Annotated in this window: 52 protein-coding genes (2 of these 52 only partly in view); 24 read left to right on the top strand and 28 right to left on the bottom strand. The window is 47.3% G+C overall.

Translation table 11 applies throughout. The annotated features are described in order from the left end of the window. On the bottom strand, positions 1–204 hold the 5' portion of the coding sequence (locus MYF79_RS24970; protein WP_247810566.1) for a GNAT family N-acetyltransferase. It extends 195 nt beyond the left edge of the window; only the first 204 of its 399 coding nucleotides appear in the window; its start codon is at positions 202–204; the stop codon falls past the left edge of the window. 171 nt (positions 205–375) lie between these two features. Here MYF79_RS24970 and MYF79_RS24975 point away from each other — a divergent pair, with 171 nt between their 5' ends. Next, positions 376–1215 (top strand): universal stress protein, encoded by an 840-nt coding sequence (locus tag MYF79_RS24975; RefSeq protein ID WP_247810568.1) that lies wholly within the window; start codon positions 376–378, stop codon positions 1213–1215. A gap of 138 nt (positions 1216–1353) precedes the next feature. Here MYF79_RS24975 and MYF79_RS24980 read toward each other — a convergent pair whose 3' ends face one another. Continuing rightward, the gene (locus MYF79_RS24980; RefSeq protein ID WP_247810570.1) at positions 1354–1752 is read right to left on the bottom strand and encodes a DoxX family protein; all 399 of its coding nucleotides are present in this window, start codon (positions 1750–1752) and stop codon (positions 1354–1356) included. A 190-nt stretch (positions 1753–1942) separates the two neighbouring features. On the opposite strand from MYF79_RS24980, the gene MYF79_RS24985 reads away from it, so the two are divergent. Continuing rightward, positions 1943–2536 carry a phosphatase PAP2 family protein gene (locus MYF79_RS24985; protein WP_247810571.1) on the top strand — a complete coding sequence of 198 codons (594 nt, stop codon included), beginning with the start codon at positions 1943–1945 and terminating at the stop codon, positions 2534–2536. Between the two features lie 11 nt (positions 2537–2547). Here MYF79_RS24985 and MYF79_RS24990 read toward each other — a convergent pair whose 3' ends face one another. Beyond that, positions 2548–3111 carry a hypothetical protein gene (locus tag MYF79_RS24990; protein ID WP_247810572.1) on the bottom strand — a complete coding sequence of 188 codons (564 nt, stop codon included), beginning with the start codon at positions 3109–3111 and terminating at the stop codon, positions 2548–2550. A 759-nt stretch (positions 3112–3870) separates the two neighbouring features. Between MYF79_RS24990 and MYF79_RS24995 the strand changes: the two genes are divergently transcribed. Next, positions 3871–4110 carry a hypothetical protein gene (locus MYF79_RS24995; protein WP_247810574.1) on the top strand — a complete coding sequence of 80 codons (240 nt, stop codon included), beginning with the start codon at positions 3871–3873 and terminating at the stop codon, positions 4108–4110. Between the two features lie 137 nt (positions 4111–4247). Here MYF79_RS24995 and MYF79_RS25000 read toward each other — a convergent pair whose 3' ends face one another. Then, entirely contained in the window at positions 4248–4646 is a 399-nt protein-coding gene (locus MYF79_RS25000) for a group III truncated hemoglobin (RefSeq protein ID WP_247810575.1), read from the bottom strand. 156 nt (positions 4647–4802) lie between these two features. Here MYF79_RS25000 and MYF79_RS25005 point away from each other — a divergent pair, with 156 nt between their 5' ends. From MYF79_RS25005 to rsgA, 4 genes are all read left to right on the top strand, one after another. Beyond that, positions 4803–5237 (top strand): RrF2 family transcriptional regulator, encoded by a 435-nt coding sequence (locus MYF79_RS25005; protein WP_199655770.1) that lies wholly within the window; start codon positions 4803–4805, stop codon positions 5235–5237. Positions 5238–5344: 107 nt separating this feature from the next. Further along, positions 5345–6067 (top strand): iron-sulfur cluster repair di-iron protein, encoded by a 723-nt coding sequence (gene ric, locus MYF79_RS25010; protein WP_247810577.1) that lies wholly within the window; start codon positions 5345–5347, stop codon positions 6065–6067. Positions 6068–6111: 44 nt separating this feature from the next. Then, positions 6112–8355 carry a nitric-oxide reductase large subunit gene (locus MYF79_RS25015; protein WP_247810578.1) on the top strand — a complete coding sequence of 748 codons (2244 nt, stop codon included), beginning with the start codon at positions 6112–6114 and terminating at the stop codon, positions 8353–8355. Positions 8356–8646: 291 nt separating this feature from the next. Then, on the top strand, positions 8647–9711 hold the full coding sequence (gene rsgA / locus MYF79_RS25020; RefSeq protein ID WP_247810579.1) for a ribosome small subunit-dependent GTPase A: 1065 nt from the start codon (positions 8647–8649) through the stop codon (positions 9709–9711). Positions 9712–9881: 170 nt separating this feature from the next. Here rsgA and MYF79_RS25025 read toward each other — a convergent pair whose 3' ends face one another. Next, positions 9882–10373 carry a GNAT family N-acetyltransferase gene (locus MYF79_RS25025; protein WP_247810580.1) on the bottom strand — a complete coding sequence of 164 codons (492 nt, stop codon included), beginning with the start codon at positions 10371–10373 and terminating at the stop codon, positions 9882–9884. Positions 10374–10489: 116 nt separating this feature from the next. Between MYF79_RS25025 and MYF79_RS25030 the strand changes: the two genes are divergently transcribed. After that, positions 10490–10795, top strand: a complete 306-nt coding sequence (locus tag MYF79_RS25030; RefSeq protein ID WP_247810582.1) for a hypothetical protein — start codon at positions 10490–10492, stop codon at positions 10793–10795. A gap of 52 nt (positions 10796–10847) precedes the next feature. Next, positions 10848–11297 carry a DinB family protein gene (locus MYF79_RS25035; RefSeq protein WP_247810583.1) on the top strand — a complete coding sequence of 150 codons (450 nt, stop codon included), beginning with the start codon at positions 10848–10850 and terminating at the stop codon, positions 11295–11297. Positions 11298–11301: 4 nt separating this feature from the next. On the opposite strand, the gene MYF79_RS25040 is transcribed toward MYF79_RS25035, so the two are convergent. The 5 genes from MYF79_RS25040 to MYF79_RS25060 all read right to left on the bottom strand — a co-directional run bounded on the left by MYF79_RS25040 (position 11302) and on the right by MYF79_RS25060 (position 14231). Beyond that, complete coding sequence (locus MYF79_RS25040; protein WP_247810585.1) at positions 11302–11667, bottom strand: glyoxalase superfamily protein; 366 nt, start codon at positions 11665–11667, stop codon at positions 11302–11304. Between the two features lie 15 nt (positions 11668–11682). Then, positions 11683–12444 carry a helix-turn-helix transcriptional regulator gene (locus MYF79_RS25045; protein WP_247810586.1) on the bottom strand — a complete coding sequence of 254 codons (762 nt, stop codon included), beginning with the start codon at positions 12442–12444 and terminating at the stop codon, positions 11683–11685. 42 nt (positions 12445–12486) lie between these two features. After that, positions 12487–12792, bottom strand: a complete 306-nt coding sequence (locus MYF79_RS25050) for a DUF3817 domain-containing protein (RefSeq protein ID WP_247810588.1) — start codon at positions 12790–12792, stop codon at positions 12487–12489. Between the two features lie 2 nt (positions 12793–12794). After that, positions 12795–13259 (bottom strand): hypothetical protein, encoded by a 465-nt coding sequence (locus MYF79_RS25055; RefSeq protein ID WP_247810590.1) that lies wholly within the window; start codon positions 13257–13259, stop codon positions 12795–12797. A 66-nt stretch (positions 13260–13325) separates the two neighbouring features. Beyond that, the gene (locus tag MYF79_RS25060; protein WP_247810592.1) at positions 13326–14231 is read right to left on the bottom strand and encodes an AraC family transcriptional regulator; all 906 of its coding nucleotides are present in this window, start codon (positions 14229–14231) and stop codon (positions 13326–13328) included. A gap of 129 nt (positions 14232–14360) precedes the next feature. On the opposite strand from MYF79_RS25060, the gene MYF79_RS25065 reads away from it, so the two are divergent. Together MYF79_RS25065 and MYF79_RS25070 are read left to right on the top strand one after the other, a co-directional pair. After that, entirely contained in the window at positions 14361–14807 is a 447-nt protein-coding gene (locus MYF79_RS25065) for an AAA family ATPase (protein ID WP_247810594.1), read from the top strand. Then, the gene (locus MYF79_RS25070; protein ID WP_247810596.1) at positions 14797–15564 is read left to right on the top strand and encodes a tRNA(His) guanylyltransferase Thg1 family protein; all 768 of its coding nucleotides are present in this window, start codon (positions 14797–14799) and stop codon (positions 15562–15564) included. The genes MYF79_RS25065 and MYF79_RS25070 overlap by 11 nt, the downstream gene beginning before the upstream one ends. Positions 15565–15685: 121 nt before the next feature. Here the strand turns inward: MYF79_RS25070 and MYF79_RS25075 are convergent, their stop codons facing one another. Then, positions 15686–17287 carry a Na+/H+ antiporter gene (locus tag MYF79_RS25075; protein WP_247810598.1) on the bottom strand — a complete coding sequence of 534 codons (1602 nt, stop codon included), beginning with the start codon at positions 17285–17287 and terminating at the stop codon, positions 15686–15688. A gap of 120 nt (positions 17288–17407) precedes the next feature. Between MYF79_RS25075 and MYF79_RS25080 the strand changes: the two genes are divergently transcribed. Next, positions 17408–19456 carry a M3 family metallopeptidase gene (locus MYF79_RS25080; RefSeq protein ID WP_247810600.1) on the top strand — a complete coding sequence of 683 codons (2049 nt, stop codon included), beginning with the start codon at positions 17408–17410 and terminating at the stop codon, positions 19454–19456. Positions 19457–19605: 149 nt separating this feature from the next. Here MYF79_RS25080 and MYF79_RS25085 read toward each other — a convergent pair whose 3' ends face one another. The 4 genes from MYF79_RS25085 to MYF79_RS25100 form a co-directional block, all read right to left on the bottom strand. Further along, complete coding sequence (locus MYF79_RS25085; RefSeq protein WP_247810602.1) at positions 19606–21183, bottom strand: gliding motility-associated C-terminal domain-containing protein; 1578 nt, start codon at positions 21181–21183, stop codon at positions 19606–19608. A 129-nt stretch (positions 21184–21312) separates the two neighbouring features. Next, positions 21313–21909 (bottom strand): GNAT family N-acetyltransferase, encoded by a 597-nt coding sequence (locus MYF79_RS25090; protein ID WP_247810604.1) that lies wholly within the window; start codon positions 21907–21909, stop codon positions 21313–21315. A 100-nt stretch (positions 21910–22009) separates the two neighbouring features. After that, a complete protein-coding gene (locus MYF79_RS25095) occupies positions 22010–22834 on the bottom strand; it encodes a hypothetical protein (protein ID WP_247810606.1) in 825 nt (274 codons plus the stop codon). Positions 22835–23220: 386 nt separating this feature from the next. After that, complete coding sequence (locus MYF79_RS25100; protein WP_247810608.1) at positions 23221–25737, bottom strand: YfhO family protein; 2517 nt, start codon at positions 25735–25737, stop codon at positions 23221–23223. A gap of 393 nt (positions 25738–26130) precedes the next feature. Between MYF79_RS25100 and MYF79_RS25105 the strand changes: the two genes are divergently transcribed. Both MYF79_RS25105 and MYF79_RS25110 read left to right on the top strand, forming a co-directional pair. Then, a complete protein-coding gene (locus MYF79_RS25105; protein ID WP_247810610.1) occupies positions 26131–26658 on the top strand; it encodes a hypothetical protein in 528 nt (175 codons plus the stop codon). Beyond that, entirely contained in the window at positions 26609–27076 is a 468-nt protein-coding gene (locus tag MYF79_RS25110; RefSeq protein ID WP_247810611.1) for a hypothetical protein, read from the top strand. Before MYF79_RS25105 ends, MYF79_RS25110 begins: the two co-directional genes overlap by 50 nt. A 181-nt stretch (positions 27077–27257) precedes the next feature. Here the strand turns inward: MYF79_RS25110 and MYF79_RS25115 are convergent, their stop codons facing one another. The 7 genes from MYF79_RS25115 to MYF79_RS25145 all read right to left on the bottom strand — a co-directional run bounded on the left by MYF79_RS25115 (position 27258) and on the right by MYF79_RS25145 (position 37092). Then, on the bottom strand, positions 27258–27842 hold the full coding sequence (locus MYF79_RS25115; RefSeq protein WP_247810613.1) for a Crp/Fnr family transcriptional regulator: 585 nt from the start codon (positions 27840–27842) through the stop codon (positions 27258–27260). Between the two features lie 467 nt (positions 27843–28309). Next, complete coding sequence (locus MYF79_RS25120; RefSeq protein WP_247810615.1) at positions 28310–30037, bottom strand: cytochrome-c peroxidase; 1728 nt, start codon at positions 30035–30037, stop codon at positions 28310–28312. Between the two features lie 5 nt (positions 30038–30042). Next, positions 30043–31608, bottom strand: a complete 1566-nt coding sequence (locus MYF79_RS25125; RefSeq protein WP_247810616.1) for a purple acid phosphatase family protein — start codon at positions 31606–31608, stop codon at positions 30043–30045. A 147-nt stretch (positions 31609–31755) separates the two neighbouring features. Next, entirely contained in the window at positions 31756–32274 is a 519-nt protein-coding gene (locus MYF79_RS25130; protein ID WP_247810618.1) for an exonuclease domain-containing protein, read from the bottom strand. A 469-nt stretch (positions 32275–32743) separates the two neighbouring features. After that, entirely contained in the window at positions 32744–33781 is a 1038-nt protein-coding gene (gene dusB / locus MYF79_RS25135; RefSeq protein WP_247810619.1) for a tRNA dihydrouridine synthase DusB, read from the bottom strand. A gap of 694 nt (positions 33782–34475) precedes the next feature. Then, positions 34476–35804: a hypothetical protein gene (locus MYF79_RS25140; RefSeq protein WP_247810621.1), complete on the bottom strand. Its 1329-nt coding sequence runs from the start codon at positions 35802–35804 to the stop codon at positions 34476–34478. 178 nt (positions 35805–35982) lie between these two features. Beyond that, positions 35983–37092: a suppressor of fused domain protein gene (locus MYF79_RS25145; RefSeq protein ID WP_247810622.1), complete on the bottom strand. Its 1110-nt coding sequence runs from the start codon at positions 37090–37092 to the stop codon at positions 35983–35985. 221 nt (positions 37093–37313) lie between these two features. Here MYF79_RS25145 and MYF79_RS25150 point away from each other — a divergent pair, with 221 nt between their 5' ends. Then, positions 37314–38654 carry a DEAD/DEAH box helicase gene (locus MYF79_RS25150; RefSeq protein WP_247810624.1) on the top strand — a complete coding sequence of 447 codons (1341 nt, stop codon included), beginning with the start codon at positions 37314–37316 and terminating at the stop codon, positions 38652–38654. Positions 38655–38722: 68 nt separating this feature from the next. Here the strand turns inward: MYF79_RS25150 and MYF79_RS25155 are convergent, their stop codons facing one another. Together MYF79_RS25155 and MYF79_RS25160 are read right to left on the bottom strand one after the other, a co-directional pair. Beyond that, complete coding sequence (locus tag MYF79_RS25155) at positions 38723–39427, bottom strand: DUF481 domain-containing protein (protein ID WP_247810625.1); 705 nt, start codon at positions 39425–39427, stop codon at positions 38723–38725. 50 nt (positions 39428–39477) lie between these two features. Beyond that, positions 39478–40488: an App1 family protein gene (locus MYF79_RS25160; RefSeq protein WP_247810626.1), complete on the bottom strand. Its 1011-nt coding sequence runs from the start codon at positions 40486–40488 to the stop codon at positions 39478–39480. Between the two features lie 50 nt (positions 40489–40538). On the opposite strand from MYF79_RS25160, the gene MYF79_RS25165 reads away from it, so the two are divergent. The 3 genes from MYF79_RS25165 (at position 40539) to MYF79_RS25175 (ending at position 45000) form a co-directional block, all read left to right on the top strand. Next, complete coding sequence (locus tag MYF79_RS25165; protein WP_247810627.1) at positions 40539–41450, top strand: diacylglycerol/lipid kinase family protein; 912 nt, start codon at positions 40539–40541, stop codon at positions 41448–41450. A 156-nt stretch (positions 41451–41606) separates the two neighbouring features. Then, entirely contained in the window at positions 41607–44057 is a 2451-nt protein-coding gene (locus MYF79_RS25170) for an alpha/beta hydrolase-fold protein (RefSeq protein WP_247810628.1), read from the top strand. Between the two features lie 235 nt (positions 44058–44292). Continuing rightward, positions 44293–45000, top strand: coding sequence for a DUF4397 domain-containing protein (locus MYF79_RS25175; protein ID WP_247810630.1), 708 nt, complete (start codon positions 44293–44295; stop codon positions 44998–45000). Positions 45001–45086: 86 nt separating this feature from the next. Here the strand turns inward: MYF79_RS25175 and MYF79_RS25180 are convergent, their stop codons facing one another. From MYF79_RS25180 to MYF79_RS25195, 4 genes are all read right to left on the bottom strand, one after another. Next, the gene (locus MYF79_RS25180; protein ID WP_247810631.1) at positions 45087–45851 is read right to left on the bottom strand and encodes a hypothetical protein; all 765 of its coding nucleotides are present in this window, start codon (positions 45849–45851) and stop codon (positions 45087–45089) included. A gap of 380 nt (positions 45852–46231) precedes the next feature. Continuing rightward, positions 46232–47008: a LytR/AlgR family response regulator transcription factor gene (locus tag MYF79_RS25185; RefSeq protein WP_247810632.1), complete on the bottom strand. Its 777-nt coding sequence runs from the start codon at positions 47006–47008 to the stop codon at positions 46232–46234. A 1-nt stretch (position 47009) separates the two neighbouring features. Beyond that, a complete protein-coding gene (locus MYF79_RS25190; RefSeq protein ID WP_247810633.1) occupies positions 47010–48026 on the bottom strand; it encodes a sensor histidine kinase in 1017 nt (338 codons plus the stop codon). A 236-nt stretch (positions 48027–48262) separates the two neighbouring features. Then, on the bottom strand, positions 48263–49030 hold the full coding sequence (locus MYF79_RS25195; protein ID WP_247810634.1) for a DUF1080 domain-containing protein: 768 nt from the start codon (positions 49028–49030) through the stop codon (positions 48263–48265). Positions 49031–49298: 268 nt separating this feature from the next. Between MYF79_RS25195 and MYF79_RS25200 the strand changes: the two genes are divergently transcribed. The 6 genes from MYF79_RS25200 to MYF79_RS25225 all read left to right on the top strand — a co-directional run. Beyond that, on the top strand, positions 49299–49931 hold the full coding sequence (locus MYF79_RS25200) for a hypothetical protein (RefSeq protein ID WP_247810635.1): 633 nt from the start codon (positions 49299–49301) through the stop codon (positions 49929–49931). Between the two features lie 3 nt (positions 49932–49934). Next, positions 49935–51086 (top strand): AAA family ATPase, encoded by a 1152-nt coding sequence (locus MYF79_RS25205; RefSeq protein WP_247810637.1) that lies wholly within the window; start codon positions 49935–49937, stop codon positions 51084–51086. Beyond that, complete coding sequence (locus tag MYF79_RS25210) at positions 51083–51787, top strand: hypothetical protein (protein WP_247810638.1); 705 nt, start codon at positions 51083–51085, stop codon at positions 51785–51787. Before MYF79_RS25205 ends, MYF79_RS25210 begins: the two co-directional genes overlap by 4 nt. 1 nt (position 51788) lies before the next feature. Then, positions 51789–54272: a hypothetical protein gene (locus MYF79_RS25215; protein WP_247810640.1), complete on the top strand. Its 2484-nt coding sequence runs from the start codon at positions 51789–51791 to the stop codon at positions 54270–54272. Next, positions 54250–57084, top strand: coding sequence for a hypothetical protein (locus MYF79_RS25220; protein ID WP_247810641.1), 2835 nt, complete (start codon positions 54250–54252; stop codon positions 57082–57084). The genes MYF79_RS25215 and MYF79_RS25220 overlap by 23 nt, the downstream gene beginning before the upstream one ends. 153 nt (positions 57085–57237) lie before the next feature. After that, positions 57238–57671: the 5' portion of a TetR family transcriptional regulator C-terminal domain-containing protein gene (locus MYF79_RS25225; RefSeq protein ID WP_247810642.1), read on the top strand. The gene runs 193 nt beyond the window's last position; only the first 434 of its 627 coding nucleotides appear in the window; it begins with the start codon at positions 57238–57240; the stop codon falls past the right edge of the window.

Below are 57671 nucleotides of genomic sequence, written 5' to 3' on the forward strand. Positions count from 1 at the left end.
ACTCGACCAGACCCAATCTGTGATAGTACGGGAAACGCCCGCCAGCTTTTCCCCATCCCATGCTGTGATGATCACATTTGAATGTTCATACATCTTCCTTATCCGCTCAGGATCGTCTGTCGGTCTCGGAAGGCCTGCACTGTTGTAAAGCTCGATAACCTGTTCGGGGGAAGGCGTTATATCAGATCTGTAAGCAATTTCCATGTATCAGTTTTTTTGGTGTGTAGGGTGTTACGCAAAACAATGTTGCCGGGAGTTGAACTTTCCCATCTAAAGATATACACTAAAAGTAAACTAAAACAGGTTTAGGCTGTTCCATCAATAAGGGTAAACACTGGCCTGATTTTTTCGCCTTGTTTTTATAAAATCCTTCTCATGCAAACCATCCTCGTACTTACAGATTTTTCCAATGTAGCGCTACGGGCCGCTCAATATGCCATTCACCTGGCAGGGCAGCTGCATAGCAGGCGCATCCTTTTGTTCAACGCCTACCAAAGCCTTGAACCTGTTTCCAATGTACCTGTTACACCGGAACTACCGATCATACAGGCCAACCCTGATGAATTGTATAAAGAAAGTATCATGCAGCTGGACAAGCTCCGCGACTTGCTGGAACCCACTGCTGCAGGTATTACGATCGATACGCTTTCAGAAGATGATATACTCGAAGAGGCGGTCAGAAAACTGATCAGTAAAGAACAGGTGGACCTGGTAGTGGCTGGTCTTGCCGATAAATCTAACCTGGAAAAATTCCTGGTGGGCAGCCATAGCATCAGGGTTATGGAGAGTTGCAATTATCCGCTGGTGATCGTTCCTGAAGATGCCAGGATAACGCCGCTTGAAAAAGTACTGCTCGCTGTTGACTTTGAGACCCTCCGGCGGGGGAAGGCATTAGCCGGACTGGTTGAAATACTCAACAGCATACATGCCGAACTGTATGTGGTCAACGTTGCCAGCGATGAGGGTTATTCATCAGAGACGAAAGAAGATATTCAACACCTCCATCAGCTGCTGGACAAATATCATCCTTCATTCAATTACGTAGAAGATACCAACGTAGTTAACAGTATCAATGAATTTGCCGCTGAGCATGATATTTCAATGATCATTGCCGTGCATGAAAAAAAAGGCCTGCTGGCAACTATATTCCAGAAAAGTGTATCGAAGCAACTGGCATGGAACAGTAACGTTCCTCTGCTGATCCTTCCTGCCTGAAACATCACTGTACAGGTTACAGGATTCCGGGATATACTTTTCGCTGCATCTTCCGATACCTGTTATGATATCACGATACTTTCCGCGGATGACAGATGTATATCCCGGTCAATGTAACATGCATATCGTTCATTTTACTCAGGCCACTGCCAATGATGCGTTTCCTTTTGCTGCTTCGAAACGTTTCCAGGCATAATACGGCACAAACATGATCAGCAATGCCACTACAGGTGGGATCAGTTCTCCGATCGGATCGCTAACTGCTGCGCGGGAACAAAATGCCCCGATAAAATTGATGGTAAAACCAGCATATGCCCACTCTCTCAGGGTCTTGAATTTAGGCTGCAGAATAGCCAGCGCACCCAGTAATTTAGCGACGCCGAAAATGGTCAGTACATACTCAGGATAACCCAGATGTTTCATGATAGCCACACCGGTTGCCTCATGTGTGATCCCTCCTATGCTATCCATCAGCATCAGTAATGCAAAAATACCTGTTGATACCCAGTAAAAAATTCTGATCTTATTCGTTTTCATAATTGTGTGTTTTATGATGCAAACATATCTGCATTTTCCAAGTGATGTAATGTGCAATTCGGACAGTATAAGGGGGAATTCCGGACATTCCCCTGATTTCTGGTCAGTCAAGCCATAGTATAACATTCCGTCTTTATTTAGTAAATTGATCCGCAAGACCTTTGACCAGGCGTTCATTAAAAGACAGGACATGAAAAGCATTACCCGGCTATATCTGACATTATTGCTGCTGACAGCGGCTACTCCCTTCACCATTGCTCAATCCCGGTTGCAAAGCTTTGACGACAGGGCACTGGAATACCTGGAAGCCCACCGTACACCAGGGCAGACCAAAGCCTGGCTGCTCATTTCCAACACGAACGACTATGTGAATGTGGCCATTCCGGCAGGTTTGCTGGTAGCGGGCATCATCGATCACAATCCCGATATGCGTCAGAACGCCCTGTATGTAGCCAGCAGCACCGCCACCACTTTCCTTGTGAACACACTTATCAAGAAACTGGTGAGGCGCCCCCGTCCCTTTATATCGAATGTTCATCTTACTGCAGTATATCAACCCTCTTCCACTTCTTTCCCTTCCGGGCATACCTCGTCTGCCTTCAGTTCTGCAACTGCGCTGGCAAGGGCTTATCCGAAGTGGTATGTGATTGCACCGGCTTTCTTATGGTCTGGTGCTGTAGGTTATTCGCGGATGTACCTGGGCGTACACTATCCCTCCGATGTTACCGCAGGCGCTCTGCTGGGAGCAGGAACGGCGTTTGGGCTTGGGTTCATCAGGCCGTGACGGCGGGTTCATTATACCCTGATCTCCTTTACAACAGTGGTCTTATTGCCGGGAATGTTTGCAGCACTTATTTCGACCCTTGCACTGCGGGTATCCAGCTCTTTTGTGGCCTGATAGATCCAGACCGCCGGTATCCAGTCTTCTGTTGCATAGCCCTCCTCTATTAATGTTCCATCTTTATTGAAGATCTTCACACTGACCTGCCACACCCTGAAAAAGTTCCTGGTTCGTATGGTGATCTTTTCACCGGGGCGACCGTTGTAATCCTGAAAATCCACATCAGTGATCTGAGGTGTGGTCATGGCGTCTTTTAATGCCATGTTGCGGGCATTCTGTGCTCCGGTAGCAAGCGACTGGTAATAAAATTTCAGGTCCGGGTCTGCCACAGCCTCCTGTGCAAAACCGGATGCGATCTCAAACTTAGTTTGTAAGGCGATCTGCTCCGCAGTAAATTTCAACTTACGCGTCGTTCTTGCCTGCCTTATTACAGGTGTTCCTTTACGGTTGTAAAAATTCAGGTTCCCGATCGTCCCCGAGATACTACTGGTTAAAATGTTGCGAATTACTTTTGCCATATAAAATTGTTTTGGTGATGAAATGATTTACAGCGCAATATCAAGCAGCCAATCAAAACGCATTCAAAGAAAAATGTGAGCGATCACTCCTGCAAAGTGAGCTGCCGGTATTGCGGCGTGACCACCTTATCTTCCTTTCTAAAAAACCGCTTTCCCGGATTTGCTGTAATAACATTGTAATAGCAATAGTACATACTAATGCAAAACAGTTTTCAGGAAAGTGCACGGGCAGGCGAAACTAACGGGCAGGCGAAATCCCGTCATAAAACGTCAATTTTCCTCCTATAAAACCTCTTTGATTTGTTTCTGCGAGATACTATATGCAATATTACGCATACAAATAAAGTACTTAAAAAAAAACTATACGAGAGCCCCAAATTAACAAATAAGAGGCCTTTTTCGGCTCATAAGAGCCTTTCTGTCCTTTCAGACAGCCTCGCTCAATACTTCGTCTATAGTGGAGCCTATAACCTACAGGCGCTCTACCCCTACATTACAGGCACTATTCTATAGCGATCGGTATACAATAGTGGCTATAATGTAGGAGCAGAGCGCCTGTAGGTTATAGGTTCCACTATATTGCTATAGGATCCTGACGCTTATTGTAAGCTGAAAATGTCCCAATCTACCCCCTATTATGTCGTTTTCACGACCCGTGCAACCAAAAGGTTTCACATATTTTTGTACACATAAGGCGCCATAAAAGGACCTTATAGCGGCGGAGTCCGATTAAAACCTGCAACCTGAAACTTTTGGTATATGGTGGAAGTATTCAAAACCAATGTTAACAAGAGGGAGCATGCTTATATGCTCCTGACACAAATGCACAGAATACGCGCTGAATATAAAGCAAATTTTGACCTGGAAGACTGCGACAGGATACTGCGTGTGGAGTGCAGATCCGGCGCCGTTAATCCTTCAGTAGTGATCAACCTGCTGAAAAGATATGGATTTGAAGTAGATGTGCTGGCAGACGAAGTGGTACTTCCTCATGCCTGATCATAAAAATGCAACAACATGTCCCGGCCTCAGCGCTATGCCTGCAAAGGAGCCTGACAGCGGGGCCTCATATTTCTCCTTTCGCCATCTCAAACTACACCGGAGCCGGCAGGATACTGATCTGTCCTTCCCTCCGGTTAGTTGTTATTGCCCGGCGGAAATCCCAGCATTGACTGCATGATCCTCGCTATATTTTTTGCGCGCGCCTTGGCGTTGTCAGCAATCTCTCCCTGGAACAGTGCATCTACTGTACCGTTGAAAAGCGACAACCACTGACTAAAATGATTGGGCGCTATGGGCAGGGTTAAATGTTTACTCATAGGGTCGCCCTTATACTTTCCGGAATATAAGAGCATAGTGCTCCAGAAATTGCACATGATGTCAAGATGCGGCCCCCAGTCGGCGATCGCCTGATCAAATACGGGCCCCAACAGCTCGTCTGCCCTTACCTTATCATAAAAAGTATATACGAGCTTCGCTACATCTTCTTCTGTCTGAATGTCTGCCAGGGGCGGCCTCATATCAATATCTGTCATAACTGTATCTTACCTGTTTTATAATTCAAAAACGGTAAAGGAAATATACCTGTCTCCCGCCGTTTCTGATGTCAAAGTTATAGCTTTTTAGGAATTAAAAGACTTTTTTGTCTTTTAATAAAAATCTGTACTATATTTGTTCCATAATTCGAAAGGATGTTTTCAAAAACTTGTGAATATGCCATCCGGGCAATGATATTTATTGCACAGCAGTCGAAGGATGGAAGCAGAGTGGGTATCAAGGATATAGCAAAGGGAATAGATTCTCCTGAGCATTTCATCGCTAAAATTTTGCAGGATCTCGGCAGGAAAGGTGTTGTACAATCGCTGAAAGGCCCTACCGGCGGTTTCTACCTCGATAACAGCGGCAGGAAAACAAGCCTTGCCACCATCGTTAAAGCCGTGGACGGTGATGATATCTTTTCCGGCTGCGGCCTCGGACTGAAACAATGTTCAGACAAGCACCCCTGCCCTCTTCACCATGAATTCATCAATATCAGGAAAGATATTACCAACATGTTGAATAAAACAAAAGTGGGCGACCTCCAGGAGCAGCTGGATAAGAAACTGACATTCCTGCGGCGGGACTAAAATTTTTTACAATAATAAAAGACAAAAAGGTATTAATATCCATTATATAAGTACAACATTTCATAGATAACCGGAACAAAAATTTACTTACTATAAATACACTTAAGATGAATACAACAAGAATCCTGGATCAGGTAACCGTAGCCGATATGGCAGCAGCCGATTACCGTAACGCGGATGTATTTGCCAAACTTGGCATTGACTTTTGCTGCGGCGGTAATATTACATTGAAAGAAGCCGCCCGCCGGCGTGGCATAGAGGAAGCCGTTCTTATTTCCGAACTGGATAAGGCAACCCGGGAAACTGCGCCGCCATCAGATGATTATATCAACCTGGACCTGCATGTACTGATCGACCATATTGTTGGCGCCCACCACCAGTATGTCAGGGAGAATGCACCTATTATAGCGCAGCTGGCCAGCAAAGTAGCCCGCAGGCACGGTAAGGAACATCCTGAATTAGTAGAACTGGAAGCAGGCGCTATAGGTTTCCTGGATGACCTGCTGCAACACATGGAAAAGGAAGAACGGGTATTGTTCCCAGCTATCATCCGCCTCGAACAATTACAGAGTAGTGACGAATCGCCTGCAAAAAGTTTCATCGTGAGTGCCATAAAAGTAATGCGTGCAGAACATGATACTTCCGGCGAAGATCTGCGTGTATTCCGCAAACTTACCAACGACTATGCTTTACCGGAAGGCGCCTGCAATTCCTATACATTGCTTTTCGAAAAAATGAAAGCCTTTGAAGCAGACCTGATGCGCCATATCCATCTTGAAAATAATATCCTGTTTCCGAAGGCTGCACAACTTGAACAATCAGTGTCCTAGGAAAGCCTCTCCCACTCAGTCCATACCAACTACAAAAAAGAACCATGACTACTAAAAAACTATGGCTTTGGCTGGCCCTGGTAATGGCCAGCTCATTTGCCGTGCTTATTTTCTTCGGTAATGATATATACAGAAAAGCGCCTCCCATCCCTGCAAAGGTGCTTAGTGAAACAGGCGAGGTGCTGTTCACAGGTCAGGATGTGAAAGATGGCCAGAATGTGTGGCAATCTATCGGCGGACAAACAGTAGGCAGTATATGGGGACATGGAGCGTATATTGCTCCTGACTGGACGGCCGACTACCTGCACCGTGAATCACTCGCCATGCTCACCGCACTTGCAGAGAAAGACGGGAAGGTGTATAGCAGCTTATCTGACGAAGAACAGCTTGTGTACAAAGCGCGTATGAAGCATGAGCTCAGGACCAATACCTTTAATGCCACTGAAAATACTATCACCTATTCCGCCAGCAGGTCAAAGGTCTTTCATGAGCTGGCGGCCTATTATACCAAACTGTTCATGAACGATCCTTCCTTCAGCGTACTGCGTAATCAGTATGCCATAAAGGAAGGTACTATCCAGGATCCTGAGCGTATGCGGCTGATGGCGGCCTTCTTTGCCTGGAGCACCTGGGTATGTATCAGTGAAAGGCCTGATGGTACCAATGTCACCTATACCAACAACTGGCCCAATGATGAACTGGTAGGCAATGTGCCGTCTGCTTCATTACATCTCTGGTCTGGTTTCAGTGTATTACTCCTGCTGGGGTGTATCGCATTGCTTGTATTATATCATGTACGCAATAAGGACGATGAACATGTCAGGCTGCCGGCGGCAGACCCGTTGAGAAATATGCAGCCCACGCCTTCTATGAAAGCAGTGCTGAAATACATCTGGGTGGTGAGTATACTCATTCTTGTACAGATGCTGGCGGGTATTATTACAGCGCACTATGGTGTGGAAGGACAAGGCTTTTATGGCATACCGCTGGATAAATTCCTGCCGCAGTCCATCTCCCGCAGCTGGCACGTACAGTTAGCCATCTTCTGGATCGCTACCTCATGGCTGGCCACGGGGCTTTATATGGGACCAGCCGTATCCGGTTACGAGCCGCGTTATCAGCAACTAGGCGTGAATATCCTTTTCATAGCGCTCATTATTGTAGTAGGCGGTTCCTTAACAGGACAGTGGCTCGGCGTCATGCAGAAGCTGGGACTGGTAGATAACTTTCTCTGGGGGCACCAGGGTTATGAATACATTGAACTGGGAAGGATCTGGCAGATCTTACTGCTGACAGGCCTGGTGTTATGGCTGGTATTAATGCTTCGCGCACTGCTGCCGGCATTAAAGAAGAAAGATGAAAGCCGCCACCTGCTAAGCTTATTTGTGATCGCATCAGTAGCTATTGCTGTATTCTATGCAGCGGGCCTGATGTATGGCAGACAGACACATCTCGCTATTGCTGAATACTGGCGCTGGTGGGTAGTGCATCTCTGGGTGGAAGGCTTCTTTGAAGTATTTGCTACGGTAGTATCTGCATTCCTGTTCTGCAGGTTAGGATTATTACGCATGCAGTCAGCCACTACCAGTGTACTTTTCTCTACCATCGTCTTCCTGTCGGGCGGCATCCTGGGTACTTTCCATCACCTTTATTTCAGTGCTACACCGGTGGCAGTGCTGGCACTGGGCGCTACCTTCAGCGCACTGGAAATAGTACCACTGGTGTTGATAGGATATGAAGCTTACCACAACTATACGCTCAGCAAATCGACCGAATGGATCAAAGCATATAAGTGGCCGATCTATTGCTTCATCGCGATCTGCTTCTGGAACTTCCTCGGCGCCGGCATCTTCGGGTTTGCCATCAATCCGCCGATCGCTTTGTACTACATACAAGGCCTGAACACGACAGCAGTACATGGCCATGCGGCGCTGTTCGGTGTATATGGCATACTCGGTATCGGCCTGATGTTGTTTGTACTGAGGGGTTTGTATCCTAACCACCACTGGAATGAAAAGCTGATCGGCACCGCCTTCTGGATGGTCAACGCCGGATTGCTTGTGATGGTAACTGTCAGCATGCTTCCTATCGGTATTATGCAGGGTATCGCTTCTATTCAGCATGGATACTGGTATGCACGTTCTGCAGAATTCATGCAGACATCTACCATGCAGACCCTACGCTGGCTGCGTGTACCAGGCGATATACTGCTGGCAACAGGTGAATTGCTGCTGGTTGTATTTATTATCGGGCTAAAGACCGGATGGTCATTGAAAGATAAACGCTGACAAAAATTATACGGGGGATTAATTACGAATGATGAGCAACCGTCCCAATGATATTGGGGCGGTTTTTTCTTGTTAAAAAATACTATTTTTGCTCACGTATGACATTCAGCAATACTACACACCGCCCATCTTCCGCCGGAATGCGTTGCAGCGTAACGCAGCTGGTACATTAAGTCCTGCTTAATACCCCTGCGTTCCCCACTTCCTTATTTCATATTTTTTATGAACCGATGCCCTGTTGCCCGGACACTGCATATTGTCCGCACGCACAGCGCTGCAATCTATTCAACAATGTCATTATTATCACAATATGGCTGGAACAGCCATTTCGAACAATACTATACATCCTTTTTACACCAGGGCCTGGAGGCTGCCCGTGTAACCGCCATTAACGGTTACAATCATACCATCATCAGCAATAAGGGGCTTTCTGCAGCCATACTGGCCGGTACGCTCATGAACAGCAAAGAGACCTGGGAATTACCCAAAGTGGGCGACTGGGTGGTATGCAAACCTTACGACGATCAAAGCATCATCATCGACGTATTGCCCAGGCAAAATGCCATCAGCCGCAAACTGCCCGGCAGGAGCAGCCAGCAGCAGGTGATTGCCGCCAATCTTGACGCGGCGCTGATCATCCAGGGCCTTGACCGCGACTTTAACCTGCAACGGCTGCAACGCTACCTGCAGCAGGTGTATCAATGCGGTATACAGCCTGTTATTATCCTGAACAAACAGGACCTTGTAGATGATCCTGAAGCATACCGCCGGCAGGTACTGGAACTGGGATATAAATGCCCGGTGTTGCTCACAAGCGCTTTAGATCGGGCGCAACTGGAAAGCTGGACTTCACAGTATTTGCAGGCAGGGAAAACTTTCGCCTTACTGGGTTCTTCCGGCGTGGGAAAAAGCACGCTGTTCAATGCCTTATCGGGCATTGTTATACAAAAAGAAGGAAACCTCAGCACATTCAATAATAAAGGTAAACACACCACCACTGCGCGGCAGCTGGTAATGTTGCCTAATGGCAGTATGCTCATCGACTCGCCCGGCATGCGGGAATTTGGCCTTACCATAGATGCAGACGAAGGTGTAAGCTTCTATCATCCACAGATAGAAGAACGCTCAGCAAACTGCCGTTTCCGTGATTGCACACACCAGCAGGAACCGGGTTGCGCTGTCATTGCTGCGGTTGAAGCAGGTACATTGCCGGTGAATGTGTATCGCAATTACCTGAAACTGGTCAGGGAACAATACCATTACCAGGCAAGCAGTATGGAAAAGAAACGAATGGATCAACAGTTTGGTAAACTGTCCAAACAGATAAATGCGCTACGTAAAAAGCGGAAGTATTAACATATGGTTGCTTACCAGGAGCATTAGTTTTCCTGGTAAGCAACTTTATAGTTATTACCTTCTTTCCGGGTTGTTGTCAGAATTGAATTGAATTGAATGTGTACAGGACTACTGGGGTGGGGTGAAGAAAGGCATCTGATATCACCTGCCTCTGACTTACGAAGTTTTCTTTATTCACTTACTTTCGTATTCTCAACAGCAGCCCTTTCCGACAAATTCTCTTCACCGATGGTATAATCAAATACCTTCTGTTGTTTATACTCTTTAAAACCATTCTTGACATAGAAGGCATGCGCTCCTTCCCTGATCACGTTACTGCGTACACGCAGTGTACTGATATTCCGCTCTGCGGCCCATTTCTTTGCTTTGTCAACCAGCAATCTGCCAATGCCCCGGCCGTGTGCATTGCGTGCCACTACCAGGCCACCGATCTCGCAAAAAGGACCTGATTCCAGGCGGATGGTATAGAGTACATGGATCCATCCGAGAACAGTTTCTCCATTCACTGCAACGTAGGCTACGTCACAAATACTTTTATCGATTGCCTGGATGTACGTGATCGTGTCTTTAACTGTTGAGGGGTATCCCAATTCACCTGATAAAGCGGCTACCTGCGCCGCATCTTTCACGGAGACATGCCGGACATAAATCGCACCGTTCATTTACTGCTTAGTTTATCTTAATAAAATTCTCAATATAACTGAATGGAATAAAAGTACACATTTTCGCGCTTTGGCATGGCATATTTATTGGGTTATTTCTACCAAAAAGAAGTGCTATGGAAACGACACATGAGATTAAAGTTATTCCTGTTGATTATAACTCAAACGAAATGCCGGATGCTGTAAGGAAATACAAACCTGTTCTTCTAAATGACGGCCAGGAATACTGCTGCCTCCTGGGTGAAAGGCCTGAGTACGGTATCTACGGCTGTGGCGATACCCCTGAAGAGGCTATCATGCACTGGAACCAGAAATATCTGCAAAAAACTGTAGAGGGCGCACTGTTCTCCACCAAAAAGCCTGTACTGGAAGGCAATAACGATGTAGTGAGGGCATATTTCTACCGTAGCCTGTCCATTTAATGCTACATCCCGTAGAAAAAGACGTATCTTGTATGAAGGAAACCTTGCATATATGTCGACACTTACAGCCTTAAAGGAAATCTTCAACCGGGATCTTAACAAGCTAAAAACAGAAATATCCTTATATCAGCATGAGCCTGCTTTATGGATAACCGAAGCTAATATTGCAAACACGGCCGGTAATCTTTGTTTACACCTGGCCGGCAACTTAAATACTTATATTGGTGCACAGCTGGGCAACTCCGGTTACGTCCGCCACAGGGACCTGGAATTTTCCCTGAAGGATGTACCCCGTGCGGAACTGCTGCAAAAAATAGAGGACACCATCCATGTGGTAGATAAGACACTGAACAGTCTTTCTGAAGAAAAGTTAGCGGAGGAATATCCCATTGTTGTTTTTGATGGTAAAACAACCACAGCTTATATGCTGATACATCTTGCCACTCACCTGGGTTATCACCTGGGACAGATCAATTATCACAGGAGATTACTGGATAAGTAAGTACTCATTGCTTCTTTCCGGCAAAGATGATCTTATTGTAAAACGGATCGTTTACGGTAAACGTTAATATGGACGGATCATAAAACGCTTCCCCTAAACCGGGGCGGTTGTATTTATATTGTTTATCGATCAGCTTTTGGTGGTAAACCGCGACATCCCTGAAATCGTCTACATACACAGTACCACCAGGACTGGCATCACCGTGATGTTCTGAAATATGTAATACGATATCGCCCATAGAGACCTGCATATAAAAGGGCGTATTGTCAGGCCTGTCTTCCCAGTCTACCTGGAAGCCCAGCCAGTCGACATAGAACTCTATTACTTTCGCATGATCAAATGCCCGGAGCACTGGTTTTACAATAGCCATACTGCATGTTTCAGGTTACCAATAAATTGCTGATCTGTAGAACTCACCTGGTGTTTTACCGGTGAATGATTTGAAGTCTTTTATGAAATGCGCCTGATCAAAATATCCTGCATCATATGCCAGTGCTGTTAATGTGCTGCCATCGGCCTTTCCGATCAGGCTTCTCAGGCGGACGATAGATGCAAACTGTTTGGGAGTGGCGCCTGTTATTTTCCGGAAACGTTTCTCAAAAGCATCCTGGCTGATGTGCAGTTCCTGCAATAGTTCTTTTATCCGCAGATTACCGTCTGCCTGCCTGATATTCCGTATCGCTTCCCGGACCAGCAGATCGGGTTTTGTCTGTCTCAGGACCGTCAACAGGAAGCCCTGCATAATAGCTATACAAGCCTGATTATCGCCAGCGGCAGCCAGTTGTTCCGTGATATCGTCCAGTTGTTGCCTACGGATAAAATTATCCAGTGAGGCAGCGCCTCCGAATAATTCATGCATCGGCTCTTTAAAGAAGGCCGCGGCGCCATCTTCGCGGAAAACGATCAGCAGGTTGGTGGTATTGCCGGAATAGGCCAGCGACCTGAAGGTCTTCCTAAGCCCGCCAAGCGTAGTAGCCGGCAATATTCCCTGGTCTTTATCCATCACCGTTCCCCTCAGCCGGAAAGCCATTACAACAGCGGTATCCGGCAGTATCTGGTTCTGCACGGGAAACTCGCTTTCAATGATCATGAAAGATTTGATGAAGGGCTGCAATGTGGCTACCGGTATATATTTTTCAATATGCATCAGGGCAACGCGATATAGAACAAATATAATCCATATTCCGGCTTATTCCATCCGTCGTAAGATCCGGTAATCAATATAAAAAGTACCGAATGGGACAAAACACGCCAGCAGCACTTTCCATGTCACTTCACTGAACTTCCATTTGTACTCAATGCCAACGCTTAATGCATTGATCACAAAGATCACAAAGAAAAAACCATGTATGGGCCCCATCAGTTTTACCAGGGACGGGTCATTGGCAGCATATTTCATAGGCACGGCTATTCCTATTAAAACCAGCAGGGAAATTCCCTCTATAAACCCGACCAGCCTTAAACGGCCCACTTTTGTACGGAGAAAACGCATCATTATTAAAATGTTCTTATGTATGGCCTGTGCGCCAGTGGCGAAAAGGGCCATGGTATGGCAATGAAAATAATTAACAGGCCCAGGGCGAAGAGTAAGGTCATTATCCTGAACTTCCCCTGGTTAGTGACCGATCTTTTGGCGGAAGAAGAGCCGATAGTAACAACGATCACGGCAATCGTCATCAGGATCACATGCAGCAATCCGAAGAAAAGGAAATCGAACTGCCGGATAGCTTCGTGGTAATGTCCCCTGAACCATGCAACCAGGGGACTATTGAAATACAGTACATATCCCAAAGCCAGCTGTATATGGGCTATAGTAGCTGTAATATGCCTTATCCTGTCGTCAGCAAGCGTAAAGGAACGTTTTCCTGTCCATCCCCTCAGGCCGCGGAAAACGGCGTACAACAGGCTTAATACGACCATCCATCTGAAGAAGGAATGTAATAGCAGTAATGAAAAATACATTTCGATATTTTGTTCCGCAAAGCTCTGTCGAAATGAACAATTCCGTTAGGACATAAAAAGTCTACTTTAGGACATTTTGATCATTCGCCGGAACTCTGTTGGCGTCATTCCTTCGTAACGTTTAAACAGCCGGGTAAAATAGGACTGGTCTTCAAACCCTACCTGTATGGCCACTTCACTGATGGGAAAGTCGGACTGGCTCAATAATACTTTTGCCTCCTGCACAATGGTCTCGTCAATCCATTTCGTAGGCGCTTTCCGTGTGATCATCCTTACTGATTTATTAAGGTGGCTGGGAGAGATATTCAGCATCGCAGCGTAATCGCTCACCATATGGCGGTGCCGGATATTCTGCGCAACCAGCTCACGGAACCTGCTGGTAATATTCACGGCGTTCGTCTGTGCACCAGGTAACAGGGGCTGGTAGCCACTACCCACTTCACATAACAAGGCAATCAGGTAAGGCTGTAAAATGTTCATATGCTGTAGCCCATGCTCCATATACTCCCACAGGATCCGTTCGAAAAGCTGCAGTACAAACCGGGAAGTTCCTTCATCCAGTACTACATGGGGCTTTCCCCATACTTTCAGGAACTCAAACTCTTTCAGCAACTCGCTGTTACCGTATTTGCCCAGCAGCATATCGTCATGGAACTTGCAGAAAAAACCTTTATTCTCGTCCTGTGCATCAAAAGAGAATACCTGCCCGGCAGGTACAAACAGTATTTCCCCTTTCCGGAGGTGATAATTCTCACTCCCGATCTTCATGGAGGCCGATCCTTCGGTGAGGTAGAGGCATGCATGCATGAGAGAGCGGGAAGCGGGTACCGCCTGTTTTACATGCCGGTACATGTCTTCTACCCTGCATATCAGGAACTTATTCAGGTCGCCCTTCAACAGGGTCTCCAGTTCCCGGGAAGGCATAAACCGGGAGGTAAATGCGTGGACATCGTATACCTTAATCTCGTTCATATGAGGATGGACGAATGAGAAGGGGAAATATTGTCAGCTATTTGTTATTTTAACCTGGCCCTCGTGAGGTTGATGTGGTAATTGCAGTTTCCTTTTAATATTTTATTTTACGCTCCGAACACCCATACCATGGAAGCAATTATTTTTTGCGGACTACAAGCTACCGGCAAAACAGGTTTTTACAAAGAACACTTTTTGCAAACCCATGTCAGGATCTCCCTGGACCTGTTGAAAAGCAGATACCGGGAAGACCTCTTCCTTGGCGCATGCATCAAAGGTATGCAGCCATTCGTGGTAGATAATACCAATCCCGGAGCGGCAGACAGGGAGAAATATATCCGGCTTGCCCTGGAAAACAAATTCAGGGTCATAGGATATTATTTCCGCTCCAACCTCGCAGATGCCCTGGAAAGGAACAGCCGGCGGAGCGGGAAAGCGCTGATCCCGAAAGTGGGTGTTTTAAACACTTATAAACGCCTGGAAGTACCACAGCTAAGTGAGGGATTTGACGAGCTGCATTATGTGGAATTAGGCGAAAACGGTTTTACGATAAGAGCATGGAATCATGAAATTTGATGAACTAGACAGTAAAATGCGGGTATATGAAACCGCGCATGACAGAAGCGTTTTGCCTGGTATGTACATGGTGGCCCGTATTGATGGCAGGGGTTTTACCAAACTGACGAAGGAAGTACACCCCTTCGAAGCCCCATTTGACCCGGTATTCAGGGACTATATGATTGAAACAGTGAAACACCTGATGAATAGCGGCTTTAACGTTGTTTATGGTTATACCGAAAGTGATGAGATCTCCCTGCTTTTTCATCTTGAGGAAAATGCGTTTGCCCGCAAACACCGGAAATATACCTCCATCCTGGCAGGGGAAGCCAGTGCCAGGTTCTCCCTGCAGCTGGGAAGCCTTGCTGCATTTGACTGCCGGATCTGCGAACTGCCTAATAAGCAACTGGTAGCTGACTATTTCAGATGGCGTAATGAAGATGCGCACCGCAACGCGCTGAATGCACACTGCTACTGGCAGCTGAGGAAAGATAACCACACCCGGCTGACAGCTACAAAGAAAATTGAAAATATGAGCACTGCAGATAAAAATGAGTTGCTCTTCAGCTATCATATCAACTTCAATGAACTACCCAGCTGGCAGAAAAGAGGGATTGGTTTTTACTGGGCGGAGATGGACAAAACAGGCTTTAATCCTAAAACGGGAGAACCTGTTGTAGTAAAGAGAAGGCAGCTTTATGTGAATGATGAACTACCCATGAAGGATGAATACAATAACTTCATACTGCAGTTGATAGATCAAAGCGAACTATAAATAAAAAAAGGGTGTATCGAACTTGAAACACCCTCTTTTTTTGAGTACCTGATGAAGTCAGTTAGTCTTTTAAGCGATTCTCAGCGTCTGTTTTACTTTTTGGGTTTCCCCTCCTGCTTTATTAAAACTGCAATCTTATTTTCTCTTCTGCAAGGTCCAGCTGAGAAAAATGTTTACGGATGATCTCGTCATTGAACTCCGCCTTCCTGTTGATCATCTTCAGCATTCGCCGTTGCTCCTTTAAGAGCTCAAAATAAATAGTCCTGTACCGTTTAGTCGCTTGACGCCGGTTTACATCTTTACCGTGCGATTCTGCATAACTTTGTAGGAAAGTATGTTCATTTTCCAGGCTCATTCTTAACTGCTGTAACAATACATTCTCTTCCACATCAGCTTTAAACTGCTTATCCAATACTTCCAGTGCCGTATGTGCCAGTTTTTTCCTGACAAGGATCTCCTGTTCAAGCTCTGACATGAGGTAGTCAGGCTCCGCCAGTTTCAGTTTACGGATCAGCCAGGGCAGTGTAAGGCCCTGCAGTACCAGCGTTACCAGTATTACTACGAAGGTGATGAACAGGATCATATTACGTTGGGGAAACGGCTGGTTACCTGCCATGATCGGAATGGACAAAGCCGCCGCCAGCGATACCACACCGCGCATACCTGCCCAGCCGAATACAAGCGGCATACGCCATCCCGGGCGACTATCCGCAGTCTTAATAAACCGGCTGATGAATACTGTAAATACAGAAGCCCCCATGGTGCTGAGAATGCGGGTAATGATCACTACTACTGAGATCACCAGGCCATACCAGATCGCCTCTTTCAGCGAACTTCCGCCCAACTGCTGCACCACAATGGGAAGTTCAAGACCTATCAGCATAAATACGATACCATTCAATACAAATCCGACGGTGGCCCACACATTAATGCTCTGTATACGGCTCAGGTGACTCAGGATGGAGTTACGCCTGTTTGCCATAAAAAGCCCTCCGCTCACGACCGCCAGTACACCGGAAAAGTGAAAAGACTCTGCGCTTATATACATCACATACGGGGCTGCCAATGTCAATACAGTATCCATACTTGGCGTTGTAGGCAGCCAGCGGTGAAGAGCATAAAATACCAGCCCTACGGCAATCCCTGTAGCAATTCCCATTACAATCACCACCACAAAACTAAGCGCGGCTTCATGAAATGAGAAAGAGCCGGTGATGACCGCCGCCATCGCAAAGCGGTATACGATCAAGCTGGATGCATCGTTCATCAGGCTCTCTCCTTCTACGATAGACGAAAGCCGCTTGGGCGCATCCACTCCTTTCAATACCGTACTGGCAGAAACGGCATCTGGCGGCGAGATAATACCTCCCAGCAAAAAACCCAGGGCCAGTGTAAAACCAGGAATGAGATAATGAGAAACGACCGCTATCACACAAGACGTAAGCAATACAATGCCGAAGGCAAAAGAACCGATCACTCTGCGCCATTTCCAGAATTCCTTCCAGGAAGTATACCAGGCAGCCTCGTACAACAAGGGAGGTAAAAAGATCAGGAAAATAAGCTCCGGATCAATAGAAATGACCGGCAGGCCGGGAATGAAACTGATTACCAGGCCACCCAGTACCAGCACAATGGGATAAGAGATCTTCAGACGTTGCGCCAGCATGACCAGCAACAGTATTACCAGTATGAGGCCAATGTACAATACGAATGTAGCATGCATAGCTACTAAAATACTACAATCCAGCCTATTTACACATAGCCCGGTGGATTCATACAATAAATACAAGGACATTTATAAGAATAGTTATTTTTGCCGGAGTACTTTATAATCAAAGATGATATGGAGCAGACAAACACCCTTAATCCACTACTTCAGGCATATAATACACCCTTTGACGTTCCTCCTTTTGGCAGCATTACGCACGAGCATTACCTCCCTGCCTTTGAGGAAGGCATGAAAGAACAAAGCAAAAATATTGAGGCTATTACCAGCCAGCAGGCGCCGCCTTCCTTTGCCAATACAATGGAAGCGCTTGAAAAAAGCGGCAAGCTGCTTCGCAATGTCAGCACCGTGTTTTTCAACCTGACGTCTGCCAACACTACTCCCGAACTGGAAGAGATCTCCCGGCAGATAGCGCCTGTGCTGGCAAAACATGCTGACGATATTTACCTGAATGCAGCGTTGTTCGCCAGGATAAAAGCTTTATATGAAAGGCAGGATGCGCTTGAACTGAGGGGAGAACAACGTAAGCTGCTGGAAAAGACCTATAAAGATTTTGTGCGCAATGGCGCCAACCTGGATGCCGCTAAACAGGAAAGGCTCCGGGAGATCAACAAAAACCTCTCCCTGCTTACTGTCCGTTTTGGACAGCACCTGCTGGCTGAGACCAATCATTACGAATTGCTGATCACCAACCAGAAAGACCTCGCAGGCCTTCCCGCTTCTCTTATTGAAGCAGCTGCATTGTCAGCAAAAGAAGCAGGCAGGGAAGGCTGGCGTTTTACCTTGCATAATGCCAGTGTCATGCCTTTCCTGCAGTATGCAGATCAGCGGCATCTGCGGAAAGAGATCTACCAGGCTTATATCAACCGTTGCAATCACGATGATGAACGCGACAACAAAGAGATCGTAACACAGCTGGTTGCCCTGAGAGCTGAAAAAGCAGCGCTGTTGGGATATGCCTCTCATGCACACCTGATCCTGGAAGAAAACATGGCTAAAACGCCCGCAAAAGCCAATGAACTGCTGCAACAGCTGTGGACGGCCGCTTTACCTGTAGCCAGGCAGGAGGCAAAAGAAATGCAGGCGCTCATGGACAGGGAGGGTAAAGGTGAACAACTGGAAGCCTGGGACTGGTTTTACTATGCAGATAAAGTAAGAAAGGAAAAATATAATTACGATGCAGAAGCATTACGTCCGTATTTCAAACTGGACAATGTGCGCGAAGGGCTGTTCTTTGTTGCGAAAAAACTGTACGGACTAAGCTTCCATCCACTGAAAGATGTTCCTGTATATCACGGGGAAGTTTCGGCATATGAAGTAAAAGATGAAAATAAACAGCTGACAGGCATATTGTACCTGGACTTCCATCCCCGCAGCTCCAAACGTGGCGGTGCATGGATGACCTCTTACCGCAAACAGTCGCTGAATGAAAGCGGACGTGTAGCCCCGGTCATTTCTATCGTCTGTAACTTTTCCCGGCCTACCGGTACACAACCTGCGCTGCTTACCCCCGATGAGGCGGAGACCTTCTTCCATGAAGCGGGGCATGCATTGCACGGACTCTTATCTGACGTGACGTATGAAACCCTTTCAGGTACTGCAGTTCCCCGCGATTTCGTGGAACTGCCTTCACAGGTCATGGAGCATTGGGCATTTGAGCCCGAAGTACTGGAACAGTATGCAAAACATTACGAAACGGGCGAGATCATTCCTGCTTCCATGGTAGAGAAGATGAAAGCAGCCACGAAATTCAACCAGGGCTTTGCTACCGTAGAATACCTGGCAGCGGCCCTGCTGGACATGAGCTATCATACACTTGCGCCTGGTAAGACGATCGTGCCGCTGTTATTTGAAAAAGAGGAAATGGATAAGATAGGGCTGATCCCGCAGATCGCGCCCAGGTACCGCAGCACCTACTTCCAGCATATCTTTGCAGGCGGCTATTCTGCCGGGTATTACAGCTATATCTGGTCGGAAGTGCTGGACAGCGATGCCTTTGCCGCATTCAAGGAAGCGGGCGATATTTTTGACGCCGCCACCGCGACGTCTTTCAGAAAGAATATCCTGGAAAAAGGCGGCACGGAAGAACCTATGCAATTGTATACTGCCTTCCGTAAAAGAGAACCCGATGTAAAGTACTTACTGCAACACCGGGGACTGGAATAATATTGGCAAAAGAACTCAAAAGCGAAATGCCCCAAAAGTGTCTAACCTTTTGGGGCATTTCGCTTTTGAGTTCTTTCTATTCGATAGCTGATGGAAACTACCAGGCATACAGGCAATTTCCAGCGCCTGTTTTTACTTTGACCCTTCTGCTATTTTATCAGGATGACACTCCCCTGTTGTTGTATCGCCTGATGAGTATTGTCCAGGTAAGAAATTGTCCATAGATAGGTACCGGAAGGTAAAGCCTGCCCTTTCAAATCGCCCAGCCATCCCTCATTTGCATCTGTACTTACAAACATCAGTTGCCCCCAGCGATTATATACAGACATCCTGAAATCACTGATCCTGTCAAACACTTTTACACGGAATACATCATTTACGCCATCTCCGTCGGGGCTGAATGCGTTTGGTACAAGCACTGCGCATTTGTTGACAGCTACAGGAACGTTAAAGTCACCCGCAATATCACAATCCTGCGCATCCGTAATATGATAGGTATAATTACCGCCACGCAGGTTCCTGATAATGCTGTCTCCCTGCGATACAAGTCCGGGAATACTGTAGGTATATGGAGGCACACCACCGGTAGCGGCCAGTTTCAATATAGCGTCGTTGGTAACAGCACAACTCATTTGCTGCAGGGAACTACCAAGAAGCGTAAATAATGGCGGGTCTGCCACGTGGATGTCGTATATGGTATCCAGGCATCCTTTTGCATCTTTGATGATGATATCATATTGTCCTGCATACAGGTTATCAAATTCCGGCGATAACCTGGCCTGCCTGTCCCCGTTCAGATAATACTCATAAGGCCCGGTACCACCGGTGGTATTGAGCAGGATCCTGTTCCTGTTTTCTCCGGTACAACCTGCAAGCGTCACGGCTGCATGACCATCGAACGCAGCTTCTGGTACAGTAATCGTATCCCGTACGGTCACGCCGTTGCGGGCATGTATCGTTACAATATAATCCCCGGCGGGAAGTTTGTCCCTTTCATCAGCAATTGTACTGTCTTCCCATTCGCAGGCAAACGGAGGGTAAGTGCCCTGCACCGATATCCTGACTGCGCCGGTGCTCACACCCTTGCAGCTGGGTACTATATCGTAGGATATTTTGGGCACCTCACGCAGTGTATCTGCAAGATTGTCCAGTGCCAATGCTATACCATAGGCATTATCGCAGGCAACACGCACATCTCCGCCGAATACGATATAACTGTATTGGCCATGAGGTGTAAATTCCGCCGTAAAGCGTTCCCATTCTGTATTATAGAATGCACCCGACTGCCAGAGCAGTTCGAGTGTATCCGTCAGGGTTGTTGCCCCATAAATAGCCAATGCCCCGTAACAGGTAGCGGAATCATAGCCCCGGGCAAAATAGAGGTCGAATGAAACCCTGTAGGTTTTATCTGGCAACAGGTCAGTATTCAATTTCTGGGCAATAGCTTCCAGCCAGTGTGGCCCGCCCCTGAAGGCAGAATAGGTGCTTCCGTTTGAGGCCGGTTTGTATACGCCGGTCACCCCCGGCTGAATATCCGGTGTAGAGGAAACAACCATCCATTGGCCGGGCGCCCTGTATTGAGACGGTATCCCTTCCAGTGAAGGATTACGGATGCCGATGTCCTGCCCTACCAGGGTTGCAGGCATCATCAGCATACCGGTAATGGAGCAGATAAAAAGTAACCTGAATAGTGTTACCAGCCGGTTATACCCAGCCTTCAATTTCATAGGAATATCGTATTTCAATTGCTATACAGTCAGATATAAAAGGTCGGGAAATCCCTTACATTATCAGCACAGTTCCATAGCTTGCAAAGTTACTTTTAATTGATATTTTTTCATAATAACTTATCATGATTATAAGCGCTTCTGCAGGTTCTCTTTTACCGTACCGAACCATTCATCTTTTAAGATGCTGAGAATGATAGTGCTTCTCCTGGTACCATCCGGATTGACGGCGCAGTTCCGCATAATCCCTTCCACCGTACATCCGATGCTCTTCATCGCAGCGATACTTCTTTCATTGGTATGTGTGGCCCTGAATTCCACACGCTCAATCCCCATCCGTTCAAAGGCATATTGCAGCAGCAGAAACTTACAGTGCTTGTTCAGCCCTGTACCCTGGAATGCCTTTCCGTACCAGGTATATCCCAACTGTAATGTACTGTTGGCCAATTGTATATCATAAAAACGCGTACTGCCTGCATACTTTTGCTGTTGTTTATCAAATACGATAAAAGGATACTCTTTTCCTTCATTGCGGCCTTCCACAGCAGCCCGAATGTACTCCCGCATAATACCGGGGCTGGCGGGAGGTATTACTGCATATTTCCAGATGTCGGGTTCGTTTTGTGCAAAGGGTATCAGGTGTTCATCATCAGCTAATATCAGTGGACGGAGCAATACTCTTTCGTCCTGTAAGATGATATTATCTGAAAAATTGAGTACTGCCATGGTGACTGGTTTTCAAATGTGTAGTTACAAATATAACTATTCCGGCTACTCACACATTTGATACTCCCTGAAACCATACCCTTATCGTATGGCCACCTGCTTATTCGATAGGTATTCTCTCGTAACTGATCTTAAAGTCTGTAGTCTTGCCGGACGTCGTTACACCAGCCCTGATGGTTTTCTTACTGATTTTCACTTCTACAGGATAGTTCTCATTGTCGTAGGTATAGACGTTTGTAACTGACTTAACCGAATCACCGGTAGGGTATGCCGTGACCTGTGTCAGCATATTATTGGCAGACAAATAGGTAATTCCTCTTTCATAATTCAGCATGAAAAGGGCTGCAGGTTTACCCATGAAATTGACCTTCTTATCGTAGGTATAAGATGTTGTCAGGGTATCCTTCCCTTCCGCCCCGTTTTGTATCTGTATCGTGTGCAATTGCGTCACGTTTCCGCTGGTATCCCATACAAGCACATCTTTTTTGTAGATACCGAAGGGATAGTCAGCCCCATAGGTTATTTTTCTGTGGTATATTGTTACCAGCTGACCATTGTTGTCATATGCCAGGCTATCATACCTGTCCATTATACCCGAAGAATAAAAGTCGACTCTGAAGGCTTTACCGGCATCATTATATCTATAAGCATTCGCCAGCGAGTTCTCGTAGCGGGTCTCCGCTGCAAATACCTGGGTCAGCCTGCCGTTCTCGTATATGGGAACACTGTAATATGCCAGGTTCTCGTCGAAAATGCTGAATGATCCCGGCATTTTTAGCTTATTGTAACCGCCCACACTGATAATTTCAGAGCGATTATCGTCCACCATAGACAGGAAGAATCTTTCGGTAGGTACAGGGGCGTCTTTTTTGCAGGCAGTGCATAAAACAGCCAGTACAGCTGCACTTAACAGGTATTTTTTCATAGGTCGATACGCTGGTTTGAAACTTCAGATTGCCAGAGTTTTATGGCTGATCTGAGCAGGTTCCCGTTTTATTATGAGCCACAAATATAACATATTTTAAATATACATATCATGGAAACGTTTACCGGGGCGTGTACACGAAGCGGATGACGGAATGATGAGCATGCGGGGAGTTGCTGAAAACAGCCTGTCTCCTTCAGGTAACTGAATAAAAGGCGGTGCAGCAGTTTAATGATCCGCTGGTAATGGCTAAAAGGCCCGTCCCGCCCAGCTATCTGAATAAAGAGGCTGTAGTAACGGTGAGTCTGCCCCTGGCTCTCGGGTATCTGAATAAAAAAGCCCGCATCTGGTGATACGGGCTCTTTTTGATATTGAAATACTTCTGTTTATGCTTTTGTAGTCCTGTTCTGTCTCCACAATACAAAGATGCTACCTGCGATCGTTAACCACAGCAGGATGTTTGCAATGAGTACCAGTTTCTGACCGGTATAATAGGAAGCAGGTTCAAATTTGAACTCGATGGTATGCTGACCGGCAGGTACTGCTATACCACGCAGGATGTAGTTAACGTTCGCGTAATCGGTTTGCTTTCCATCGATGTAAGCGTTCCAGCCTTCCGGATAATACACCTCACTTAATACAGCAAACTGGTTGCTGTTTGCGCTCGTGGCATATTTGATGGCATCGTTATCATAGTTTACCAGTTTAATGGTAGCAGCAGAATCAAAGACCGGCTGGCCGATGCTTCCCTTGAGGGCATTATCTACGATCGCTGTATCTTTTGGATTCAGGTGATCCAGGGCTTTAATAGCCTCGATAGGACCATTTACATACCGGACATGTTTAATGAACCAGGCAGCTCCCAGTGCATCAGGATTACGCTGTACTACAGGCACCGGCTGTTGCTGATCCTGCGAACGGGTGATCACATAGCGTGTATCCAGCATGTTCAGCACACCCATGTTCAGTCCTGCACCGGCTTTTGCAAACTGGGTTTCGATAATATCCTGGTAGGTGCGCAGTTTCGCAGCATGGTAACCACCCACTGAACGGTGATAGTAAGAGGTAACCGCATCATTGAAAGGGTCGCCTGTAGAGAGGTTCAATACCCTGTAATGCGGATCGGTGTCCTGCAGTATCTGCTGATCGGCAGGCGTTGGTGCGAAGTTACCGGCCTGGTAGCTGGATTCATCCTGGTAGTTCTCACTGTTGAGATATTTTTTAGCTACTACCAGCAGGTCTACCGTATTTACGAATATGAATGCAGAGAGGATCACCACAGGTTTTGCGATGTTCTTCATATAGCAATACAATCCGATGATCACCAGTATCCAGATCCACAATATGTGCCCGATGCCTCCGGCAAACATGGCTTTCCTGTCGGCGATCATACCCTGCAGAATGCTGTTGGCCACGGTAGCGTTAGCCTGTTGGGTAAAGCCGTCCAGGATCTGGCTATCGTAGCTGCCTTTATAATCATTGAAAAGATATACCAGGCCTGCCAATACGATCACCCCACCGCTGACATACAGGATCTGCCTGAAATTCTTCTGCAGGTATTCTTTTGAATCGGGAGCAAAGAAAACCCTGTCCAGCGTTAATACAGCCAGTAAAGGCAGTAATAGCTGCGGGATGATCAGTGCCATGGATGGCGCCCTGAACTTATTGTACATGGGCAGATGATCGAACAATATCCTGTTAAAGCCGGCGAAATAGCTACCCCAGGCAATGAAGATCATTAAAACGGTAGCGGCCAGTATCCACCAGCGGGTTATTGCACCCGCCTTGCTGCTGCCATTTCCGGCAAGCACAACCAGGCCGATGATAGCCAGGAAGCAGACTAATGCGCCACTATAGGGAGGGCCGGCGGTGAAAGGTGCAATACCACCCCAGTATTTAGGTAAGGTAGCAGCTACCTGGCTTGCCTGTGCTTCGGGAACATTCTGTTGTACAAGTGCAGAGACTACTTTTGAATCAGGGCTCAGGTGTTCTCCGGAGCCGCCACCAAAAGCGTTTGGCATCATCAGCACGAATGTTTCACTCATCCCGAGGCTATAGGAGAATGCATAGCTTTCATCCAGTCCTTCGGTTTTGGTCTGTGTCAGCTTGCCATCTTCGGAAAGATCGACCGTCTTGCCGCCACGCATAGTATATTTTGAGTACTCGTAGGTGGTCAGCAGGTTTTGAGACACGTTGGCCACCCCGATCAGACCAGCTACGAGCGCCAGTCCCAGGGCGATGAGCATATGCCTGAATTCCTGCTGCTTTATCCACATGATGATATAACCAACGGTCATAATACCCATGGTGATCAGGAGGTAATAGGTTACCTGGGGATGCCCCGCTCCTATTTCCAGGGTGGCAAACAAAGCTGCCACTGCTAATCCGAGTACATACTTATTTCTGTAGATCAGTACAAGTCCGGCCAGTAATCCCGGCATATAGGCAATAGCTGCCATTTTAGTCTCATGCCCCACTGAAATAATGATGGGGTCATAAGTGGCATAGGCAAAACCCAGGCTGCCTAATACAGCTGCCAGTACATTTACGCCATAGGCCATTCCCAGAATGTAGAAACATAAACAGGCCAGGAAAAAGTAGCTGGCTGGTTTAGGCAGGTACAACTGCAACATACGGCCAAAATCCGGCAGAATGGACTTCGAGTCCATCGCTACCTGGTAGTTGGGCATACCGCTGAACAAGTGGGTATTCCACAACGGGAAATGGCCATGCGCCGCCTTGTAGTTAAAAGCATCCTGCGCCATCCCTTTCCAGTGTACAATATCGGTCTGTTGTAAGACCTTGCCCTCGAGCGCCGGACTACAATATACCAGCGCAACGATCAAAAAGACTGCAATGGCAATCACGTGCGGGATGATCTTCTTCCAGGAAAAACTGTTCATAGATCTTTTGTTGTTTACTATACGTTATTGCTGAATACTAACCGCCTCTAAATCAGCGAACTGGCATTCAATGTGGTTCTTGAATAAATCTTTATACTATTATTTAAAATAATAATGGGAGGCAATTTATGCTTAAATGTTAATCTTTCAAAGTGTTATAAAATAAGATATAATTAAAATGAGGGGCGGAAGCGGTTTGAGGGGAGACGGGAGGCGGTGTGCGGGGTGGGGGCATTAGACGATGGAAAGTTGTGCGGCAGGTGTAATATGTGAGGATTTATGTATTCTTTTTTTTGTTAACTTCCCATTAACTTAAAATCAGAAATTGTTTGTTAGCATTGTGGTAGAAAATGTTCGAGTATGAATTCCATTAGTTGCCCAAACGCAAACGTTATGCATCAGCAATTGCACTATACCTATTCTTCCAGGCAATCGGCTATTATTGTCCCTGAAAACTGGGAAAGATCAGATCGGGGCTTTAGTTCTGACGAAGTCATATCCGCCTATGAAATCGGAAAGGAAACCGGCAAAAACGTTCAGCAGCATTTATCCCAAAAGCTGATCTATGAGCAGTTTACCTCCAACCTGGCACTTGCCACTAAAATTGCGGAGGAATACAGCACATTTTTTACGGATCTGCGCACAGTACCACATATCAGGTTGCGTATTAATTCCTTTTCCTCCTTCGATCTTGCTTTCGTACTGGACGAAGGTTTTTATAATTCTTCCTATCTCGAAGCGGCCTACGATGCCGCCTATGATGTAAGACAGTCACATGCCAGTGATGTGTTCTCTGTATACATTTATTTGTTTCCCAAAACGAAAGGCTTCGAAATATCCGAAATGGAAGCCGACGGTTTTAACATATTCTATGAACCAAAAACTAAAAAACCAACACATTCATCTTGCTCTGCACAATGAGCAGGCATGCGATTTCCTTAACAGCAGCAATCTTTACTTCGACTGGGTCATTACGTCTGCTTTTTATGCAGCGCTCCATTATGTAAGTGCCGTCATCTTTCCTGTATCATTTGATCTGGAAGGAGAAACAGAAACGGCGCCCGATGTGGGAACATATCGTGAGTTTATCGGGAGCCGTGAAAACAAGCATAGGCTGATGACAGATCTGGTCTATCGCAACTGCCGCGGCATTGGCTATTCTTACAGGGCACTGCTGGATCTATCTTACGCCGCCAGGTACGAAACTGGTTGTCACGCCAGGTTTTATTCAGACAAGGCCAGGCGTTATATGGCTGCCATCAAAGCATATTGCGTTGATGCCAGTGATCCATTTAATGTACAGGTTAAAATACCCGAAGACCGGCTCCAGGCAAATTAATATATTTTCAGGGAAGCGCAGGCTCCGCAGGTACTGTGCGCAGAGTAGCCTGTATGCAGTAAGAATGCTTGCATAGATGTATCCTATATCGGTATGCCTCAATACAAATGACTATATGTGGTAAACAAAGCATGGATGCATCTGTGCAGCTAAACATACTACGTAGATGTAGGTAACCTCGTCACCGCTCGATGCCCTGTCTGCGGATACGACTTAAGGTCTCAGGAGAAATACCCAGGTAGGAAGCAATCATCTGTTGGGGGAAACGCTGTATCAGCTCGGGTTCGGTGTTCGCCAACTCTTCATATCGTTCTCTGGCCGTATAGGCAATGCTGCTGTGCAGACGGCGTTGTGTGGCTATATGGTAACGCTGGTCAATGACCCGCACCATTGTCACAACAGCAGGTATAGTATCCAGTAAACGCTGGAAGTCCTCATTGGTGATCAGTAGAAGATCCGTATCCTCCCATGCATCAATATTGTAACGGCTGGGTGTCAGCATAAAAAAACTTTCCCGGTCCCCCACCCAGGATTCCTCTAATCCCAGGTTGATTACATATTCCGTTCCCTTTGCATCTACACTATATTGCCGCATCGCTCCCTTCAGTATAAAGCCATAAAATTTGCAGACGTCGCCCTCCTGCAAAAGATACTGCTTTCGCCTAAGCCGCTTGAATGTAAATGCTTTCATGACTATCTCGAACTCCGCATCGGTTAAAGTAGTTGAAGCATAGGTATTAATATAAGACCGTAAAACCTCACTCATCCTTTAAAGGTAGGAATTTTCCAAAAAGCTGCTAATACACTATCATTCATCCATATATGACCATGTAATTACCTAACGCCGTTCGTCACCTGGAATTACCTGCTGGCAAGCATTACATCGAAGCACCGTATTATCACTGAAAATAGTATTGCGTATTTCTACGCAGGAAATTTACTGCATCAAGTAAATCAGTTAAGTGATCGATACAAGCGAAAAACCATATCTGTACCGTTTTAGCAAAGATTAAGGTGTTATACTGATAAGTGTTATCACGCTTAGATACATCTATTACTTTTCCAAAAGATTAATGTGTTATACTGACAAGTGGTATCACGCTTAGATATATCTCTTAGTTCTTCAAAAGTTTAACTTGTTATACTGACAAGGGGTATCACGCTCAGACATATGAGGTCTTCAAAAGTTTAACGTGTTATACTGACAAGTGTTATCACACTTACATATGTCTATCACTGCTTCAGAAGATCTTTATCTGTCAGCGCTGTTATAAATGCGATCAGCGCCTGCTTTTCCTTTGGTGTGAGATGAAGCGGCAGCGGGGATAATGTCTGGTTCGGTACAGGCAATCCGATACCATTTCCCCCTCCCCGATCATAAAGATCAATTACCTGTTCCATGTTCCTGAATGCACCGTTATGCATATATGGGGCCGTCACCGCTGCATTCCGTACCGTAGGCGTTTTGAAAGCTCCCTTGTAAAGATCTATAGGAAAGAAGGCCAGTCGCCCACTGTCCAGGTCGGGCAGCGGATGGTCAAGATCGTCAGTGGCGGGTGTTCCCAGCACTTCAAATTCCGTTCTGTTATAGAGCGGTGGTATCAGTCCGTTAAATAAGGGAGCGAAGTGGCAGGTAGCACAGCCGCCCTTTCCCATGAAAAGATTTCCGCCCTGCCGCTGCTCAGTTGTCAGGGCCCGCCTATTACCCGCCATATAATGATCAAAGGGCGAGTTAAAAGGCGCCAGCGTACGAAGATAGGCAGCCAGTGCAGCCTGTACCTCTGCCAGGGTAATGTTGCTATAAGCTGGCATACTGTGCAGTCTTTGCAGTACCGTGTCATCGTCGGCATTCATTTCCTGCGGACTATGCATTACTGCTTTTACCTGCTCTTCGAGGCTTTGCACCCTGCCATCCCAGAACTGCGAATACTGGTAAGCTGCATATAACAATCCCGGTGTATGCCGTGGTAATGCTTCTTCTCCGCTAAGACTTTTATTCCGTGCAAGTCCATCCGTAAAATAACGGTCCGGCTGATGACAGGTAGCACAACTGCGGGTCGCATTTCCCGACAAGGCTTTTTCAAAGAATAGCCGTCTGCCTAGCGCGGTATCTCCTGCTATATTGCTATGCGGAAAAATATCTTTCTTCAGCGCTGTTGCGCTAAACAGGTCGTGACCACTATTCAGTAATAACCGCTGTAAAGGCAGGGCATTGTCCGCCAGAAAAGAGAGCCGGTCAAATGCGTCAAAATCCGGCTGCGTGGTCAACATGTAAATGCCCTTCTGTAAGTAATATTGTATGCTGTCTTTTTTATCCAGGTCCTGGTAAGGTATCAGGATGCTATCAATGGCTTTCATAGCAGCTGCTGCCTCTGCTATACCGCTTTTTAACAATGGCGCATCATATCCCGTAATATACAGGGTCATGATCCTTACCAGTTCCTGTTGTATGCTTTCCATCACCTGCGGACTGGTAGCGGAGAACTGGTATAACAAGGCATTCAGGTCCTGCGCTGTCTGTACCAGTACCGTAGCCTGTGCCGCCAGTTCCTGCCTGCGCTGCCAGACCGCCGGATCGTACAATAAGGCTTCTACCTGCTGCAATCCCACCGGCTCTTCGTATTCGATATAAGGTTCCTCTATTTCGTATTTAGCGGGTGCATTAAAAACACAGGCTTCACTTGCGAAGAAATATTCCAGGAAGAAAGCAATGGACTTGTAAGCGATCCTGCAATCCCGCAGGGCCTGCCTGGCAGCCTTCAATGAAATGCTGTCGCCGGGTTGTAACTGTGCAATACGCTGTTGAAGCAGCACTGTCTTTGCTGCAAAATTAGGCTGCTGCCGTTTAAAATAAGCCACTACTCCATCAGGTAAAGAAGCAGGGCGCGTTCCCCGGGATGTCAGCATTACTGCTATTAACAGCAACACACAGATACCGGGAAACGCCACACGCCAACGCATACAATTTATTTTGTGGAAATGATCGTAAATGTATCTTTCAGGCATGTTTCGGCATCCTGTACGGTATATTCTTTTGTGCCCGGGCGGGCCACTACTGTGATGCTTCTGCCCTGCTGCCCTTTTTCGCTCCACTTGTAATGGCCTGCGAAGGAGGCTGTCAGCGTCACTTTGCTCTTAGCTTTCACATGCAATACAGTATGTTTGTTCACTTCCTTCATCACCGTGAAATGGTCCCTGATCACACCATCTGCACAGATCCATTTCAGGTCGAGCCGGTTGCCCTGTACTTCCAGCAGCGTAGCTCCCCCATCTGTTGCATTGGCGTACTGCATGGCGTCGTGCGGATACCCGGGCTGCGTACCTCCCAGTTTACCGGCAGAACCACTCAGCACATATACCGTACCCTGGTTGGAACTGTCTTTTACATAAGGGCAGGCGTTATCACTACCATCATACAATCCCGACGACTGGCTCAGATTATGCTGTGCAGCGCTGTAAGTTGCCTCCATGCCATAATGCCCTTTCATCAGGCGGGTACGCTCGTAATCGTGACTATGACCGCATAGCACCATGTCTACACCATAACGTTCAAGTATACGGATGAAATTCTCACGGATATGTACCAGCTCCATTTCAGTATCAGAATTGTGGGAGCCCATGGTATAAGGCGGATGATGCCAGTAAGCTATTACCCACTGCCTGTTCCTGTTTGCTTCCAGGTCGCGTTTTACCCACTGTACCTGCGGACCGGCGGTATCATACAAACGGTATTGCTGGTCTTCTTTTCCATAGGAGTCAAGCGACAGGAAATGGATGTTCCCGATATCAAAAGAATAGAATGCCTGTGTATTGGAAGCTACGCCGCCCGATTCCCCCTGTGTGGGCATGGTAAAGTTCTGGTAATAGGCCGTCTGGTGTGTACGCTGTGCCTGTGCTACTGCGCCCGGAAAGTCCCTGTCGTTATAATCATGGTTGCCCGGCGCCGGGAACATAGGATACTGTTTTAACAGATCATCCTTGTACACATTAAAGAATTTTGCCTGGAATTCGGCATCTGTACCGCTGTTATAGGCGTTATCGCCCAGCAGTATCCAGGCATCCATATAGTTTTCTCCCAGGTACTTCAGCACAGACTGTTTCACATTGCGCTGGTTAACGGAATTGTTCCCGCAGTCGCCGAACACCCCGATACGGTACATTCCTTCTCTGCCTTGTTCCGGCAGGGTGTAAAAGTAATTGGCGCTGTCGCCCTGCAATGTGCTGGTGAAATCGGCTATCTTATAATAATAACGGGTATGTGGCTGCAATCCTTCCAGTCGTATGATATGCTCGGTAGTGAGCGTGGAGTCATTGACAACATGATCTGTCTTTTCTTTTGTCTCTCCATACTGTACCCTGCTCCTGGTGGCAGTATTGGTACGCCAGCGTATGGTCATACCATGTGGCGATCCGGCCTGCAGGTATGGTCCGCGGATCAGTGATACACTTGGTTCTTCCTCCGACTGTGCTGCGGATATCAGGCTGCCTGTCATTAAAAAGCCTGCCAGCAGGCAGGATCGTATTATGCCCATCTCCTTAATTTTTCTGCGAGGTAATCAATTTAAAATATTATCGTGCTAAGGCCTGCATGAATTAATTGTTAAATAAAAATGACTGCGTACATGTGGCATTAGTGGCACATATACTGCAGTCAGCCTTACCTGATGTAAAGATAAAAACTAGAGCTTCAGTTTCAAACCCATACCTTGCTTCATGGTCAGCAGAGCTTCGGCATTCCCTCTCGCATCATCCACCGGGTGATGGGTATGTGCGGAGCGCCGCAGGTGTTTAAAGGTTTTGAACATATCTTTCTCCATTCCCTTATACACGCTTCCCAGGTTCTGGGAGCTGAACCCGAAAGGATTTTCGCCGAGGAAGTGATGGAAGTACCAGCAGACGAACATCCAGTCGAAACCGTTGTTGTCGCTGATGAAGATAGGTCTGTCTGTACATACTTCGCCGATCCACTGTTTGAAATCGGCCATTACTTTGCGCGGGTCGTCGAATGTAAGGGTATCCTCCCTGGAATGGCCGGATACGGCCAGTGCCTCGGGTACAAACTTGTCGGATATCGGCTTTAATTTGCCGTAAAATGTCTTGTCGAGGGCATTGTCTACTTTAATAGCGCCAAATGAGATCATTGAATAATCTCCGGGAATAGGCCCATCGCTTTCTACATCAACCATTATGTAGGCCATGTTAATTGTTTTTAGATAATAAAATGAATGTTTTGATTTCCAGTCCTGCAAGGAGCCTGCTGATACTGTTGTCTTAGCCGGGGTAAGGAGTTTAAGGATCTTAGGGTGCTTTGCGCTGAAATACGTCGTTTATAAACGGCGGCGAAGATAAAGATAATTTTGTTTAATATCAAAATCATGTAGGTAAGTGATAGATGCTTATTGAGGTTCGCTTGCAGTAAGGTTGTTATAATTTTTCTAAAGTATCAGGAATGACGCTTCAATTGATATACACAACTATGCAACTATACATGACCAGTTGCAACTATATACGACTATACACTACTGCACCACTATATGCAAACTTTTATACGGCTGTATCGAACGCTACACAGTTCACAAGACATATACATGACCTATACTTGACACAAGGGCATCGGCAAGCACCTTATCCAAATTAAAATGCATCAACGTCAGTGATCTTAATGACCTACAGGGCGCAATTCTCGTGGTAATTGATCAATTTGATGGGCGCCTGGCTAAATTCGAAACCGGCATAGGCCTCTCCTATTTCATCCAGGACAGTCATAATTTCCAGCGGATCGGCAGGAGTTACCAGTCTGCTTCTGAATTCTTTAAAGTCGGGCAATCCCTTCAGGTAATTGAAATAATGTTTACGCATGCTGTAAACACCCGCCAGCTCTCCTTTCCATTGTACAGATTTTTCCAGCTGGCGTTTGCAAACGCCGATGCGCTCTTCCAGTGTGGGTGCTGCCAGTATTTCTCCTGTTTGCAGGTAGTGCTTTATTTCCCGGAAGATCCAGGGATAACCTATCGCCGCCCTGCCTATCATAATCCCATCTACACCATAGCGATTCTTGTATTCCAGGGCTTTCTGCGGACTGTCAATATCTCCATTACCAAAAATGGGTATGTGTATACGGGGATTATTCTTCACTTTGGCGATCAACTCCCAGTTGGCCTCCCCTTTATACATCTGGGTGCGGGTGCGGCCGTGAATAGCCAGAGCCTTAATACCGGTATCCTGGAGGCGTTCAGCCACCTCTTCGATATTTTTGGTATCCTCATCCCAGCCCAGGCGTGTTTTGACCGTTACGGGCAGCTGGGTGGCCTTTACGCAGGCAGTAGTCAGCCGCACCATCAGGTCAATATCCTTCAGTACGCCTGAACCGGCTCCTCTGCTTACAATTCCTTTGATGGGGCAACCAAAGTTGATATCCAGCAGGTCCGGCTGGGTCATATCCACGATTTTGGCGGCCATAGACAGCTTTCCCTCGTCTCCCCCGAATATCTGTACTCCCACAGGGCGTTCCTCCTCAAAAATGGCCAGTTTCCGGCGACATTTGTCCGTATCCTTTACTAAGCCATCACTGGAAATGAACTCTGTATACATCAGGTCGGCCCCGTTCTCCCGGCATACCACCCGGAAGGGAGGATCGCTCACATCTTCCATAGGCGCCAGCAGTAAAGGGAAGTCAGGCAGCACAATATTGTCAATCTTTACCAAGGTTGCTCGTTTAATTGATCAAAGCGGTGTCTCCAATATTTATCCACCGGAATGATCTTCCGCAGGGTAAAATGAGCACCGTCCAAATCGGAACGGCAAAATTACAAAAAAAAGGCGGGGCTTCTGAAGTCCCGCCTGAATGTTCAAAATCCTGTCTTTCAACTGGTTACCTTGGTTGATGTGCTCATTGTTTTATTCACTGCCTATATAAACCATCATAAAGCAACCTTTGCATGATTGCTGTATGTCCCCATTGGGGACGTATACCGCTTGTTATAAAAACTTGTAATGGATTCCAAACATATCCTATGACAATCCAGGTAATGGTATACTTTGATACATCGTTGGTCTAAAATAAAATAACTGTCCTGACGGGCACAACCGCCTTCATATCCTTACTATCCATCGTTGTTTACTATGGTTTTTAAGCCTCTGGCTTCGAATTGAATAACCCGCTTGTCATGGCAGCCTGAATACTGCTTTGTCAGTAGTTATTCCTTATCTTTTAGGACTGTTGGATTCAAATGGAATAATCCGCTTTTGCCATGGCAGCCTGAATACTGTTTCCTCAGTAGTTGTTCCTTATCTTTTAAGACCTCTGCCCCAAATAAAATAACCCGCCGGTGGCGGGTTACTGAAATGCTGTCCCATAGCATCTGTTATCGTTGTGCAGGCCAGGCTGCGTTCGTATCCACTAGTTCAGGAATACCTGGAATTGTAAAATGAAGCTTCCTTTACGATCAGTTTTGAATGCTTCCTGGGAAGCTGCATCCACCTGGTAAATGGGTCTGCTCTGGTAAGCGAAAGTCAATTTGGAGGTATGTCCTTTCAGCAACCAGTTGATACCGCCATCCCAGAATGCCATATTATCTTTCAGCCTGTCATAATGCGCATATTGCAGGCTGGCATAAGGCATAATGGTCGTCTTTCCGATGAGGTTATTTTTGAATTTATAACCCACCTGTCCGTACAGCAGGTTACCGGTTCCGAAAGAAGGATAACCATTACCGCTGCCGTTGAGGATGTCTGGCCTGTTAGTACCATTGGCGGGATTCATGGTAGCCTGGTTACGGATATAACCTCTGCCCCAGTTGGAGTTGATGTAAGATGCATATGCGCTCAGCGCGGTGCCTGTTGCGGCGTTGACAGGCGCATCATAATAGGCATCTATTGCGAAATGCTGCATATTTGACTCAACAGTATCTCCGTTATTACCGGCACGCCACATAGCGTCTGGCTGTATCTGGAAACCGGCGCCAATGTTAAATACCTTTTTGGCGCCTAAATAGGTACCGGTGGTATAAGCAGTAGTATTGGCCTCCTGGTCAAGGAACTGCCACTGGAAATATCCATGCCACTGCATTTTAGCAGGTCTGGCAGAGAACGTAGCATACTTTCCGACAGTTGGTACATATCCATTGGATTTCTGTACTGCCATCGGACTGCTCATTACTACACGATAATCCAGTTTCCCCAGCTTACCTTTTGCATAAATGCTCAGTTTACGCAGGAACTGATCTGTCACATCGTTGGTGCTCTGTTCAAACAAGGGCGCATCAACGCCCAGGATCGTACCAACCGAAGGCGCTGAAAAACGCGTCAGGCCATTCCAGGCGCTCAAACCAGCACCGAGCGATAAGTTTTTTCTTACCACTTCATATTCACCCATAATATCATGAATGAAGAAACCTGCTTTCCTGTCTGAAGAGTAGTTGAAGTTGTTCATACCGATCTGCGAATAGATGAACACACGGTCGGCGATCTGACCGAAGGCCTGAAACCTGGCCCTTCTTACGCCAATATCAGTATAATTGTCTTTCGCATACCCATTGATGGTGGTCCCCGGGTTCATGTCGGTGTTCCTCAGCCAGATCTGCGACACTAATGTGAACTTGAAGTAGTTACTGCCATCCTCGTTCAGCCAGATCTTACCGTCTTTAAAGCCCTGTGAAAATGCACCTGTAGTGCTTCCGCAGATCAGCAGCACAGCGGCTGCCTGTTTCATTAATTTGTTGATATACATTTTTGTTTGCTTTTCCCTGTACAGTGCAGGTCATATCATGACCCTGTTAGCAGCCAAGTGTAGTCATATGTAAAGGTGCCCGCTATATTCATCTATATCAGCAATATTGGTGAACAGATGAATAGATCCGCGGGCTGGCAAACATTATTGCCCTTTATAAAAAGGGGCACTAAAATAATTATACGATAGCTTTTCTTTTTCCTACAATATGTGTAACATCTTCCTGTATCATCTTCTCCAGCAATTCATATCCTCCATTCGGGCGGCGGTGCGCAAATTCGCGTTCGCTCAACGTAATAGGGCTGGCCCAGAAAAGATTTACTTTATCGCCATACATTTCCGGCAATGCGATGCCTTCTCCGTTATACAGTGCTGCAGACAACACAATGCTTTCAAAAGGTGCGGGCAGCTTCCCGGAACCGATGGTATGCCCTTCTCCCAGCCAGCTGATATGCCTCCAGGGTATATCTGCCATACCGGAAATGCCTTCCGCCATCTTCATGATCTCTTCGTCTGTATAATCGTCCTTACTCACCGCAAGCGCAAGTTCCATTCTTCTGTAGGCAGGTGCATTGTCATTATACAGGTAAGATACCCATGGCATCGGGCGGATGCTCACACCCATGCTCAGGAAATATACCACATTATCTTTTTCAAACTTTCCAAGCGCCATTGGCGGCCATTGGTTATTGTCTATTGCAAAATACTGCTGCATCTTTCCGAATTGTGCTTCATAGGCAGCAATAAATTGTTCCTGAATCACCGGCCACTGGGGATTTTCTGTGCTTTCCCACTGTTGCCTGAACTGTATAGCCTCCGCAACGCGTTTGTGCTGCTCATTCTTACCGGGCTGGCCGAGTGGGAACACCAGGGCATTGGCATCTGCGTCAATACAATCTGCTGCGTAAGATACAGGTTCCTCTGTATAGAGGCTCCAGCCGGGTATCACACCCAGTGTTTCACCGTCATACAATACAGCAGCACCGTCTTCCTCCGGCATCCACACAATGGACAATAAAGCGGGGTTTAAAGGAGCTTTCCCTTCAGGATGATTTGTGAGGCGTGCCTCCAGCATAGGTGCGTCTCCCCTCTCCATGGCGGCGCTATCCCTTTGTGAGGGGCCGGGTTGTAAATTGCGTAACCAGCAAGCACGCATACGATATTTTTTACTCTGCAATTCAGCAGGATACAGATAAAAATAAGCTGTCCGTTCGTCCTGCTCTACCACCGCAATCATCGTGTAGCGGCTGTTGGCTTGTTCTAACAATACTAATGGTCCGTTGCTCATAATCTGCAAGATAATTACTTATCATTAAAGAAATAACCTGATATCATTTATTTAGCATACCTTTGCATCACTTTTATTCTCTTCCTCACTGCTTTTGCTGTTATACCCTTCAAAACATTGTGTTGGTTTGCGAGTAAGGCGGGTAAAGTATCAGCAACATCACCGGACAAGCGCCACTGTTGATAGCCTTACCAAGTATTCATCATCAAAAATTAAAGATTTTGTCATTTGAACAGTTAAGGCTCGTCGAGCCCTTGCTGAAGGCCTTGGAGCACGAAGGTTATACCAATCCAACGCCCATTCAGCAGCAAGCTATACCCTTTGTACTTGATAAGAAGGACCTGCTGGGTTGCGCCCAGACCGGCACCGGTAAAACAGCCGCTTTTGCGATCCCCCTTTTACAATTAATGCATGAAGACCAGCAGGCTTCACGCAAAGGCCCCCGCAATATTAAAGCGCTTATCCTGACGCCCACCCGTGAACTGGCTATACAGATACAGGAAAGTTTCACTGCCTACGGCAGGTTCCTCGACCTGAAAAGCCTGGTCATCTTTGGAGGCGTTTCCCAGCATCCGCAAACAGAAGCCCTGAAAAAAGGCGTTGATATCCTCATCGCTACACCAGGCCGTTTGCTGGATCTTATCAGTCAGAATTATATCACGCTGAGAGATATTAAATACTTCATCCTGGATGAAGCCGACAGAATGCTGGACATGGGATTTGTACATGACGTAAAACGCGTCATCATCAAATTGCCGGAACAACGTCAAACGCTGTTCTTCTCTGCCACCATGCCTCCGGAAATACAGACACTGGCAAACGCGATCCTGCGTAATCCTGCCAAAGTGGAAGTAACACCGGTATCATCCACCGCAGAGACCATCACACAGTCCATGTACTTCGTGAATAAAAGCGATAAGCGCAACCTGCTGCTGCACATCCTGAAAGACAAATCTATCCGGACCGCGCTTGTCTTCACCCGTACCAAACATGGTGCAGATAAAGTGGTGAAAGACCTGAACAAAGCAGAGATCACAGCTGAAGCGATCCATGGCAATAAATCACAGAATGCCCGTCAGCGCGCCCTGAGCAATTTCAAGTCACAGCAGACGAGAGTACTGGTAGCGACTGACATCGCAGCCAGGGGTATCGATATCGATGAACTGACGCACGTGATCAATTACGAGCTGCCAAACGTACCTGAAACATACGTACACCGTATCGGCCGTACCGGCCGCGCTGGTGCAAAAGGCATGGCCATCTCTTTCTGTGAAGGAGAAGAAAAGGCATTTCTGAAAGATATCCTGAAGCTTATTGCACGCGATATTCCTGTAGTAACGGAACATCCGTTTCACAATGGCGACAGTATTACCGCTCCTGTGCAGCGCCCCGCAGCACCGAAGCCTAAGCAGCAACATCCCCGCGATAAAAAGGGAGGTTTCTCCCGCAACCGCCAGGGACATGTAGCACCACGCCAGCAGAAAGACAATGGCAACGGTCAGCCGCGACATGGCCAGCAGCATCGTAACAATCAGCAACGCGAAAGATCCGCGTCAAGATAAATAGCTAGCTTACATAAAAGCCCGGCCTGTACCACAGACCGGGCTTTTTTCTTTACATAATATCCTCCTCAGAAATATTTCTCCACCGTAAGCCCATAGTTAAACAACAGGTTCTCCCTGCCCGTGCGGTTCAGCTTATTGTATGTCATCGTGGCCGTAATACTTAACCATTTCCGCAACAGGATGGAAAGATTCGACGTAGAACGGATATTGTAATCGCTGCCGTGCGATAAAGAATTCTGCAGGAAATGGGTACCATCGATAATGATGATATCATGTATCACAAACTTATACGACAGGCGGAAAGAATTCCTGAAAGTATGATATACATCCGGGATGGTATCTTTAAGGAAAAGATCGCTGTTCTCAAACAGGATACCATCACTGAGTGACAGATAAGCCCCTTTCCTCTCCAGGACATTATAAGCAATACCCGCCCCTCCCTGGAAACGGTCATTGATCTTCAGCGAATAACTTTTATCGTAGTTGGCCAGTCCCCAGTAATAGATCTGCCGAACGGCCCTGAACAGGCTAAAGTCCATCGACGCCGCGAAATCGTTGTTGGTCTTCACACTATCCTGCTCGCCGTACACCCATCCTCCGCTCGCATTCAACGCTATCTTTTTCTTACTGACGCCCAGCTTGAACCCATTATTCAGCAGGTATGAGCGGCCGTCCTGCGTCCTGTTGATAGACCCGGTGGAAGAGAACTTACCGTAATAATGAATGGAATCACTGAATTGCCCCCATGCAGCGGTGTAACATACAATCATTAGTAACAAGATAAAAGCACACTTCATAATTTACATACATTCATTTATGGTCACGCAATCAGTCCCAGTTGCCTTGAATGGGCAATGGCCTCCCGGCTATGTTTAAAATAGCAGCAGGGAATGCCTCTCCCGCTGATCACGCCGGCAATTTCCTGTGTGGCAGCATAACGGCTGTTCCTGACATGCCGCAGGTAAACAGCAATGATCTGTGAAGTGAAATGTTTGGTAATAGCCTCGTAGATATGCGGATCTTCCTGCGTATCATCTCCCAGCAAAATAAACCGCATATGCGGATAATGCTTCAGTATACGGCTGATCCTTGTGAACTTGGTGGCATGATGCTGCTGCCCGCTTTTCAGCAGCATGTGCAAAGGTTTCAGCTGACTTAAAAGGAACACCCCTTCCGGTAGCCCATGCATCCGGCAGAACTCCCGGATATATGCGTACAGGTTCCATTCACTGCTCGATACATAGAAGAAAGGACGCGGAGGACGCAATTTATTGACGGCATCACTCAACATCTGGTAGTGGTTCACCACCCCTTCAAAAGGCTGGCGAGTACGCGCATTGCGGGTAAACAGCACATGCAGTCTTTTCAGCATGGAAGCAGAATGCGATACCAGGAAGGTATCATCAATATCTGAAATACATCCGAACTGGCTGCGATGTGGAATTATCACTACACCCATTGCACGCGTTACCGGGCTTTCTTCCACATTTGTGATCATGACTTCCACCACATGATCGCCAGGCGCCGGCATCGTTTCCGGTTGCCACTGCAGGTGGAAAAAACCGTCTGATTCTGTCAATGCAGTAATGGTCTGCCCCTCCCATGTGAGCTGTACCTGCGCACCTTCCCTGGGCTTTACCATAAATAACCGCAGCAGGGCTATCATATTGAACAAAGGGAAGCTGCTATACCGCATGGCCGGTAGGGGCCCGCGATCCAGCACATGGCCAAATATTTCCAGCTGTTCCACACCGCCGATACCGTGGTAAACCCTGATATGCGTTCTTCCCTCTATCCCCAGCCAGTGTAGAAATTTATTCCAGACAGACATTCAGGCGCTTATTTTGTAATGAACAGAGTGTATTAATTACTATCAATCACATGGCGCAGCAATCATCCATGCAGCTCCGGCTCCTTTTTGTGATCAATCCTGTTTCAGGCGGCAAAAAGAAGGCCGATCCTGAGGAGTTGATCAAAAATTATTTCCGTGAACGACAGGAAGAGATCCACTTTTTCGTGTTAGATAAGCCACAGCAAAAGCTTACAGACCTTATTAAAAAAATAAAGCCCGGCTGTGTCATTGCTGTTGGTGGCGACGGTACCGTGAAGATGGTGGCAGAGCAGTTAGTGAATACAGATATTCCACTCGGTATACTTCCCGCCGGTTCTGCCAATGGTATGGCTACAGAGTTAAATATTCCGGCAGACTGGGAACAGGTGCTGGCCCTCATTACCCGGGAACAGCCTTCTACGGTAATGGATATAGACCTTATACAGATAAATGGTAAGGAGGTCTGCATACACCTGAGTGATGTAGGCCTGAATGCACTACTGGTAAAGAACTTCGAGCAAAGGGGCATCCGCGGTAAACTGGGTTATGCCCTCTCCGCCTTTAAAACATTGTGGCAGAACAAGCGGCTGGAAGTAAAAATAGAGAACAAAAAAATGCACCTTATTCGCCATGCCCATATGATAGTACTGGCCAATGCGCGGATGTATGGCACAGGCGCAAGTATCAATCCTGATGGCGATCTTACGGATGGCCTCTTCGAAGTGGTGATATTACGGAAACTGTCCATTCCTGAATTGTTGAAGATGTTGTTCAGGCATCGCCCCTTCGACCCCACGAAGACGGAGATCCTGCAGGCCGACCAGGTAAATATCAGTACCCGGAACCGGGCGCATTTCCAGATAGATGGTGAATACCTTGGCAAGACCCGGCAGATACGCGCCAATATATTGCCGCGGGCCCTGAAAGTGATTGTGCCCGCCCCTGCGGAAGCCGCGCGTTAAAATCATATCAGCCATTAAGTGAAAAATATCAGCTGTAATCCGGCATAGACGCAGGTCTTGGAAGATGCCTACCGTTCTTCCTACCAACTGTCCACCGGTCATCATATTGCGTGTATATGTACCCCCTGCTTTCTATTTTGTACACAAATGATTTTTATGCGGAAGATTCTATTTCTCCTGGCCCTCCTGTTGCCGGGATATGGCCTATTTGCCCAACAGACCTATGTATTTAAGGACGGATTGATCAGCGGGCCCTGCCATCAATACGGCCGGACTGCGCTGTATACAGATCAGCTGGCCTGGGCGCTCTGTAATGGCGAGCTGAAAACACCTGTAAAAGGAGCCAGCTCTTTCCCTGATGAAAAAGGCGCACAACAGCAATGGCAGGATATCAGCGCCAATGCAGAAGGTTCTTTTGCAGGTCGCGTGATCAACAATGGCTATCTGTATGTTTCCTACAACGCAGCTAAGGCACAGACAGCCATCCTGAATATTGCAGGCCACCAGATGGTGTATGTCAATGGTACGCCACATGCGGGCGATATGTACCGCTATGGCTGGATGTACATCCCGGTACAATTACGCCAGGGGAATAATGAATTTTATATCCGCACAGGCCGCAGCTTCGGCAGGCAAGGTATTAAAGCCCGGCTGCTGTTTCCCGAAAAACCAGTTTATATCAGCATCGCCGATTCTACTATGCCATTTGTGGTAGCCGGCAATAATAACACTGACCTTTGGGGTGCAGTTGTGGTGGTGAACACCTCCGCACAATCGCTTAAAAACATGCAGATCCAGGCCACTGTGAACGGTAAAACAGTTACGACCACCATTCCTGAAGTAGCGGCACTGAGCACCCGTAAAGTGGGCTTTAAATTCGATGCCTCCGGTACAGCCAATGACGGCTATCACTGTACACTGGTGTTGAGCAATCAGAAGGCCGCTGTGGACAGTAAAACCTTTGCATTGAAGGCGGTCAGCAACAAAGACCATTACAGTAATACTTTCGTCAGTGATATAGACGGCAGCGTACAATACTACGCCGTATCGCCACAGGCCAATCCTGATGGCAAAGCGCCTGCATTCTTCCTTTCTGTACATGGCGCCGAAGTACAGGCCATCAACCAGGCCAGTGCCTACAGGTACAAGGACTGGGGCGTACTGGTAGCGCCTACCAACCGTCGTCCCCGCGGTTTCAACTGGGAAGACTGGGGCCGTCTCGATGCACTGGAGGTATTGAACATCGGGATCAGCAGCTTTCACCCGGACCCTGAAAGGATCTATCTGACTGGTCACTCTATGGGCGGACACGGTACCTGGTACCTGGGTGCAACTTATGCCGGTAAATGGGCTGCTATTGCGCCCTGCTCCGGTTATCCCACCCTGATGGGATATGGCTCTGCAGACGGACTGATCCCCGATTCTCCCCGCAACAGTACTGAACAGGTGCTGCTGAGAGCCAGCAATCCAAGCAACACCTTTAAACTGGCGACTAACTATAAAGCAGGTGGTGTGTACATACTTCATGGCGATAGCGATAAAGTTGTTTCTGTCGACTATGCAAGACAAATGAAAAAAATACTGGCTGATTTCCATAAAGACTACAGCTATTATGAATATCCCGGTGGTGAGCACTGGTACGGCGATACCTGCGTAGACTGGGGTCCTTTGTTCCAGTACTTCAAATGGCACACCATTCCGGCAGATACAAGTGTGCATGAAATTGATTTCACTACCGCCAATCCTGCCATCTCTGCCGTACATCACTGGGTGCGCATCCTACAGCAACAACATGCGCTGGAATACAGCCGCATACAGCTCAGCAGGAATAAATCGCGCAATACCATTACCGGTACCACCTCCAATATCCAGACACTGGCTATTGATCTGAAAGATGTACCTGCAGGCAATACGCTGAGCATTACGCTGGATAACAAACCTGCAGTGACTTATACACGTAAAGCGGGCGACAGCCTCCTGTACCTGCACAACGGCGCTCAATGGACTGCGGGCGCAGCGCCGGCAGCTACCGACAAAGGACCTGTGCGGAACGGTACATTCAAGGAAGCATTCAATCATCGTATGGTGTTTGTTTACAGTACCGGCGGACAGCCAGCGGAGAATGAGTGGTCTTTAAACAAAGCCCGTTACGATGCAGAAACCTGGTATTACAGGGGCAATGGCGCTGTAGATATTATTGCAGATAAAGACTTTAATGCCGCCAGGTATCCTGACCGTGGCGTTATCATCTACGGCAATGCAACTACGAACAAGGCCTGGAAAGAACTGCTGCAAAACGCGCCTGTGCAGGTAACACGTGGTAAGGTAACAGTCGGTAAACAGGAATATTCCGGAGAAGGACTGGCGGCATACTTCATGTGGCCAAGAGCCGATAGTAAAACGGCTGCTGTTGCGGTCATTGCCGGTACCGGACTGTCAGGTATGCGCGCCGCTGATGCTAACCAGTATTTTGCCGGTGGCAGCGGATTCCCCGACTATATGATCTTCAACGTCGACCTATTGAAAGGAAATACTGCTGCAGTGAAAACTGCAGGCTTTTACAATAACGAGTGGAAGCTGGATGAAAAAGAAATGATCAGGAACTAAGATCAGATCAATCATAACAAAAATGCCGCGGGGAAGCTCTCCGCGGCATTTTTATTATAAGTCCGATTTATATGGTTAAACAGCTTTACATAGTTTGAGGAAGAAAGGCATACGACGTCCTACAAGATGTGTAAAATTACCCATAACTGTTACACAGCATACCATGCTCATTTACGTGGCATAGTTTATGTTTTTAAGGAGAATAAATCATTTTTCATTTAAAAAGCTCCAGATTATGACACCTCTGAATTATGCCAGCAAGGGTCTGTTAACCATTTTAGCCCTGACAGGAATGTTTACCTTTTCATCATGCAGCAAAGACGATGATGATACAACTGTTGATCCAGACGCAACTGTAAAAATTGTAAATGCATTGCCTGATGCAGGTAGTGTAAATGTATTCAACGGAACAAGCAAACTGAATTCCTCCGCCATCGCCTATGGTGAATCTACCGGTTATATGAATGTAAAAAAGGGAGATGCTACCTTTGATTTTAAGGCGGCGGTATCGGGTAACACGGTATTGTCTGCACCGGTAAAATTTGAAAAAGGAAAAACCTATTCCCTGTTCGCTGCCGGTGAAACAAATGGCAACACAACGGTAGGTATTCTCACAGAAGACGATCTTGGCGCACCGGCATCCGGCATGGCAGGCATCCGCTTTGTACATGCGGGAAGCGATGCACCGGCGGTTAATTTCCTGGCGAACGACAGCCTGCTGCAAGGTAGTATTGCATACAAATCAGCTACCGGATTTAAACAGCTGGCTCCAGGTACTTACACCATCAGGCTGAATAACGCTACTAACGGAGAAACTGTCATCACCCGCTCCAGTGTGGTGCTGAGTGCAGGCAAGCTTTATACCGTGGTGGCGCAGGGATTGACAAACGCAACACCTGTAATAGAGCAGCCGTTTGCATTGAACATCATGGCTAATAACTAGCAGTAAGTATTAATCATACACACCTGTATAAAAAACGGAACCCGCCTCATTGCTGAGACGGGTTCCCTTTTTTATGTAAGTAAATTTTACCAGCTTAACTGGAAATTGCTGCCACCACTAACAGTGAATACAGCTTTCTTGTTGCCCTGGAATGTGATAGTACCTTCATATTTGAAAACGTTACCCTTTGAATCTGCACCAGTGATCTTCACAGTAGCAGAACCAGAAACGATTTCATGAGTCTCTTTGCTGACTTTAATATTAACAGACTCGTAGTGAACTGCACTGGTGAAAGAAGGCAGATCTGTTGTTTTGGATACAAACTTACCGGCACGGTCAAAGGTCTGACTAAGTTCCCAGGCGGTGCTGTTGCTACTTAAACCTCCCAGTTTATAGCTTGCAGTAGAGCTGTCAGTAGTTTTAAACTTGTCAGTCTCAAACATGGTATTACCCTTGAAATTAAATGTGAACAGGGTTGGTACATCACTGGTACAGGCGAGTGAATATAACCAGCTCAGTTTGTAGTTGAAGGTAACTCCGTTTGCGGTACCGTCATGGCTAATGCTGCCATCGGTTTGTTTACCACAAAAATCACTCAGCTTACCGCCTGCTTGCCTTGCTTCCATTGCGGCGACCAAAACAGTCGTCTGGTTTACCTGTTCAACGATACCCCCTTGGTTAATAACAGTCTGTGATACTACAGAAGCTGCCTGTTCCTGCGTTACGCCGGAATTCTGTTTGGTGTCATCATCTTTCGAACAGGAAGTGATTCCAAAGGAAATTCCTGCAGCCACAACGAGCAATAACAGCGTAGCTTTGCTACCAGCAAAGGAGAGACGTGGTCTTCTCATAGAATAGAGATTTTAATTGATTTGTGATATAATTGAATTAATGCTTACGAACTTACATGACTTATTTACTTCCCTTTATCCCCGTAAATGTATATTAATATAACTACAATTCATAATATAACGAGGGAATTAACAATTGTATTGTACGCACACTTTTACTTATTTCACAACTTATTGCTATACAATCACAAAAAAACAACTCACGATGAGAATGATCTGCCCTGCCGGGATTTCATGACTTATAAAACGGATTTTAGCAGCTTATAGTATGTGCTCGCCATTACATGATATAAAGGTAGCTGTATGCTTCATTATTATTCTCTCTTTCCCGGCGAAGCTGCAAATTTGAAGGGTGAAACGAACAGGATTACTATTTCACCTCATATATTCATCCATTCCTTAAACTCAGGCACCCTCGCCTTACTGATAAGGATCTGCTCTTTTGCAGGCGGATTCACTTTTAACAACAGGCGACCGTTAAAATAGAATTCTACTTCCTGTATGGCTGGCCTTTGTACGATGAACTGACGGTTTGCCCGAAAGAAAGATGCCGGGTCCAGTTGTTGTTGCAATTGCTCGAGTGTAAACTCTATGACAAACTGCCTGTTATCCATTGTACCCGCGTATACCAGTTCATTGGCAGTATAGAACCAGGAGATCTGCGCAGCAGGCAGTGGAATCAGTTTATCCCGCAGGTGTACCAGGAAAGACTGCTTATAAGAGGCAGGGTATTCTTTCATACCGGCAGCCATTTTCAGCAATGTCTCATATCCATTGGTACTGTTCAGCGGTTGTCTCAGGCGCTTAAATTTTGTTATCGCAGCTCTCAGGTCATCCACATCAAACGGTTTCAGGATATAGTCAATACCATTAGCCTTAAATGCCTGTAAAGCATAATCATCATAAGCGGTAATAAATATCACCGGCAGGCTAAGATCTATTTGTGTGAAAATGTCAAAAGACAGCCCGTCACTCAGGCGGATATCCATGAATAACAGGTCACAGGCATGCATATTCCTTTGCAACCATTCCACCGATTCTGCTACACCTCCCAGGATGGCTGGTACTTCATACTCCGGCTCAATATCCTGCAGCATAGCCCGCAGGCTCCTTGCGGTAACCGGTTCATCTTCAATGATAACAACGCGTAACGACATATTATTTTAACGGCAGTTTTACGATGAATGCATCAGCAGTTTTGCTGATCTCAATTTCCTGCTGCAGCAGTATCTTATACCGCTCATTCAGGTTGGAAAGGCCTATGCCTGTTCCCGGCTGGTAAAAAGGCAGGCGCTGCAGATTGTTCCTGACAATGATATGGTAAGTCCCATCTGTACCCTGCGCGGCGGTGATCGTTACCAGCAGCGGACTGGCAGCCGATACCACATTATGTTTCAGTGCATTTTCCATGAGCGGTTGCAGAGACATATGCGGCAGTCTTACATGAAGCATGTCTGCCGGTATATCTATCTGCAGGCCGAAGCCATCCTCATGGCGCATTTTGAGCAAGGCGGCATAAGAACTGACAGCCTCCAGCTCCTCCCTCAGTGGAACCAGGTTGTCTTCTTCCTTTTGCAGCGAGTAGCGGAACACTTTGGATAACTGGCTGATATAGTATTGTGCCTTCGCAGGATCTTCTCTTACCACTCCGGACAGGCTGCTCAAGGCATTAAAAAAGAAATGCGGCTGCAACTGTCCCTTCAGCAATGCCAGTTCTGTTCTAAGATGCGCGTTGCGCAGGCGTGCATTCTCCAGCTCTTTAAACCTCGCTATCCGCAATGTATTAGCTATTTTCAGTTCAATGCCTACGAGTATTAAAGTAAGCAGGAATTTCAGGACGATGCCCCGGCCGGGCAGTATCCCTTCCTCAAATAGCCGCCGTTGTACCCCCAGGCAGAAAATGGTAAAAGAAACAAACAACAGGACAAGCAGCAATGCAGCCTTCCCTTCTTTCCACCACTTCCAGTGCTTAAAGCGGCCGCGGAAATGATCGCGGATAATAAGGAATGCGAGTAAGCTGAAAAGAAAATTTGCGCATGTATGAAACAGCCATTCATAGATATTAAAATGCACGTAGCGTGCAAGCACACTGTTTTCCTTTAATGCGAGCAATCTGGGAATATTCAGCGCTATGGAAATAAAAAGAGAGCTATATATGTAAAACATTCTTCCCATCAGGTCATTCATAAGTGCAAATGAAAGTCACTCCGGGATTAAATGTAGAAAAAATACAGGTGAAGCTGTAAAATTCGCGGGTAAAATAAAAAGAGGAGGCGTCAAAGATACCTGAAGACCCTGGAATATCACAGGAATGATTACCCTGCTCGAAGCGGAACTAAACAAACGAGGCTGCTCAATAATGTGAGCAGCCTCGTTTGCACTTATTAAAAAAGGATTTACATCCTGTTTTACTATAATTCCCTGATCCAGATGTTCCTGAAGCTCAGTGGTTCACTCTTATCGCCATGTGCCTGCAGCTTGATAGGGCATGCGCCATGTGCTTTGGCATAAGATGCCTTCCCGATATATCTGGTAGGACCCTGCAATTCAGTATTGTTCTGCACCAGCACACCGTTGAAGAAAACAGTAACACGGGCGGGAGACTGCAGGGAACCATCGCTGTTGAAGCGGGGCGCCGTCCATACAATATCATATGTCTGCCATTCTCCGGGCTTGCGGTTTGCATTCACCAGCGGAGCAGACTGTTTGTAGATGCTGCCTGCCTGGCCATTTACATATGTCTTGTTGTTGTAGTTGTCGAGGATCTGAAGTTCATAACCATCATCACCTTTTCCTGTAGAAGCCAGGAACAAACCACTGTTACCCCTGCCCTGTCCTGTACCGGTAATATCTTTTGGTACACGCCATTCAATGTGCAACTGGTAGTTGGTGAACGATCTTTTCGTCTGGATGTTACCGGTACTTTTGTCGACCGTAAAGATCCCACCCCCTACTTTCCATTTTGCAGGTTGGTCAGGATTGTCGACAGATACCCATTGGTCCAGGCCTTTCCCGTCAAACAGGACAATAGCATCAGAAGGCGCTTCTGTAGCCGCCTTTCCGGGTGTAACAACTGTCGGTACCGGTTCCCATACTTCCGTGTCTTCAGGCTTCGACTGCGCAAATAACGTGGCTGAGAGCACAACAGCAGCAGCCGTTGCAAACGTTTTCTTGTACATGATCACAATAATTTAATTCCCTAAGTTAAAAATAGATCCCACAAATAGCAATCCGGTCATCATTTTTAATTACATAACAATAGATTTGTATATATCCATCGCTGTCAGTATCTTAGATTCCGCATTCAAGGTATGTTGGAGAATTATTGTTCATGTTGACCTCTACGGGACAAACCGGCAATAAGTAAGTTGCCGTACCGCGCACAAATAATCCTTTGACAAAACAAGAAAGCCAACGCCGCGCGTATACATACCAACGCATTAGAGAATGACACTGACAGCATTTATATCATCACTGATCAACGAGGGAACGGTAACCGTAGCACCGGACATTGCATCGTTTGCTCCGGACGACCTCCGTCTGGCAGCCGTGCATCTGAAACAGCATTACGATGACGATAGCACGGAAATGCCCGGGCAGGCGCCCCCTTACGATCCTGAGGCCGCCCTCTGGGCCGCCTGCTATCTTTACAGGGCTGTCCAGTTCATCCAGATCCGGCATCTGGGGGAGGAAGACATCAAAGCGCAGCTGCTGCCTTTTACCGGCGTCCGTTCGCCAGCCGCCGTATATGCTGCCGACCTGACCCTTCGCTATATGCCCGGTCTTTTTGATCTGGCCAAGGGACTGGCGCCGGGCGATCCGCTGGTGAAAGAACTGGCGCTCATGGCTGCAGAATGGCCTTTTTCCATGGCTGCCATCGCCGCCGTTGTACAGGAAGACCTTTCCCTGATCATGCAGCATCCTTCGCTAAAAACAGCGTATATCGACAGGATCGTCCAGGCCAGGGACCTCCGCAAATGCCGCCACCCGGAATGCCTTCCCCTGGTGCAGGAAGCCCTTGGCTCGTATGCCGCTATACTCTGGCCTGAATTTGCAATTGACCTAACTGTTCATATATAAACAATGGAACCTATTACCTTTGAATCCCCGCTGGTAGACAAACTGAATGATGTACTACAGCAACTGAAACAGACCTTTGTGGGCAAGGATGACATTATTGATCTGATGGGCATCTGCCTGGCAGGCCGTGAAAACCTCTTCCTGTTCGGCCCTCCCGGTACAGCTAAAAGCGCTATGGTGCGTGAACTGGCCCGCCAGCTGGATGTGAATACCTTCGAATACCTGCTGACCCGCTTTACAGAACCCAATGAGCTGTTCGGCCCTTTCGATATCCGCAAGCTGCGTGACGGCGACCTCGTCACCAATACAGACGGTATGCTGCCGGAAGCTTCACTCGTATTCCTGGATGAATTGCTGAACGCCAACAGTGCTATTCTCAACAGCCTGCTAATGGCGCTCAACGAAAAGATCTTCCGCAGGGGTAAGGAAACCAAACACCTGCCGGCACTGATCTTCATCGGCGCCAGCAACCACCTTCCCGAAGACGAGGCACTGCAGGCGCTGTTTGACAGGTTCCTGCTCAGGGTACGCTGTGAAAACGTAGATCCTGCCTTGCTGGAGAATGTGCTGCAGGCGGGCTGGGGACTGGAACAAAAACAGGCCTCCGGCTATAAGGGCATTCCCGAAGAAGACCTGCGCACCCTGCAACAACTCAATACAACAATAGACCTGAACGGCATCAGGCCTGAATATATCATGCTGGTCGAACAACTGCGCAATGCAGGCGTTCAGATCTCCGACAGGCGCGCGGTAAAACTGCAACGCCTTATCGCGGCAAGCGCTTTACTCTGCAAACGCAGGGCCGCCATCCTCTCGGACCTCTGGGTACTGCGCTACATCTGGGATACAGAGGAGCAGATCGAGATCATTGCCGGCATCGTGAATGCATCCGTACAGAAAGCCATTACACATCCGCAGGAACATCCTCGTGCGCACAACAGCGGTACGCCTGACCCGGAAGCTATTTTCCGCGATGTACAGCAGTTGCATGAGCAATGGGACGATCCTGACACCCCGGCTGCTACCCGCGCACTGATCAAAGACCGCCTGCGCAGCCTGAACAGCCGCTGTGAATGGATCAGCAATACCACCCAGCGCAACTACGTGCTGCAACCCATAGACGCCCTCTGGAAGAAAATAATGCAATCTGCATGAAAGAGATGATCATCGTGCTTGCCATGGCTGATATGACAGCGCTCGGCAGTATACGCACATGGCCAGGCCTCCTGGTAGCCACCACCGGGGATGAGATCTGGGTAAGAGGCATTCCGCCCGATACAACAGATCTGCAGCTCCGTAAACTACCTGCCAGGCACACCTTCCTGGCCGATGCGCAGGAGCGTTTGTTCCTGCCCGGTAAATATACCCCCCACGATACACTGAAAAAGATGTCGTGGGAAGGCATTGCCTCTTTCATTACCGTGGAACTCCCTGTATCTGCTATGCCCGCCCGTTTGGGTGAAGGCTATACGGTGCGGCTTTCGCCCACCACAGCAACGGCGGAGCCCTTCGCTGTACTGACCACACTGGAGCACTGGAAGGCATATGCCGGCACAGCGCCGCTGGTCAGGCTGCAAAGGTTGAGCTTTGCAGCCTGCGAAACAGGCGAAGTGCTGATCATCGGTACGCCGGTACCTTCTATGCCAGGTAAAGTATTTACGTTACGGGACAATATTCTCCTGCCAGCTGGTTACGATTTCGATCCTCCCGCTATCGGTCAGCTTATTGCCACCTGGTCGGGTACGGAGAGCGATACACTGCTCCTGTTTCACGTGGATGGGCAATGGGAGAAGATTCCCGGACATGTTTTTGTACGCGCTTCCAGAAGCGCTATCCGTCTTACCAATACTTTCTGAGATGTCGCAGCTGCATGATATGACCGTAGCATATTTTCAGGCTACAAAAGATTACTTCTGGCAATGGGCGGAAGAAGGAGAAGTCATTGAATGGACAAAAGGAGGAGGCACGATCTGTTATAAAACAGAGTTGCTGAACGACCTTTCAAAAATAAAAAATCACCTGCCCCCACTGGGGCCGTTGCTGCTGGTCATTGCATTAGGCAAACCTGCTCCCGGTCCGCAGGCTATACAGGCCACACTATATAAATATGCGGAGGAACTTGCAGGCTATGAAATGGCGTTTCCATTTGCAGACATGGCTTATGAGAGCACGGCAGAAGAATTGAAAACGGTTATCGCCGATTTTCTGACCCTGCTACGTCCCCTGCCGGGAAGATACTGGAAAGGAATTGACAGGGAATTGCTGCTGAATACCCTCTTTGAACATGTTGAAACATTCCTGCAAGGCGAAACAGCAAAGGAGATGCTATCAATATGCCAGCGTGGCGCATATGATTATCTGATCGGCCAGCCTGCATCCGGGGATCCCTTAGAAGTGCTGAAAACAGATACAGACATCCTGAAACGAATATTACAGCGTTATCCCGACACTGATGCACTGGAGAAAACACTGAATGCCGTAGTAAGTCCCCCTCCTCCTGTACCGGCAGACATGGGGATCCCTATCGATCTCCCAAAGCCGGCGCAGATGGAAGAACTGTTAAAGGTACTTGCTGAAGACGATGAGACGGCATTGCTGGCATTGCTGACACAACGCCTCATTGCCGCATTGCACCTGCCGATGCATACGAAAGGCTATAGCCAAACTTCCTTCGGCGGTGTGTCAGACATTACCAACAAAGGCAATTTCGACAGGTTGCTGCTCAGCGAACTGGCGCACGACGATGAAACCCTTATGGTAAGACTGGCCAATAATGAAGCCCTTTACCTGAGGCGGGAAGAGCTGCCTGAAAATGAGCCCGGGCAACGTTTCATACTTGTAGATAAAAGCATTAAACTCTGGGGAACGCCACACCTGCTGGAAATGGCTGCGGCACTGGCATGCGCCATTGACAACAGGCAACATGCAGAGATATTAACTTTTGCTTTGGCTGGAGATCGTTGTGAACCGATGGAACTCAGTTCCAAGACAGAGATCATTGCCGGCATGCAACGCTTGTCGCCTGCACTGAACAGTGCAAAGGCCCTGTCTTCATTTACGGAGTCCTATGTACTAAAAGGACAACAGGAGTATTTTCTCATCACCGGCGATGAGCTTTTTCATACCGCCGCGTTTCAGCAATCTTTTTCAGCACTGCGGCGCACAGATGGTTTTGTGATCACCGTGAACAGGGAATGCCGCGTGCAATTGTACAGGTATACCGCCGGTCACCGGAAGTTATTGAGCACAGCAAAGATCAATGCAGAAAGACCGGCCGCAGGAAAACGTACGCCTGTTCAATCCCAAAGCATCAACACAGATGCTGACCTGCCTGCATTCCTGAAAATCCATCCCCTCCCGCTTTTCATTCCTTACCAATTGTCAAACCTGAATAAAAATGACAGTTTTTTCTCAAAACAGGCGGGCGGCTTAGCTATCACAAAACACAGACAGCTATTATTCTGGCCACAAGTAGGACAGGGCGCCAGAGAGATCACTCCCAATTTTCCTGATGCTCATAACTATTTCTTCGGACATGACGCTGAGCATTCCTTCATCCTCTTTCAGGTAAAAGGAGCAGAGCATCTTTCTCTATACCAGTTCAAAAGAAGTACACATGAGCTGATCTCTATAGATATAAAGCATCCTGAATTACCTGGTTACATAAGGCGCAATGGTATCAGGGACGTGGCTTTTAAGCCTGGCGCCTTTAGCCATGGATCTTTTTATATTGATATCTTAGGACTGCTTAAAACAGTTACAGTGGATACAGATTCCGGTAAAATGGAGATAGCACCTGATGTCACAGGCGAAATGCTCAAGGAGATGAGGAAACAGTACGACAATCAAAACCGCGATCAGGCACATTGGCAGTCATTTAACACGATCAATAGCCTCAGGCATCTTGAGATAAACGATAAAGGCAATATTGTGGTCAACAAACACGAGCTTGTCTTCACCCGGCACATTACGCAACTGATCAAAACCGTAAATATGGCCCCGGATCATAGCGTGTATAATACAGAGCAGGACGTCAAACTGCCCGGTACCAGGCAAATACTATCCAAATACAAATGGCCTGATGGCAGTGAAGCATGGTTTGACCGCTACAGACACATGTTGCATCTGCGTAGTTCAGACAAGCAGCTGGCAGAGATCACTATTGTGCTCATTGTCAACCAGGCTACTGCCTGCCGGGCTTCAGACGGCACCACCTGTGGCTATTCTTCCTATTACGTTCCGGATGAGGAGAAGAACATACCTCCGGATATTTTTCAGGAAAGATATATCAAACCATTCATTCAGGTAATTCAACAATATGGAACTCCAGCTGTCATATAATCCGCAAACCAGGCACCAAACAAGTGCGGCCTTCCTTCGTGGTAATTCCCCGGAGCAATGGTTCCATGAAATGAACGATTGGGAGATACCGCTGAAAGGACTTAGTTGTTTCCTCCTGCCCGAACATAAAAATACAATGACTCCCGGCGGACTGCTGGTCATCTTCAAAGACCAGGTACCCGCTCCGGGAAAAATAAGCCATCCTTATGGAACCATCAACGGGAACCTTTTTATCCCCGTGGATGCTACCCTGACGCCAGCGCTGTCTCCTGAAGAAATGAGGACATTGTTGATATGGCATGTGCAGGTTTATCATCCCGCAATAGGTTTTGTAGGTTTTGATAACGAAGACCAACGCAGCATCAGCAGCTTCCTCTCACCGGCACAGGCCAGGGAGCGGAGCTGGGACCATGCACATCCCGGCATGCCTCCACCGGCCTATCTGCATACGATCAGTGTTGCCATACCTGAGCGCATAGAACTGACGGATCTCTTAAATCATGGTCAGTCGCCCCTGCCATTATCTGAATTACCAGGCAAAAGGGCCCGCAGAAGCATGTTTATGCGCCTGATGGACTGGATGCTCAGGTGCTTTCTGCGTTTCCTTCTGGCAATATTCAACACCATTTCCATTTTCCTGGCACGTATTCCCGGCTGGCCGGTTAAGACGGCCAATACAGGATCTGGCGGCACAGGCAGAACGGTTACAGGCGCGGCCTCCCGTAAACCCGGAAGTGAAAGGACAGCTGGCTTGAGGGAAAAGTTACGCCAATGGATAGAAAAAACGCTGGGCGATATCGAGGAAAGAAGAGATAGTGAACTGGACCGCCTGCTTAAAATGTTTGATAAAAACGGGAATGAGGCCCTTAAATATGCTATTCCGCTGGCAGATGCTTCTAATCCAGGCAGAGGCACGGCCCCACAGTCAGCCTCCCTGTCGAGAAGGGAGACGAATTTCAACCTGGGAACACTGTTTGGTCACCAGCCGGTAGATACCTGGACCTCCGCAGAAAGTTATACGGAACTATTGTCGAGGAAATATGAACAGCAGGCAGCAAAAGCACTGCAGGAAGGCGACCACAGAAAGGCTGCCTATATATACGCTCACCTGCTGCGAAACCTCCACCGCGCTGCAATTGTCCTGGAAGAAGGACAGTTCTACCATGAGGCGGCCGCTTTGTACATTGACCGTCTCGGGCAGCCCTTAAAGGCGGCTGAATGTTTTGAAAAAGGCGGACTGCTGCTCGACGCTATCAACATTTATAAGAAACTGGAGAAGTATGAGAAGACCGGCGACCTGTACAGGCAACTATCAAAGGAAGCGCCGGCACAACAGTACTTCCAGCTGGCTGTCGACGCCGCCACTCAACAAAAGAACCACATGGAAGCCGCCCGCATCCTGCAGCATAAATCCGGAAAACCGGAAGCCGCCTGTGAAGTGCTCTTAGATGGCTGGCAGCATGGCAACCAGTACAAGGGCTGCCTGTTGCAATACCTTCAGCTGACTGATGCAATAGATGCGGATAGCCTCCCCGGTAAAATGCGGATGATCTATGAGCAGAAAACACCGGAACATAAAAAAGACGACCTGGTAGATACTTTCCTCTCGTTCAGGAAAAACATGAACGAAGCAGCGAAGAATACTGTGTTAGAAATAGCATATGAAGTGGTGGCTCCGCAGATAGCCGCCGGCAGAGAAGAAAAACTAAACATGCTGAAAAAGATGCTTCCGAATGATCAGGAACTGTCTGCCGACATCTACCGGTATACTACCCAGCGAAGACAAATTAAACCAACCGTCCGCAAAGATCACAGCTTCCAGTTAGAACAACATATCAAATGGCTGGGGGCTACGGTCATTAAAAAACAGCTCATATTTCTGGGCACAGCAGGCAGTACGCTATACTTGTTGCGAATGCTGCCCGATGGTAACCAGAAATATTATTCCTGGCAATACCAGCCAATTGCAGACAACAACGGCGGGGAAGAGCAGATCTATGCCTGTTTCTCGGAAAACGATACGAAAAAGTATAGTGGCAAACTGATGTACCTGCCTACTTCCCACAATAGAAGGATCAGTCTTGGTAAACTCATCCTTCCGTCAGAAAAACCATTCGGCGACAAAGTGATACTGGATACCACCGACTATCCGGCCAATCACATCGGTGGGGCAATAGGTATGACCGTCTCCGCAGGAGAACCCGTCACCATTTTTACTGACGCGCAGCATGGGCATAACAGTGTGTTTATAAAAAAAGGAACCTGGGCAAGTTATTATTGTGCCTACCCGGATTCCACCCGTCTTAATATGCCGGCACCGGATCATCCCCGCGCGCTCTGGGGAGAAGGTCCTTTTTACTTTGGCCATGGTAACAGGATTTACAGGGTAGACGAGAAAGGACAGACGCAACACCTGGACCTTCCTGATGAGATCAGGCACGTTACGGCCACGGAAATAACCGATGGTATGTTGCTGATGGCATGCACAACAAAGGGATGTATATATGTAGTGGACAGAAAGAGCGGACTATACCTTTATTCCGACTATTTCGCTGATGATGTTGTGGTGCGCGCCAGCCACTTCGTTTCCAAAACATACCTGGTACTTGCTACCAATAAGGGTACGATCGTGTACAATATAACAACAGGTATCCCTACCATAAAAACCCGTATCGATACCGCCGCTCCGGTACAGTTCATTTTGCCAACCGAACAGCAGAATGAAGTAGTACTGGCAGATGAAAAAGGCAGGATCACTGTCCATAAAATCGACGATAAAATAGCAGTCAAAACCGCCTCGTTCAAACGATAAAAAAGAAAGGTCGCCAATTTAGGCTTTTATTAACAGTCGGGGGCCTGGAAAAGATCATTATCCGGCGTTTGTGGCGTAAATTTGCAACAGCAACCTATGTCCAACCCGCATAGTGCGCTGTCATGTATTTACTTACACGCTAAACCCTGGATCATGGAAAAAAAACTCATACGCGACGCTTATAAAACATACTGGCTGGAAAATGGTAAAAGACCTGTTTCGGTGTACACTTTCTGCCTGGGACTGGATCTGCCGGAAACAAGGTTTTACGACAGCTATTCTTCTTTTGATGCACTGGAAAAGGACATATGGCTTTCCTTCTTCCAGGACACGGTTGAAAAGCTGAAGGATGATGAGATATACCGGAATTATTCAGCCCGCGAAAAACTCCTCACCTTCTATTTTCTCTGGGTACAGCAGTTGAAGGAGAACAGGAGTTATATCCTCCAGCAGAAGGATAAATACCTGGTACCAGGTTTACACCTGGACAAACTGGAAGCTTTCCGCATTGCTTTTTACGATTATATCCGCGAGCTGATCAAAGAAGGTTACCAGACAGGTGAAGTAAAAGAACGTAAATACATCTC

Origin of the sequence: Chitinophaga filiformis (assembly GCF_023100805.1) — a bacterium.
GTDB lineage: Bacteria > Bacteroidota > Bacteroidia > Chitinophagales > Chitinophagaceae > Chitinophaga > Chitinophaga filiformis_B.

Excerpts from the sequence above, each read along its gene's own strand:
- MYF79_RS24985 (WP_247810571.1), top strand. The coding sequence starts at position 1,943 with ATGAAAAGCATTACCCGGCTATATCTGACATTATTGCTGCTGACAGCG.
- MYF79_RS25105 (WP_247810610.1), top strand. The coding sequence starts at position 26,131 with ATGCATCAGCAATTGCACTATACCTATTCTTCCAGGCAATCGGCTATT.
- MYF79_RS25060 (WP_247810592.1), bottom strand. The coding sequence starts at position 14,231 with ATGAACGAGATTAAGGTATACGATGTCCACGCATTTACCTCCCGGTTT.
- MYF79_RS24975 (WP_247810568.1), top strand. The coding sequence starts at position 376 with ATGCAAACCATCCTCGTACTTACAGATTTTTCCAATGTAGCGCTACGG.
- MYF79_RS25170 (WP_247810628.1), top strand. The coding sequence starts at position 41,607 with ATGCGGAAGATTCTATTTCTCCTGGCCCTCCTGTTGCCGGGATATGGC.
- MYF79_RS25100 (WP_247810608.1), bottom strand. The coding sequence starts at position 25,737 with ATGAACAGTTTTTCCTGGAAGAAGATCATCCCGCACGTGATTGCCATT.
- MYF79_RS25090 (WP_247810604.1), bottom strand. The coding sequence starts at position 21,909 with ATGGCAGTACTCAATTTTTCAGATAATATCATCTTACAGGACGAAAGA.
- MYF79_RS25085 (WP_247810602.1), bottom strand. The coding sequence starts at position 21,183 with ATGAAATTGAAGGCTGGGTATAACCGGCTGGTAACACTATTCAGGTTA.
- MYF79_RS25050 (WP_247810588.1), bottom strand. The coding sequence starts at position 12,792 with ATGATGCGTTTTCTCCGTACAAAAGTGGGCCGTTTAAGGCTGGTCGGG.
- MYF79_RS25160 (WP_247810626.1), bottom strand. The coding sequence starts at position 40,488 with ATGTCTGTCTGGAATAAATTTCTACACTGGCTGGGGATAGAGGGAAGA.
- MYF79_RS25215 (WP_247810640.1), top strand. The coding sequence starts at position 51,789 with ATGTCGCAGCTGCATGATATGACCGTAGCATATTTTCAGGCTACAAAA.
- MYF79_RS25190 (WP_247810633.1), bottom strand. The coding sequence starts at position 48,026 with ATGGGAAGAATGTTTTACATATATAGCTCTCTTTTTATTTCCATAGCG.
- MYF79_RS25035 (WP_247810583.1), top strand. The coding sequence starts at position 10,848 with ATGTCGACACTTACAGCCTTAAAGGAAATCTTCAACCGGGATCTTAAC.
- MYF79_RS25185 (WP_247810632.1), bottom strand. The coding sequence starts at position 47,008 with ATGTCGTTACGCGTTGTTATCATTGAAGATGAACCGGTTACCGCAAGG.
- MYF79_RS25195 (WP_247810634.1), bottom strand. The coding sequence starts at position 49,030 with ATGTACAAGAAAACGTTTGCAACGGCTGCTGCTGTTGTGCTCTCAGCC.
- MYF79_RS24980 (WP_247810570.1), bottom strand. The coding sequence starts at position 1,752 with ATGAAAACGAATAAGATCAGAATTTTTTACTGGGTATCAACAGGTATT.
- MYF79_RS25025 (WP_247810580.1), bottom strand. The coding sequence starts at position 10,373 with ATGAACGGTGCGATTTATGTCCGGCATGTCTCCGTGAAAGATGCGGCG.
- rsgA (WP_247810579.1), top strand. The coding sequence starts at position 8,647 with ATGTCATTATTATCACAATATGGCTGGAACAGCCATTTCGAACAATAC.
- MYF79_RS25115 (WP_247810613.1), bottom strand. The coding sequence starts at position 27,842 with ATGAGTGAGGTTTTACGGTCTTATATTAATACCTATGCTTCAACTACT.
- MYF79_RS25120 (WP_247810615.1), bottom strand. The coding sequence starts at position 30,037 with ATGCGTTGGCGTGTGGCGTTTCCCGGTATCTGTGTGTTGCTGTTAATA.
- MYF79_RS25000 (WP_247810575.1), bottom strand. The coding sequence starts at position 4,646 with ATGACAGATATTGATATGAGGCCGCCCCTGGCAGACATTCAGACAGAA.
- MYF79_RS25175 (WP_247810630.1), top strand. The coding sequence starts at position 44,293 with ATGACACCTCTGAATTATGCCAGCAAGGGTCTGTTAACCATTTTAGCC.
- MYF79_RS25220 (WP_247810641.1), top strand. The coding sequence starts at position 54,250 with ATGGAACTCCAGCTGTCATATAATCCGCAAACCAGGCACCAAACAAGT.
- MYF79_RS25110 (WP_247810611.1), top strand. The coding sequence starts at position 26,609 with ATGAACCAAAAACTAAAAAACCAACACATTCATCTTGCTCTGCACAAT.
- MYF79_RS25180 (WP_247810631.1), bottom strand. The coding sequence starts at position 45,851 with ATGAGAAGACCACGTCTCTCCTTTGCTGGTAGCAAAGCTACGCTGTTA.
- MYF79_RS25125 (WP_247810616.1), bottom strand. The coding sequence starts at position 31,608 with ATGGGCATAATACGATCCTGCCTGCTGGCAGGCTTTTTAATGACAGGC.
- MYF79_RS25040 (WP_247810585.1), bottom strand. The coding sequence starts at position 11,667 with ATGGCTATTGTAAAACCAGTGCTCCGGGCATTTGATCATGCGAAAGTA.
- MYF79_RS25045 (WP_247810586.1), bottom strand. The coding sequence starts at position 12,444 with ATGCATATTGAAAAATATATACCGGTAGCCACATTGCAGCCCTTCATC.
- MYF79_RS25075 (WP_247810598.1), bottom strand. The coding sequence starts at position 17,287 with ATGCATGCTACATTCGTATTGTACATTGGCCTCATACTGGTAATACTG.
- MYF79_RS25005 (WP_199655770.1), top strand. The coding sequence starts at position 4,803 with ATGTTTTCAAAAACTTGTGAATATGCCATCCGGGCAATGATATTTATT.
- MYF79_RS25165 (WP_247810627.1), top strand. The coding sequence starts at position 40,539 with ATGGCGCAGCAATCATCCATGCAGCTCCGGCTCCTTTTTGTGATCAAT.
- MYF79_RS25140 (WP_247810621.1), bottom strand. The coding sequence starts at position 35,804 with ATGTATATCAACAAATTAATGAAACAGGCAGCCGCTGTGCTGCTGATC.
- MYF79_RS25210 (WP_247810638.1), top strand. The coding sequence starts at position 51,083 with ATGAAAGAGATGATCATCGTGCTTGCCATGGCTGATATGACAGCGCTC.
- MYF79_RS25205 (WP_247810637.1), top strand. The coding sequence starts at position 49,935 with ATGGAACCTATTACCTTTGAATCCCCGCTGGTAGACAAACTGAATGAT.
- MYF79_RS25080 (WP_247810600.1), top strand. The coding sequence starts at position 17,408 with ATGGAGCAGACAAACACCCTTAATCCACTACTTCAGGCATATAATACA.
- MYF79_RS25130 (WP_247810618.1), bottom strand. The coding sequence starts at position 32,274 with ATGGCCTACATAATGGTTGATGTAGAAAGCGATGGGCCTATTCCCGGA.
- MYF79_RS24990 (WP_247810572.1), bottom strand. The coding sequence starts at position 3,111 with ATGGCAAAAGTAATTCGCAACATTTTAACCAGTAGTATCTCGGGGACG.
- MYF79_RS25070 (WP_247810596.1), top strand. The coding sequence starts at position 14,797 with ATGAAATTTGATGAACTAGACAGTAAAATGCGGGTATATGAAACCGCG.
- MYF79_RS25030 (WP_247810582.1), top strand. The coding sequence starts at position 10,490 with ATGGAAACGACACATGAGATTAAAGTTATTCCTGTTGATTATAACTCA.
- MYF79_RS25145 (WP_247810622.1), bottom strand. The coding sequence starts at position 37,092 with ATGAGCAACGGACCATTAGTATTGTTAGAACAAGCCAACAGCCGCTAC.
- MYF79_RS25200 (WP_247810635.1), top strand. The coding sequence starts at position 49,299 with ATGACACTGACAGCATTTATATCATCACTGATCAACGAGGGAACGGTA.
- MYF79_RS25065 (WP_247810594.1), top strand. The coding sequence starts at position 14,361 with ATGGAAGCAATTATTTTTTGCGGACTACAAGCTACCGGCAAAACAGGT.
- ric (WP_247810577.1), top strand. The coding sequence starts at position 5,345 with ATGAATACAACAAGAATCCTGGATCAGGTAACCGTAGCCGATATGGCA.
- MYF79_RS25155 (WP_247810625.1), bottom strand. The coding sequence starts at position 39,427 with ATGATTGTATGTTACACCGCTGCATGGGGGCAATTCAGTGATTCCATT.
- MYF79_RS25015 (WP_247810578.1), top strand. The coding sequence starts at position 6,112 with ATGACTACTAAAAAACTATGGCTTTGGCTGGCCCTGGTAATGGCCAGC.
- MYF79_RS25095 (WP_247810606.1), bottom strand. The coding sequence starts at position 22,834 with ATGAAAAAATACCTGTTAAGTGCAGCTGTACTGGCTGTTTTATGCACT.
- MYF79_RS25055 (WP_247810590.1), bottom strand. The coding sequence starts at position 13,259 with ATGTATTTTTCATTACTGCTATTACATTCCTTCTTCAGATGGATGGTC.
- MYF79_RS24995 (WP_247810574.1), top strand. The coding sequence starts at position 3,871 with ATGGTGGAAGTATTCAAAACCAATGTTAACAAGAGGGAGCATGCTTAT.